This is a genomic window from Hymenobacter cellulosilyticus (genome assembly GCF_022919215.1).
Lineage (GTDB): Bacteria > Bacteroidota > Bacteroidia > Cytophagales > Hymenobacteraceae > Hymenobacter > Hymenobacter cellulosilyticus.
Genome location: NZ_CP095046.1, coordinates 343096 through 400193, shown reverse-complemented (window position 1 = coordinate 400193; position 57098 = coordinate 343096). Strand labels below are relative to the sequence as shown.

Sequence of the window (57098 nt, the reverse complement as noted above, 5' to 3'; positions counted from 1 at the left end):
CGATGGCGCCGCTCATCACCGGGTGGTTGTCAACCAGAAGTTTGCCGAGGCTATGTTCGGCTCGGAGCCAGCCGTGGGCAAGGTCATGACCAATGAGAAAGGCACCGAAAGATGGCAGATTGTCGGCGTAATTGACGCCTACCGCTCCGGCAGCGACTTTGCGGCCAATGAGCCCGCCCTTTTTCAGCGTCGGGTGTTGAACGGGACGACCAAAATCGGCAACCAGGAAGACCCACTGCTGCTGGTGCGGGTGCAGCCCGGTAGCGGCGCGGTGCTCGAGCAGCAGCTGGTGCGCAAGATCAAGGCCATGACTAAGGGCTGGGATGCTAACGTGAATACCCTGGCCGAGAACCGCCGCGACAAAATGAAGGTCATCGTGACGCCGCTGGCCGCGCTGGGCATGGTGGGCTTGTTCCTGATTATCAACGTGGCCCTGGGCTTGTTTGGGGTGCTCTGGTACAATATCAACCAGCGCAAGGCCGAAATCGGGCTGCGCCGGGCCCTGGGCGCCACCGGCAACGGCATCAGCGGGCAGTTTCTGGGCGAAATGATGGTCGTCACGACGCTCGGCGTGCTGGGCGGGCTGGCTCTGGCAGTGCAATTTCCGCTGCTGGGCGTGTTTGGGCTGGCTTCGGAGGTGTATTTGCAGGCTATGGGTCTGGCCACCTTGCTGATCTTCGTGCTTACGGCCGTTTGCGCGCTGCAGCCTAGCCGCATTGCCGCCGCCATCCAGCCTGCCGTGTCGTTGCGGGAGGAGTAGAGCCAGCTGCCGGGGCTGCCCCGGGCCAGGAGAAGTAGTGGCGCATGCAGACGCCGCGGAGCGCCGCTGGGCGAAACAGCTGCTCCAACTTCCTTGGCCCGGGGTAGCCCCGGCTTTCGGCTGTGCTTGGCCTTTCCTTGCCGATTTCCGTTCTTCGCGCTACTGCTATGATTCTTATTGTTGATGACGACCTGGCCGTCCGCATGTCGCTGGGGCTGCTACTGAAGCAGGCGGGCTATCCCACCAAGGGCGTAGCCACGCCGGAAGAGGCGCTGGCGCTGATCAGTGCCGCGCCCCCGGCCCTGGTGCTGATGGACATGAACTACTCCCTGGACACCTCCGGCCACGACGGGCTGCAGCTGCTGGCCCAGGTCAAAGCTCTTGCGCCCCAGGTTCCCGTCATTCTGATAACGGGCTGGGGCTCTATCACCTTGGCCGTGGAAGGTATCAAGGCCGGGGCTGCCGAATTCGTGACCAAGCCCTGGAACAACGACTCCCTACTCCAGACCATTCGCACGATTCTGAGTTTGCAAGAGCGGCCCGCCGAAACCGGCACCGCCCTAAGCCGCCGCGACCTGGACCGGCAGTTCAACTTCCGCAACATCATCGGAGCCGACGCCCAGCTGCTGCACGTGCTGCGCAACGTGGGCCAGGTGGCCGCCACCGACGCCTCGGTACTGATTGAGGGGGAAAGCGGGACGGGCAAGGAGCTCATTGCCGAAGCCATTCACCAGAACAGCCACCGTCGCGACAAAGCCTTCGTGAAAGTCAACCTGGGCGGTATTTCAGCCTCGCTGTTCGAGAGTGAGATGTTCGGGCACCGCCGCGGCGCTTACACCGATGCCAAAACCGACCGGGTGGGCCGCTTCGAGCTGGCCAATAAGGGTACCATTTTTCTCGACGAAATTGGGGAGCTGGATTTGGGCTCCCAGGTGAAGCTGCTGCGGGTGCTGCAGGACCGCACCTACGAGGTGCTCGGCGACAGCCGGGCCCGCAGCCTCGACATCCGGGTGATTTGCGCTACCAACCGCAACCTGGCCGAGATGGTGCGCGAAGGCCGTTTCCGCGAAGACCTTTACTACCGCATCAACCTGATAACCGTGCGCCTGCCCGCCCTCCGGGAGCGGCCCGACGACATTCCGCTGCTGGTAAACCATTTCGTAAACAACCTGCGCACGACCTATAACCGACCTTCGCTCAAAGTAGGTACCAAGGCCCTGCACTGGCTACGCGAGCTGCCGCTGTCGGGCAACATCCGGGAGCTGAAAAACCTGGTGGAGCGGGCCGTACTGGTGTCGGGCAAGGACGAGCTCAGCCCCGAGGATTTCCAGGCCCAGTTTACCAAAGCGACTGCCAAAGCCGCGGCGCCCGGCGAGCTGCCACCCGTGGGCTCCATGACCCTGGAAGAAGTAGAGGTGCAGATGATCCGCAAGTCGATGGAGTTTTACGCCGGCAATGTAAGCCGGGTAGCCAAAGCTCTGGGCCTCAGCCGCGGTGCCCTCTACCGCCGCCTGGAGAAGTACGACATTCCCTTTGATGCCGCGCAGTAAGGCTAAAGCTAGAAAGCTACACCTAGCTCCCCTTCAGATGAGAAAAGGACAAGGGGCGTTTAAACGGCAGAACGCACCCCTGTACCGTCATGCTGAGTTTGTCAAAGCATCTCTACCACAGTAGTAATCAAAATTACTTTGGCGGTAGAGATGCTTCGACAAGCTCAGCATGACGTTTTTCTCTGGTAACATCAACAAATAGCTTTGTAGCTCTGGCTTCCTAGTTTTACTCCATGACCCTGCGCGTCAAGTTTCTGCTGTTTGTTGTCATTATTCACGGCGTGCTCATTGCGCTGGCAGTGCAGATTATGCGCACCAACGCGCCGCTGTTCATTGGCACGGAAGTGCTGCTGCTGATTTCCATTGTCCTCACCGTGCAGCTGTACCGCGGCTTTGTGCGGCCGTTTCAGCTCATTGCGGCCGGTACTGAGGCCATCCGGGCCAAGGACTTCTCCATGAAGTTTGTGCCCGTGGGGCAGAAGGAAATGGACCAGCTCATTGACGTCTACAACCACATGATTGACGAGCTGCGGCAGGAGCGCGTTACCCAGCACGAGAAAAGCTTCCTGCTGGAGCGCCTGATTCAGGCCTCGCCGGCCGGCATTCTGCTCCTCGACTTCGATGGACGGGTAGAGGCGGCCAACCCCGCTGCCGAGCGGTGTCTGCTCTTGCCCCAGCAAGAGTTGCTGGGCCAGCTGCCGGCCCAGCTGCCGGGCGAGTGGGGGCCGGTACTGAGCAGCCTGCAGGCCGGGCAGCCCCAGGTAATTCAGCTCTCGGGCATCCGGACGTACCGGGCGCACTGTTCCCACTTTCTGGACCGGGGCTTCACCCGCAACTTCATCATGCTGGAGGAGCTGACCCAGGAGCTGATTCGCCAGGAAAAGCAGGCCTACGAGAAGCTGATCCGGATGATGTCGCACGAAATCAACAACTCCATCGGGGCCATCAACTCCATTCTGCAAAGCTTCAGCTACTACACCGGGCAACTCCACCCCGACGACCAAACCGACTTCTCGGAGGCCCTGGAGGTTTCCATCAACCGCAATACCCACCTGGCCAACTTCATTGCCAACTTTGCCAACCTGGTGCGCCTGCCCGCCCCAAGCGTCGCCCCTGCGACGTGCACGATTTGGTACGCTCCATTCACCGCCTCATGCAGGTGCAGAGCGAAAAGCGCCGCATTGCCTGGCACTGGCACCTGGCCCCGAGCCACTGTGGGTAGAGCTGGATTGTCAGCAGATTGAGCAGGCGGTGCTCAACATCGTAAAAAACGCCCTCGAATCCATCGGCGAAGACGGCAACCTGACGATTCACACCAGCCTGCGCCCAGCCATGCTGCGCATCGAGGACGACGGGGCGGGTATAGCGCCCGAGGTGCAGCGGCAGCTGTTTACCCCGTTTTTCAGCACCAAGCGCGACGGGCAGGGCATTGGCCTCACCATGATTCGCGACATTCTCCTGCAGCACGGCTTCACCTTCAGCCTCGAAACCACCCCGGCCGGCACTACGGCCTTTACTATCTGGTTTGCGGCTAGTACAGAGGCCGCGGCCAACGCGTAGGATTCGAGCTTCGGACAGGCTTTAATCCTCTGCTTCCAGGGTGAAAAGCTGCTCGACAGGCTTGCCGAACACCTGGGCCAGCTTGAGGGCCAGCACCGTGGAGGGTACGTACTTGCCGGCTTCCATGGCGTTAATCGTTTGGCGGCTGACGCCGATGCGCTGGGCCAGCTCTTCCTGGGTGAGCCGCAGCACGGCCCGTTCTACGCGCAGATTATTCTTCATGCAAAGCGGCCTGGGCACTGCGAAGCAGCACAAGGTGAAACCGCGCCAGAAACAACAGCAGCGGCGTAAACATGGCGTACATCATCACCGTGAAAAAGGGCATGCCGCTAACCAGCAGAAAAGCCAGCAGCAGCAGGGCGTAGTAAGCATACATGGCCCACAGTAGCGACTCCAGCCGAATCCGGCCGATGTATTCATCCTCCTGTTTTTCGCGGGAGCAGGCCGACAGCAGCCCGCCGCAAATCAGCAGCACGGCGTACAAATCGTGGTTGGCCCGCACCTTCTCGCCGTTCAGCACGTCAGGCAGCTCCGCGTTGCCGATGGGGGAAGGCAGCCAGGCCAGCAGGTGGGGCAGCTGCACCACGTCGTACATTTCCAGTAGGCCCAGTACCAGGGCCACGGCAGCCAGAATCAGGCCCAGCCGCTTGTAGCGGTGGGGAAATAAGTAGCGGGTGAGCATAAGAATCAGGTTAAAAGTGGAACATGGTCAAATGTATATTTTGCTTTACTAATTGTAAAGTATTCTTTACATAAAATTATGTTCTTAGCTCTAGCTGCCCTAGAAAAAGGCTTTCCTGCCCGAAACAGCTTTCGTGAAATCAGCAACCGTAAGGCAACGGGGAGGCCGTTGGGGCTAGTCTGCGGCGCCTCGTGCGTAGTCCGGCTTTATTGCGCACTTTTGGGCACTAGCTACTGCCTATGCCGTCCGCCGCTTTCCGCCTTATTCACCGTATTGGCCAGCTTTCGGCCCTTACCCGCCTGCTGGTTGCCTTGGTTTTGGGCGCTGGCGCCTGGGCATTGCTGTCAACTGATTTCTTGCCTGCCGCCCGCGCCGTAGCGGCTTGGGATGCTTTCGGCCTCTCGACGCTGCTGCTGATCTGGGCCGCCATTGCCACCGCCGATGTAAAGCACATCCGGGAAACGGCCCAGCAGGAAGACGCGAGTCGCACGTTGTCGTTTGCCTTCGTGCTGGTAGCCGCCCTGAGCAGCCTGCTGGCCGTCGTGCTGCTGCTTAGCTCCGTGCACGAAACGAGCAGCCCCGCCGGGCACCTGCACGTGGGTTTGGCCATTGCGGCCGTAACCCTGGCCTGGCTGCTGGTACACACGGTGTTTACCCTGCGCTACGCCCACCTGTACTACGACGCGACGCCCACCGGTGACGCCGGCGGCCTGGAGTTTCCCGGCCAGCACCCCCCGGATTATCTGGACTTTGCCTACTTCTCCTTCGTGGTGGGCATGACGGCCCAAACGGCCGACGTCAGCATCAGCGGGCGGTATATGCGCCGCCTGGCGCTGTTGCACGGCCTGGTATCGTTTGGCTTTAACACGGCGGTGGTAGCTTTGAGTATCAGTGGCCTGGCCAGCGTATTATAGACAGTGGCTAGCGCAGAATAGGGTAGGGCCCTTTGTAGGCCTCCGAGGGAAGGGCGGAAACCAAAGTGTTGAGTCCCGAGTCTTCAAACTGCCGCTGCACCGCAGGCTGCAAGCCGCATAGGGTCAGCTTAATACGGGCATCCTGTAGAAAAGGCAGGTGCCGGAGCAACGCCTGTTGGGCCCTAAAATCAACCGAGGTAAGCTCCTGACACAGCAACCACAAGGTATTGGCCTTCTTTTGAGTGGCCTCGCGCAGTAAGTCCACGAGTTGCTGAGCGCCCTGCTCCCCCTCACACTTGCCCCGTAAGCTCACGACAAAGGCGTTAGGCTGCGACAATTTCAGAATATCCATGCCCACGTAATTGGTTGACTACGTTATCCTTGCTAGTAGCAATTCCTACTTCATAGTAGGAAGCTTACGCAAAGATAGAGGGGGTAGGCAAGCCGGAACCGAGGGTAAATACCCTTTCGAGGCCGGGGTTTATACGGAAAATACCGCCGTTGCCCCGGCCCCGCAAAAGGTTATTCTGCAGCTTGGTCTACGGCGGCCAAGTCGCTGTTGGCGGGGCCAATGAGGAGCTTGCCCAGGGCATCGAAGCGGGAGCCGTGGCAGGGGCAGTCCCAGCTTTTCTCCAGCCCGTTCCAGTGCACTACGCAGCCTAGGTGGGGGCAGATGGCCGAGCACTTGTGGGTCTGGCCCTGCTCGTCGCGGTACACGGCCACTTTGGTAATTCCCTCCCGCAGTACGGCTCCGCTGCCGGGCTGTATTTCTTCTTCCTTCGATACGTCGCCGCCGGTAAGCAACTCGGTGTACTCCAGGGCCACGTTCAGGTTTTCGCGCACAAACTCGTAGGCCGAAGCCGGCTTCAGCGTCACGCGGCCCGGGTCGTAGAGCTCCGCCCAGGGATTTTGCCGGCCCTTGATCAGGTCGGTAATAATCATGGCGCCCAGCGTGCTGTGGGTCATGCCGTGGCCCGAGTCGCCGGTGATGATGTACACGTTTTGCTGGTCCAGCGGGTTAGGGCCGGCGTAGCCCAGACTGTCGCTGGGTTCCTGCACCTGCCCCGACCAGCGGTATTCCACGCTTTGCACCATCGGGAAATGCTCACGGGTCCATTCTTCCAGGCAGCGCAGGCTTTCCTCGGGGTTGCCCTGGCCTACCTTATGGTCTTCCCCACCCACGATAAGTAGGTCGTAATTCGGGGTACCGCCCCGGGGGCCTTCCTTTACTTCCTGCAGGCGAATGTAGTGGTAGGGGTCGGGCGTGTCCCAGTACAAGGCCAGGGTCACGGAGCCCTTCGGAATCCGGGCCCCGATGACGTAAGTACGATACGGATGCTGCTTGGTGTGCATTACCACCCGGTCGTTGACGGGTGTGTTGGTCGCCATAACCACCGCCTTAGCCGTAACGGTAGCCCCGGTGACCACCGTAACGGAAGCCTCGCTGCCACCTTTCACATCCGTGACGTGGGAGTTGGTGAAAATCTGACCCTTGCGCCGCACAATGGCCTCGACAAGGCCGTTCAGGTATTTCGTAATGTGAAACTGGCCCTGGTTGGGAAACACCAGGCACTCGCCGGTCTGAAAGCCCTTGGTGGGGGAGTCGGCCAGGCGCTGCACGCCGGTCAGGCCGGCGCGGTGAGCTGCTTCCAACTCTTCGTCGAGTTCCTTGGGCTTACCGTCCTTGGGCAAAAACAGGTAGCCGTCGAGGCGGGTGAAGTCGCAGTCGATTTTCTCTTCCAGCACAATCTTCTCGATCTGGTCGATGGCGCTGCCGTGGCTTTCGGCCGCGAGGCGGGCCCCTTTCTCCCCAAACAAATGTTCGAGGCGGGTGTACCGGTCATCCAGGGCATTGGAGAGGTGGGCCGTGGTGCGGCCGGTTTCGCCACTGCCCAGCTCGCCGCTTTCCAGCACTATCACCTTTTTCCCTTCGCGCAGCAGCAGGTAGGCCGTAGTCAGGCCGGCAATACCACCGCCTACCACTACCACGTCGGTCTGAGCGTTTTTAGTGAGCGGCGAGAAGGTGGGCAATGCCGGGCCGGTGCCCAGCCACGACGAGAGAGTAGAGGCAGAAGATTGTTGCATAACGAGCTGGTTAGTGGGTACCGGTAGTACGCACTAACCAGCCGCGCAGGTTACGGTCGAGCTTGGGGGCAAGCCGGGTTGCTACAGGTGCAATTCGGGAGGCATGGGCAGCTCATACTCTTCGCCGGCCCCGAGAAAGTGCAATACCAGGTCCCGAATGGAGAAGGGCGTATTAGGCGAAATGTCGTAGATGTTGGTAGCTGTGCAGCTGTTGCCTTCCAGAATAGTGACCAGGCCGCTGCCAATAACTTCGAGTTTGTAGCCTTCCCGCACTACTACGCCCGTGTCTTCCTCCAGGCCCAGGCCCAGGCAGGTAGGGTTGGTGGCAATAATCTGGGCCATGCGGGCAATGCGGCCCCGGGCAATAAAGTGAGTGTCGATGGCCACGTCGTGCATAAACTGCAGGCCGGTGGTAATGGCAATTTCGCCCTTGCGCATGCCCGCGTCGTTGCGACCTTCATAAATCATGGGCGTCGACATGGCCGAAGCCCCGGCGCTGGTGCCCCCGATAACGATTCGCTCGAAGGTGTAGCGCTCTTTCAGGCGCTGCAGCAGCTGCGTACCGCCCAGCAAGGCCGTCAGGCGCAGCTGGTCGCCGCCCGTAAACCAGAAGCCGGCGGCTTCATTGATGAGTTCCAGGGCTTTCTCATCGTTGGCATGGCCTCGCTCCCGAATGTCGAGAGTTTCAACGCGCTTTACTCCGAGGCGGCCAAATACTTCGTGGTAGTCGCCGGCGGCCTCCTCGGGCACCGACGAGGCGGTGGGAATAACGACAATCAGCGGGTCGTTGCCGGAGAGCTCCTCCACGAAGCGGGTGAGAATACCATCGGGCACAAAATTGCGGTTCTGGTCCTGGTTTGACCCTTTTTCGGGTGCTTCGCCCTTGTTTTCGTGGCCGCCCACGGCAATCAGGATGCCTTGGGGAACGGGGCAGCTTTGACGGTTGGAGTCATGCGAAGGAGTGGGTTTTTTCTTACGACTAGGCATGAGAGCAGTAGCAGAGTGGAAGTGGAAAGTGCTACTACATGCGAGAATTTCCTTCTCTGGGTTGCCTCTCCCCGCCAACAGTGCTTCCCCGCTGCCCGCTGCGTCTGATACGCCCGCCAGCCCCAGTTCCCGGTCTCCAGCTTGATAACAAGTTAATTACTGCGGGCCGGCTGGGGGTAAGCCCGAGCCGGAGTACCCGTGAACTGAAGACGCGGAACTAAAAATTACGTAGTGCCGCGATTTAAAATCCGTATCTATCTCCGGGTTAGCCAAGTTGCCCAGAATGACACCCCAATTATTTCACCAAGCCCTGATTTACGGCGAATTTGATAAGGGCGGCGGTGTTTTTGGCCTGGGTTTTCTCGATGATGTTCTGGCGGTGGGTTTCGATGGTGCGCTTGCTGGTGAAGAGCTTGTCGGCAATTTCGGCGTTGGTCAGCCCTTCGGCAATGAGCTGCAGCACTTCCAGCTCCCGGGCCGAGAGGTCGGCCGAATGGGATTCCGCACTGGTTTCCCACTGCTTTTCCATATTCAGGGTAAGCTTGCGCAGCAGCTCTAGGCCTATTTCCGTGCACAAAAACGAGTGCCCCACGGCTACGGTCCGGATAGCGTGCAGGATTTCGGTAATGGCGGCATTCTTGAGAATATATCCCGAAGCTCCTGCTTCCAGGGCCTGAGCCACGTAGCGCTCGTGCTCCAGCATGGAAAGAATCAGCAGGCGGGTTTCGGGGTGCTGGGCCCGCACCAGGGGCAGTACCGCAAAGCCATCCAGCTCGGGCATGGTCAGATCCAGCAGCACTACATCGGCCGGAGTGGTAGCCAGCAAATCCAGCAGCTCTCGGCCATTGCTGGCTTCACCTACCACTTCAAAATCGGGTTCAGCCACTAACAACGCGCGAATACCATCCCGGAGAATGGTATGGTCGTCGGCCAAAATAATACGAGTCATACGTTAGAACCCTAAAAATGAAGTAAGGAGAGAGTCCGAAAAGGACGAGCTTTTAAAAACCTGCCTAGCCGTAAAAAGTTAAGCTAAGCTTCTGATTTTATTGGTAGTTGCAGCATCGATTGTGCCGGTTAGCAGTTGGCTAACAAGCACCTTGCCAGCTTAAGAGCTTAAGTAATGCCCGAATTTTCTGGTCACTCGAGGTATTACAACATAAAGGTAGACTATGATAGGTATTTATACGTATACCGGGCAGCAGGTTAGGGTCCTGTAGCGGTAAGTACTGCTTTTCCCCCGGCCTGGTGCTTCCCGGAGCGGCCTCGTGTAATATTGCAGTCCATTGGTTATTCATTACCGCTAGGTGGCGGTCGGCGAATGGAAGTGGGGCCGGAGCGGGAAGTAGAGGCAGCGGAAAGGGATGAGCAACATCATTTTTTGAAAGCAAGGGCCACCCTTTTTCGCAGGACCTATACAGCCTGTTTTAACGTTGATTCCACTATGATTCGGATTATTCTCACCGACGACCACGCCATCATCCGGGATGGTATTCGCAGCCTGTTGCGCGACGAGCCAGGCTTGGAGGTGGTAGGCGAAGCCAGCAATGGAGAGGAGCTCCTGGCCATGCTGCCTGAAACGCCCACCGATGTTATTCTGCTCGACCTGAACATGCCTGGCATGGACGGCTTTGCCACGCTGGCCGCCCTGCGCGAGCAGCATCCGCATACCCGCGTGCTGGTGCTGTCCATGCTCGACCATGAACGGTATGTAGTTCAGGCCCTGGACGTCGGTGCCCTGGGCTATGCCCTGAAAAACACGGGCCGTACCGAGCTGATCTATGCCCTGTACGCCGTGGCCGGCGGGCAGCCGTTTCTGTGCACTGCTATTGGTATGGCTTTGCTGCGCAAGTTTCAGAGCCCCGAAATCAACACGTATGATGCGCCCAAGGTGGGTAGCAGCCTTTCGAAGCGGGAGCTGGAAGTGCTGCAACTCATTGCCGAAGGGCTGACCAACGCCGAAATTGCCGACAAGCTCTTCACCAGCAAGCGCACCATCGAAACCCACCGCCAGAACATCATCGAGAAAACCCAGGCTAAAAACACCGCCGCCCTTATCAAATTCGCCGTAAGCAGCGGCCTGCTGCCAGAATAAGCAGCTGCGGCAATGGTCAATAAAAAAGCCCCCGGAATGTCCGGGGGCTTTTTTGTGGGGTATAGGTACCAGCGCTTATTTGATAATAAGGCGCTTGGTAACCATGCCTGCTTCCGTGCTTAGGCGCAGTGAGTACACGCCCACGGGCAGCTCGTCCAACGACAGGGCGTGAGCCTTGTCACCATTGGCGGGCAGCTGCTGGGTGCGTACCACTCGGCCCAGGGCGTCGAGCAGCGCAGCCGTTACGGGCTTGCGGCCCAGCGCGGTGGGCAGCTCTACCCAAGCCATTTTCTGGGCCGGGTTGGGGTACAGCGCTACGCTGGAAGCCAGGGCGCTGCTGTTGGTGGCCAGGGGCCGCAGGGCGCCGAAGCTCAGTGAGAAGCGACCCGTAATCAGGGCGGCGTTGCTGGCCGAGAAGCGGTAGGTGCTCTGCTGCTTCAGATCCACTTGCTGGCCGGTTTCGGCGTCGAGCAGGTATACCGACGTGCTGCCGAAGTTGGCCAGCGAAGCGGCCTGCAGCGTGTAGGAGCCCGTTACGGGCACGCCCACGGTCAGCGGCACGATGGTCGTGGCTTGCAGCACGGGCAGGCCATTCACGGCCAAGCCCTTGCCCACGGCTACCGAAGCCAGGTTCAAGCCCGTAGGGTTGGGCAGCTTCTCGGCGTCGTAGTGGTCGTCCAGGCCGGCGGTGGCGCCTTCCTCGAAGTACACATAGGCCGGGTCGTGCGGACCAGCGGCACTCACCAGATCCAGCTGCAGGGCGGGCCGGTTATCAGCCGCGGGGCGGTTGAATACCGGAGCCTCGTAGCTCGTCGAGCGCCAGGTGTCCTGGAAGTTGAAAGCCGGAACCGTCTGGTTTACCCGGATGAAGAAGCCCTGCATGGAGCTAACAATACCGCCGGGCAGGTTACCAAAGCCGTTCTGGTAGAACTGGTACGTGCCCGTGTACAGGCTGCTGGACTTATACACGTAGATGGCGTCACTAATACCATCGGGCAGGCCCAGGCGGGCTTTTTTCCAATCCAGCGGAGCAGGGTAGGGGTTGCCCAGCAAGTGCCAGCCCGAGTTGACTTCGGCGCCGCGGGTGAGGGAGCCCACCGGAATAGTGCCGGTGTTGAGCGTGCCTACCAGGTCTACTTTCTGGTCACCGTTGATGTGCACGGTGTAGCCGCGGCCCCGCAGGAGACCCGCGCTCAGGTTTTCGGGCGAGAAGTAGCCGTATTCGAACTCCTGAGCGGTAGGGGCGCTACCCGTGATGCGGGCTTCATTGTAGCCGTACACCGTTGGGAAGGGGTTTACCGTGTTGCCTACCGTGTTGTAATCGGGGTTCACCACCGGCAAGAAGCCGCTGGTAGCCAGGTCCGCTACCGTGGTGCTCACCACTGGCGAGCTGTAGTGGCGGTAGCCTGTGCCCGGATTGATGCTCGGGTCGATGTAGCGCTGCACCGTGGCAATGCCGTTCACTACCCCGCCGCTGTTGACGACCATGGCCGTAGCCGTGGAATTCGACAGCAAGGTCATTGGTTGGCTATTGGTGTTCAGGTTACCGTTCAGGGTCAGGACGCGCTGGACATCAACCGGGCCATCGAGGCGGGCGCCGGAAGCACCCACCGTCAAATCCCAGAATGCCGTGCGCACGCCACCCAGGCGTTGCTCACTTGTGCCGACCAGGCTTACCTGCCCGCCGGTGGCGGTGAAGGTGCCAGCCGTAGCGAAGTTACCGGTCAGGGCAATAATGCCGCCGCTTTGCGTGAGCGAAGCATTCGAGGCCACGGTCAGGTTCTTCGTGTTGGCCGTACCAGTTGCTACTACCGGGTAGCGGGGGGCACCGTTGGCAACGGTAGCATCCACGGTGCTGGTTGGCACACCGGAAGTCCAGTTGCCAGCCGTAAACCAATCAGTGCTGACAGCACCCGTCCAGGAGGTAGCTACCACCAGAGCGCTGTACTCAACTGAGAAGGGCGTAGCGGCCGAGTTGCCGTTGCCGGCCACATCCTGGGCTACGTTGGCGGCGATGTTCACCGTTACCTGGCCATTGGCCGTTGGCGTTACGCTGAAGGAGTAGGCCGAGCCCGATCCGGAGAAGCCGGTCAGGGTGCCGTTGCTCACCGTTACATCACCAGCGGAGAAGCCCGTTACGCTTTCCGAGAACGTGACCGTTACCGGGATGGGCGTGGTGCTCGTGGGGTTGGTAGCTGTGGAGCTGATAGCTACCGTCGGCGAGGTCGAATCTACCGAGAAGGTATTCGTGCTGGAGTTGGCGCTGGCCGCTGAACCCGAAACCTGAGCCGTGGCATATACCGTGTGGCTGCCCTGGGCCAAGGCCGAAGGCTGAGTCAGCGTGAAGTTGCCTGCGCTGGTCGCCGTGGTCGTGCCGATGGCCGCGCCATCCACGTACACTGTTACCGTCGAGTTGGCTACGGCTGTGCCGCTGTAGGTCGGCGTGGTGGTGCTTATCAGGCTGCCGTTGGCGGGTGCAATTACCACTGGGGCCGGCGTAACTGCCTGGTTGTAGAAAATCAGGAACTGAGGAGCCGCCGCATTGGGGTTACCTGCTGCGTCTTGGGCCACGTTGGCGGCGATGTTTGCCGTTACCTGGCCGTTAGCTGCTGGCGTGATGGTGAACGAGTACGAAGCTCCGCTGCCGGAGAAGTTGGCCAGCGTACCGTTGCGCACCGTCACATCAGTTGCCGAGAAGCCGGTTACACTTTCCGAGAAAGTCACGGTCACCGGAATCGGTGAGGTGCTGGTGGGGCTGGTCGCCGTTGAGCTGAAGGCTACCGTCGGCTGTACCGAATCTACCGTGAAGGTGTTGGTGAGGCTGTTGGCACTCACTACTGCTCCACTGCTTTGCGCGGTGGCATACACCGTGTGGCTGCCCTGGGCCAAAGCCGCGGGCTGGGTAATAGTCCAGTTGCCCGAGCCCGTAGCGATGGTTGTACCGATGGATAAGCCATCCACATACACGGTCACCGTGCTGTTAACTGGCGCCGTGCCTCCATAGGTGGGCGTGGTGGTGCTCACCAAGCTGCCATTAGTTGGCACAATTACCATTGGGGCAGCCGTCACCGTCTGCTGGTAGTTGATGCTAAACTGGGTAGCGGCGGTGTTAAAGTTAGCAGCTGCATCCTGGGCCACGTTAGCGGGCACGTTCACCGTTACCGTGCCATTGCTGGCGGGTGTTACGTTGAGCGAGTAGGAAGTGCCCGAGCCCGAGAAGCCCGAAATCGTACCGTTGCCTACCGTTACGTCCCCGGCTACGAAACCCGTTACGGATTCGGAGAAGGTCACCGTCACCGGGATGGGTGAGGTGCTGGTCGGGTTGCTGGCCGAGGAGCTGATGACGACCGTGGGGCGTACCGAGTCGACAATGAAGGTGTTGGTGCTAGAGTTGGCACTGACGGCCTGGCCGCTAAGCTGAGCTGTAGCGTAGACCGTGTGCGAGCCCTGGGGCAGACCCGTGGGCTGAGTGATGGCCCAGTTGCCGGCGCTGTTGGCCGTGACCGTATTTGGTAGCGCCGTGCCATCGACATAAAGGCGTACTACCGAGCCCGCTGGTGCCGTACCCTCATAAGTAGGCGTGGTGGTAGCCACCCGGCTGCCGTTGGCCGGCATAATTACCACTGGGGCCGCCGTCACCGCCTGGTTGTAGGTAAAGCTGAAGGGGCTGGCGGCTATGTTACCGTTGCCGGCCGCATCCTGGGCTACGTTGGTGGGCACATTCACCGTTACCGTGCCAGCGGCAGTGGGCGTTACGTTGAAGGTGTAGCCCGAGCCCGAGCCGACGAAGTCCGAGATGGTGCCATTAGTGATGGTCACGTCTCCAGCTACGAAGCCCGTCACGCTTTCTGAGAAGCTCACAGCAAACAGAATAGGCGAGCTGCTCGTGTTGCCGCCGCTGCCGAAACCCGAGGCGCTAACCAGTACCGTGGGCGGGAAGGTGTCGACGATAAAGGTGTTGGTATTCGAGTTGGCACTCACAGACAGGCCATTGAGCTGAGCCGTGACATACACGGTGTGGCTGCCTTGAGCCAACGCTGCCGGCTGAATCAGGTTAAATCGACCATCAGTGGCGGTGGTAGCCGTCCCAACGCTGGTGCCATCTACATACACGGTTACCGTCGAGCCGGCTACAGCCGTGCCGCCGTATACCGGCCGGTTGTTGTTTACCAAGCTCCCGTTGGCGGGCTCAATTACTACAGGTGCAGGCGTTACCGGCTGCGAGTAGATAACAGTGAACGGGTTAGCAGCGGTGTTGACGTTGTTAGCGGCATCCTGAGCCACGTTGGCCGGCACGTTCACCGTCACCGAGCCACTGCTGGCGGGCGTTACGTTGAACGAGTAGGAAGCGCCCGAGCCGGAGAAGGCCGAGATAGTGCCGTTCGTTACCGTCACATCCGTTTGCACAAAGCCCGTTACGCTTTCTGAGAAGGTCACCGTGAAGGGAATGGGCGAGGTGCTGGTCGAGTTGCCGGTCGTCGAGCTGATAACTACCGTCGGAGCGGTAACATCTACAGTGAAGACGTTGGTATTGGAGTTGACGCTGGCCGCCTGGCCGCTAAGCTGAGCCGTGGCGTACACTTTATACATGCCGTTGCCCAGAGCCGAGGGCTGGGTTAGCGTGAAGTTGCCCGAGCCGGTAGCCGTCGTCGTGCCGATGGCCGTGGCCGTGCCCGCGTTGGGACCCACGTACACCGTCACCGTCGAGCCGGCCGTGGCCGTACCCGCGTAAACGGGGAAGGGGTTATTGGTCAGGCTGCCGTTGGCTGGCGCCGTCACCGTTGGGGCAGCCGTCACTGGCTGAGCCGAGATGGTCAGCGAGTAAGAACGGGCACCGTTGTAGGGACCCGGCGCGGCTGAGGCGTCGGTGGCGCGCACCGTGAAGTTAAACGTGCCGCTCGTCGTGGGCGTACCCGCCAGCGTGCCGCCAGCCGATAACGTTAGGCCCGTAGGTAAGGCGCCCGCCGATATGGCAAAGCTATAGGGAGCTGTACCACCCGAAGCCGTCAGGGTTTGGCTGTAGGCGGCGGCTACCGTGCCGTTGGGCAGCGTGGCCGGAGCTACCACGATGGTGGGGGCCACCAAGGTGAGCGAGTAAGCCGGGGCCGCGGTGTTGAAGTTGCGGGCGGCATCCTGGGCCACGTTGGCGGGTACGCTCACCGTGGTAGCCGTGCCGGCCGTGGTCGGCGTCACGTTGAAGGTGAAGGTGGTGCCGGGGCTGGTGCCGTTCACGATGCCGCCCGTGATGGTGCCGTTGGTCACGGTCACGTCACCGGCCACGAAGCCCGTCACGTTTTCCGAGAAGGTTACCGTGAAGGGAATGGGCGAGGTGCTTGTCGAGCTGCTCGAAGCCCCAGCCGTGCTGCTGATGGTTACCGCCGGCCGAGTGATATCAACTGTGAAGGTGTTCGTGTTCGAGTTGGCACTTACCGCTGCGCCGGGGCTTTGGGCCGTGGCGTAGATCTGGTAAGTAGCGCTGGGGAAGGGGAAGGCCGGCGTGGTGAAGGTGCCGCCGGCCGTGGCCGTGTAGATGTCGAGTTCCTGGAAGGCGCCGTTGTTCTGGTTTATGTACACAGTGACCGCGCTGCCGGCCGGGGCCGTGCCGCTGATGGTCACCGCCTGGTTGGTGAGGCTGCCGTTGGCCGGCGAAGTGATAACCGGAGCAGCCGTCACTGGCTGCGCGTACTGCACGCTCACCGTGTTGCTGGCCGAGTTGCCAGTGTTGTTGGCGTCTAGGGCCACGTTGGCGGCCAGGTTTACCGATATGGTACCCGATGCGCTGGGCGTTACGGTGAAGGTATAGGGGCCACTGCCGCTACCACTAAAGCTGCCGCTGGTCAGCGTGCCGCCCGCTACCGTCACGTCCGAAGCCGTGAAGGTGGAGCCCACGCTCTGCGAGAAACTCACCGAGAACGGGATGGGAGCCGTGCCGGTGGGGCTGGCCGAGGTCGTGCTCACGGTGGCCGTCAGGGCCGGGGCCGTCACGGCAAACGTAGCAGAGGTAAAGGTGGTGTAGGCGTTAGAATTCGGCTGAATACTGCCGAGGAACACGCCGTTGAGGAACACGTTCAGGGTCTGGTCAAGCGTGGTGCAGCAGATGCGCTGGGCAGCCTGGAAGCTTACCTGATAGTTGCTACCCGTGGGCACCGCCAGATTTTGCTGGATCTGCCCGTTGTTACCGTTGTTGCTTTGCACAAAGGCCACGGCAATTCCGTTGGGAACGGGCGTAATCGGCGTAAACAGGCTGCCCGCCTCGGCAATGCCGGCTTGGGCGTTGAACGTCCAGCTGGCGCCCGTGGGCTGATAGCCATAGTCACCGTTGGCCAGGATGTCGTGGGTTTCGAAGCTGCTATTCTGCAAGCCGTTGGCAAACGGCGAGCCGCCGCTCAGTACCTGCGCCACGTCCACGAAGGCCGTCACGTCGGAGCCGGTACCACCGGTTCCCTGAATAGTCAGCTGGGGATTGGCGGCAAAGCTTTTGGTGATGGTGTACACCTCGCCAGCCGTGTAGGGTACGTTCGAAAGTGTCGGCGTGGTGCCAGTGCTGTTGGCCACGTTCAGGCGCAGGGTACCGTCGCCGGTGCCCGTATTCACCGTCACGGTGTAGGTAGTGCCCGAGCCGCTCACGCTGCTCACGGAAGCCCCGGTGACACCGCCGGTAGTCGTCACATTGAAGTTGCTGGTCGTTACGCCCGTCACGCTGCCCGAGAAAACTACCCGGTAGCTTACCTGGGTTGTAGTCGTGGGCGAAGGAGTCAGGCGCGTAACCGATACTACCGTGGCCGTCGGGGGAGTGTAGGTGATAGAGAACTGGGTAGCGGTGGTGTTGAAGTTGCCAGCTGCGTCCTGCGCTACGTTGGCCGGCACGTTCACCGTGATGGCGCCGCCAGCAGCCGGCGTCACAGTAAACGAGTACGCAGCGCCACTGCCGGCGAAGCTCGAGATGGTCCCGTTGGTCACTGTCACGTCGCCGGCCGCAAAGCCCGTCATGCTTTCTGAGAAAGTGACGTTGAAGGGAATGGGCGAAGTGCCAGTCGTGCTGCCCGAGGCACCCGCTGAAGAGCTGATGACTACCGTAGGCCGCACCGAGTCGACGGTGAAGGTGTTGGTGTTCGAGCTGGCGCTCTGGCCCGAGCCGTTGATAGAGGCCGTGGCACGCACTGTATGGCTGCCTTGGGCCAGGGCTGCGGGCTGGGTGAGGGCCCAGTTGCCGGCGCTGGTCGTTGTCGTCGTGCCAATGGCCGTGCCATCCACGATAACCGTCACCGTTGAGTTAGCTACAGCTGTGCCCGCGTAGGTCGGATTGGTGTTGTTCACGATGCTGCCGTTGGCCAGCACAACCACTACCGGCGCATTGGGCGGGGTGGTAAAGCTCACCACGCTGCCGTAGCTGGTGCCGACCGAGTTGGTGGCGTAAGCCCGCACGTAGTAGGTAGTGCCCGTCGTCAGGCCGCTGATGGTTTCGGAAAAAGTGCCCGTGCCCGTACCATTGGTGTCTTTCGTGTCGCTGGTAGTCGGCGTCTGGTTGGTAGTGCTGTACACTACGCCGCGCTCCGTTACGGTGGCGCCGCCATTGGCTGTTACTTCGCCGCCTAACACAGCGCCGTTGGAGGTAACAGTGGTGGCCGCGGCCGTTGTTACCGTGGGGGCAGCAGCCTGCTGCGCAAACTCGATTGCCGCAAACTGCGTCGCCTGGGCAAGCGTCGTCACCGCGTTTGTGGCGGTATTTATTATCCGGAAGCCCCGAGTGCTCGCAAAGTTATCGGCTACGTAAATCCGGCTGTTAGTCAGGTCCAGCGCCAGATAAGCAGGCGAGTTGGTCAAGCTGGTGATAAGGGCCGTGGGCGTGGGCGGGGTGTCGGAATCGTTGGGCTGCACCCGGTAAAGCGCATCGGTGGCAGCGGGGCACCCGTAGTACCGACGCCATCCGAGGTCAGGAAGTAGAGGAAACCGTTTGAGCGGGCATACTCAAGGGCCGACACCGCGGCGGCCACCGGAATGGTCCCACCGATAACGGTGTTAGTAGCCAGGTTAATGGTTTTGATACCGCGGCTGGCTGTTAGTCCTTCGTACACGTAGGCCCGGTTGGCGGCAGTGTTGAGCGCCAGGTAGACGGGCGAGTTGGTCACTGACGACACCAGTACCTGGTTAGCGCCGGTGCCGTCGGCCTTGATGCGGTTCAGCGCGTCGGTGGCCGTAAGCGTAGTCGCAACGGCATCAGTGGTCAGAAAGTACACGTAGTCGCTGGCCGCGTCGTACTCAAGGGCCGACACCTGCGCCGGCACCGGCAGGGTGCGCAGCAGCGTGGGGGTGGTACTCAGGTCGTACACCTTGATGCCCCGGGAGGCCGTCAGCGCTTCATACACGAAGGCGCGGTTGTTGGCCGGGTCCAGCGCCAACAGATTGGGGCTGGTAGCTATCGACGACACCACCGTGCTAGTGGCGTTGGTTGTGGTGTTCAGGAAGTTCAGCGCATCAGTCGCCGACTGGCTGGCGGCAGTGCCGTCCGTAGTCAGGTAATACAGCTGGGCGGAGCTAGGGCCAGCAAGGCCTAGAACCAGTACCGCCAGCAGGACTACCAAACGAAGCCACCGTGTGAGTAAAGATTTTTGTTGCATTAATACAGAAAATAGAGTTTCAAAAACAAGTAGAGGGCTCAGGTAAGCAGACAGCCTCAAAATCAGGAGTAGCAGGGCAGCGGATGTGATGGTCGCATCCATTGCCCTGCTACCAAAAGAAAGACTGCTGGTCGGCAGTCGCCGGCAGACTTCATTCTCAGCAGAACTCTGCTATGCCCGTCGCCAGCTCCAATTGCTCAAGCTTAGCTACGGGAGGGATAGATCCCGTACAGGCAGATGATGTAGTTCAACCCCAGGTAAGGCTGCATCACGCTGAAAGGCTGGCTACCGCCGGCTGCGCTGATGGTCTGGGGGTTGGCGACGCCATTGGGCGTGGGGGCGTAGCTATTGACCACCACTTGGTTACCGGTGCCTGGGTCTTCAAAATTACTGACGGCAGGAACTGCGCCCGCAGGGCTGCTGGTCGTTCCATTACCAGTGTTTACCGCTAAGGTGTGCGTGTGAGCGGGCATCTGTGTGGCAAGCAGAGTCACGTTGCGAGTGCCAGCGACTTCGCCTAGCTGCACGGGCTGTTGGCCGGGGCCGGGTTGGCCGTTGTTGGCGTGCACAGGCGTGCGGCCGCGCAGGTCGGGCAGGGCGAACGTGGTTGTGCCATTGCCGCCGTAAGTAGTGCCTAGAATTGAATACAGGGCCGAGTTTTGCGCGATGCTCAGCAAGGAGCCGTCGCAGAAAGCCCAGTTTCTGGGCGCAAAATTACCGGCAAACAGTACAATAGAACCAATGTAAGCTTCGTCCATAAGAGAGAGAATAAAAGAGAAGAAGGAAAAAAGTTAGTGACAATACCGAAGCCCGGCAGAACCCGGGCTCACATTAGCTGAGACGGCGGCTCTGGTGCGGCATGCGTAGCTCGGCCAGAGCGGCAACAGCAGGCGCAGCGGCTATTTTTACCGCGGGCAACCACGTTGTTAGCTGCGTTTCCGCAGCGGTGGGCAGCAGTTTAGGCAAGGCAAACGAGCTTCGACCTTTGCTACCATACAGGGTGCCGAGGGCCTTGTGCAAAGCAGGATACTCGTCAACGCGCAACAGGCGCCCATCGCACACAACCCAGCCTGAAGGGAGTTCGGGACCCGCGAAGAGCTTAACGGTTCCGATGGGTTCAGTTCCCGGGGCCGGAGTTGCGGCCATCTTTGCGGCGGGGGCCGCTACAGCATAGGCAGGCCCACCCAGAACGGTAGTACCTAGCAAGGCTCCCAGGCCCTTGAGCCAGCGGCGCCGCGAAGATTGTGGGGATAAGAAGGGGGTAATGAGAGTAGCGGTGTGCTCCATGCAGGAAGAAATGAGGCTGGAAATAAAAAAAGAGGATCAAACAGTCTTTAACTGTTCAGACTTTCAGGTTATACAAGGAGTAGATAGTTAGTATCTGAAACAGATAAGTCTATTGGCTATGAAGGCAATAAGCACGCTAAGGGCAGGCAGTAGGCTGAATTAAATCAGACAAATTTAGACACAGGTAATAAGACAGAAGATAGAGCAGGCAGAAGCACCCATAGCAAAGCGCAGGGCAAATTTGCGGAAATAAATCTAGTTTTTATAGCACTCTGGTTATATTTATATATTTAGCCTTGTTCCGCTTTCGAATGGATTAAGCTGGGCAAGAGCAGCGAAGCAAAAAGCTGTATTGTGTCCAAAAAAGACACGCCAAAATCCCCTGACTGTGAGGCAAACAGCAGGGGTTAGAGAAAGAAAGGAAAGTTGCTTAGCGGGCTGCTTTTGCTAGGGCGTGCATGGCCGCGCGGGCCCGGGTTTTGACGGTACCCAGCGGCACTTGCAGCTCATCGGCTACTTCGGCCTGGGTGAAGCCGCCGAAATAGAGCAAATCAATGATTTTTCGGTCATTAGGCTTGAGGCACATAACCAGCTCACGCAGGCCCACGTGCTCGGGCTGAAAGCCGGTGGCGGCCACCTGGTAGCAGGCCATGCTACTTTCGAGAGCCTGCGTTTGCTGTCCTTCGTGGTACTGGCGGGTACGGAGCTGGTCGATGGCGGCGTTGCGGCATACATTCAGAGCCCAGGTAAACAGCCGGCCGCGCGAAGCCGTGTAGGAGGCAAAGGAATACCAGATCTTGACCATGCTCTCCTGCAGCACGTCTTCGGCCATTACCTCATTGCGCACGATGCGCAGGATGACATTGTAAAGCACCCGGCCGTACTTGTCGTAAAACAGGGTCATAGCCGATTCGTCCCTAGCGTAGAGCCGCTGCACCAATACATCTTCGCTAATGGGTAACATTAAATCGATATGGCTATGTTAATGTGGAGTATAGGCTGCCTACTGCTGTCAGGGAGCAGGTTATAAGTTACCGATGGCTGGTAGGATGAAGTGACCTGGACTCGAGTGTATACTTACTAACCTATAAGAAGTTCTGTGACGAGAATGCGAGTCGTTGTAAAGGTTTATTCGCACGTTTAACCCTTATTTGCGCTCTTTGAAAGCTCGGCAGTTTTCCAGCCCCGCTATTGCTGATGATTTAGTTCTGGGCTAACCAGTAAACAGAATCAGTCTGAGTTCAAACATCCCGCCCTGATCCTGGCAGCGTGCAGAACCTTCCGGACAAAAAAAGCCCCGCCATCAGACGGAGCTTTCTTGATTCTGCCCAGGGCTGATAGAGCCAGGGATTACTGATGATAGTTTTCACCGGCAATCCAAACGCCGTCATCAGACGAATCATAGTAGCCATACTCTATAAATTGGCCATTGCTGTAAATACGAAAGTCAGTCTGGCTGTCCTTTTGAAAGGTGAGGTTAGTTAAGCCAGTAGCCTCGCCGTAGTTGTAAAGCGCAACTTTAATCTTGGTGTCAATAATATTGGTAGGGCTTACTACCACAGTTGCCGCCTGTGACAATTGAGAGACAACACCATTGCCTACGACGAGCAGGCCGGTCAGAGAAAGAACACGCAGGATTGTTTTCATAAGGGCTGAGTAAGGGTTTAGAGATAAGTAATACTACCGGGAAGGCCGCTTATGCGCAAGGTCGCTGTAGTGCCGCCTGTGACACAGTACAGATACCCTGGTATGCTAGTCGCCGGCTTAATGATAGAAGGTGTATGAGGGGTATGTGGCTTTAGCGTATTGTAAAACACCTAGTTGGGTGGATTATTGGCTGGCGCTAGGAATGGGGCGTTTGTGACGGAGAAAGCTGAGACCCGGAGTAAAGTGTAAAAAAAGCAAGGCCCACTCCACTTTACCGGGAATGGGCCTTATCTGTTTTTACGCAAGCCAAGCTTTTCAACTAAGCGTACTTACTTTGTCAACCAACTCGAATCAGAGCTTTAACCCTGTAGTGAGGTCAGGCAGCAGTAGCACGTAAATAGTAGCCGCGACGGGAATCGAACCCATATCAAGCGTTTAGGAAACGCCTATTCTATCCGTTGAACTACGCAGCCATAGTCTAACACTACGACAAAGGTAACGCGAAAGCAACCTACAGCCCAAACCCGGCACTCCAAGGCTTGCGTATAGGCCGCTAGCTTCACTTCTGACTTCTTTTCTGGTTGCACTATGGGTTTATTGGATGACATGCGCGCCGCCCGCCGGGCCGCCGGCCGCCGACCCACCGCTGCGGCCACCGTGGCGGCCGATGATGGAATGGTGCCCGCCCTGCTGTTCATTCCCGACATCAGTGGCTTCACCCGCTTTATCCAGGAATCGGGGAGCGTGCTGGCACCCCAGCTTATTGCCGACCTGCTCGAAATTCTGGTGGAAGCCAACACGCTGGATATGGAGGTAAGCGAAATTCAGGGCGACGCCATCCTGTTTTACCGCCTGGGCCCGCCGCCTACTATTCAGGAGGTCGTGACCCAGTGCCGCCGCATCTTTCTGGATTTTCAGAACTACGTGCGGCTGGTGGAGCGCGACCTGGACTCGGAACTGAGCACGGCCCTGCGGGCCCACGATCTGACCATCAAGATCATCGTGCACTTTGGCAAAGTCAGCGTGGCCCAGATCCGGCAGTTTACCAAGCTGATGGGGCGTGACGTCATCGTGGTGCACCGCCTGCTCAAGAACAACGTAACCGGCAACGAGTACATCCTGCTTTCCGACGGCTACCTCGAAACCCAGCCCGCCGCCGACGTGGCCCGCAGCTTTTCCTGGACCCGCCTGCTGCGCGGCACCTGCATGTACGACTACCTGGGCGAAATATGCTACCGCTACGCCTACCTTTCGCCCCTGCGCCTGCTGCTCAGCGAAAACGGGGAAAGCAGCGGCACCCGCGAGGGCAACGCGCTCAAAGTGATTAGCACCGTGCATGTGCCGGCGGCCTACGCCCTGCGGGTGCTGAGCAACTTCCGGCTGCGGGCCCGCTGGATGCCCGGCGTGAGTGAGGTAACCTACGACCTGACCAAGGCCGGCCGCCTAGGCACCAGCTACAAAGTAAAGCTCAACCGCGGCCAGATTGATTTCCAGGCGGTGCAGCACTTCGAGGATGCCGACCGGATTGAGTACGTGGAGAAAATTTCGCTATTCCGGCTTTTTCCCAACTCGTTCCTGTTTTGCTTTATTGAGGCCGCTGATGCCCAGTCCTGCCTCGTGACGCTGGAGTTCCGCTACGGCTACATTGCCAGTCCCAACCCGCTTATCCGGTTTGGGCAGCGCCAGCGAATGCGCCGCTTCATGGGCCAGTCCATCCGGCAGCTGGCCGAACTCTGCGAACAGCTGAAGCGCGAGGGCCGGGAAAGCTAAGCAAGGCCCACGTAACATAAAAAAAGCCCCGCCGAGTGATTCGGCGGGGCTTTTTATAACAGAGCAGTTCGTTATTACGACTTGTACAGCAGCACAATGCCGAAGGACAACGCCGTCAGAATCAGGCCTACCATGAAGATGGTGTAGCTGATGCGCAGCAGCCGGTACTTACGCGACAAAACCTCCCCCAGGTAGTAAATGTCAGTTACCATGTTGGTGTAGAGGTTGTCCTTGTTGCGCATCAGGCCCGTCATGCCGTTCTGGAAGTCGTCGAGGCTGAGCTTGGTGAAGTTGCCGAAGAAGAGCAGGTTCACCCGGCGGTTGGTGGCCACCTGGGGCTTTTCTTGAGCCACTTAAAGCTCGTCACGTCGGGCTGGGCCGACAGGATGGCCGACACCACCGAGCCCAGGGCCGTAGCCAGCAGAATGCTCATGGGCACCGTCAGGATGGGGTTGCGGGTAAAAGACGGGCCCACGGCCGTAGTTTTGGCGCCCAGATACGTAATGAGCACCGACATAATCACCGCGTTGAGGCTAATCATCATGCTGGCCTTCTTATCGGCCATATCCGAGAGCTTGATGTGGTTGCTGTAGGTGGTCCGGAACATCGTTTCGACGCCCCGCTTGCCCTCGGCAAAGTTGCCCTGCTCTTCCTGCTCGCGCTTTTTCTGCTTTTTTTCGGTTTTCTTCAGCAGCTTGCGCTGGTCCTTGATGTTCTCCTTGTACTGGTCTTTGTAGCGGTCCTTGGCCGCGTCGGTCAGGTACTTGGAGGAAAGCAGGAAGTCGAGCTGGGTTTCGGCCCACTCCACGCTGTCGTAGCTTTTGCCCAATACAGTTTCCCACTCGGCCCGCAGTAGCTCGCCGTTGGCAAAGAATTCCTCCTTGCCCATGCTGCTCATATCGGCGTCCACCAAGAGCTGCTGCAGCTCGGTCTTGGCCGTTTCGTTGCGGTGGGTGGCCCGGATAATGTCTTTGACCAGCGCAATCCGGTCGGCCGGGTAGCCCTGCTCGCGCAGCCACTGCTCGGCCAGCTCCATGCTGCGGTACTCGTGGCCGTCGTACACCTCGGTGTAGCCCGCGTCGTGAAACCAGGCCGCCAGCACCAGGGCTTCCAGATCTTCCGGGCTCAGCTCGGTGGCTTCGCCTAGGGCCTTGGCCTCCTTTACGGTGGTAGCTGTGTGCTTGAAGGAATGATAGACGAGGGACTTGGGCAGTTTTTCCTCGAAGAGGGCCGTAATATGTGCCTTGGCCTTCTTCAGAATTTCAGCTTTGGCCGGTTTTAAAGTCTCGATGGTTTCCATGCGGGGGAAGTAGAATAGAGTGGCGTACAGTGGGCCGCCGGCTCCCAACTCGCTTACAACGCGAATTGGGGAGCGAAGTTTTTGCCAGCCCCGAGCCCAACCGTGGGCCGGCAGATTGCGTAGGGCAGCGCACCGCCTCTCAACGCCCGATGCGCGGTGCCGTATGCAGTAGTTTACGACTTTTTTCGGGCTTTAAGGCGGGACTGCTGCCCCAATTTCTATACCTCCCGCGCCGCTTTTACGTTCATTGCTTCTATATGAGAAGACCTTTTCTGCTCAGCTGCTTACTGCTTTTGTGCGGCAGCCTGACTACTGCCCTTGCCCAAAAAACGCAAACCGCCCATCCCGAGCGCCCCAACTACAATCATGGGGGCGAAAACTGGGAAAGCAAAACCCCGCCCGACAGCAGCCACATCCGCTACTCCATCTTTCTGATTGGCGACGTAGGCAAGCCTATTAAGAAAGAGGCCGGAGGCGAGCCGTCCCTGAACTTTTTGAACCAGCAGATAACCAAGGCTGGCTCCAAGAGCACCACGATTTTTCTGGGCGACAACATCTATGAATACGGCATGCCCCGCGAAGGCGCCTACGACCGCAAGGAGTCGGAGGAGCGCATGATTGGGCAGCTGGAGTCGCTGCGTGGCTACGCCGGCGAGAAGTACATGATTCCCGGCAACCACGACTGGAAGCAGGGCCTGACCGGTGCCGTGGAGCAAGTGAACCGGCAGCAGGCCTTCGTGGAAAACTACCTGACCAGCGACTCGGCCGCCTTCCCCTTCACCGGCGACTTCTTCATTCCGCGTAATGCCTGCCCCGGTCCGTTTGAGGTGCGCCTGCAGGACGACATCCTGATGATTGCCATCAACTCGCAGTGGTTTCTGCAAACCAGCGGCGAGCGGCCCTACGGCGGCAACAGCGGCTGCGGTGTGGCCAACGAAACCGACTTTTTCACCCAGCTCGAAGACATTATCCAGCGGAATCAGAACCGCAACATCATGGTCATTGCCCACCACCCGATTTTCTCGGATGGTATTCACGGGGGCTACTTCACCCTGGCCGACCATTTCTTCCCGCTTTCCATCGTCTATAAGTACGCCTTCCTGCCCTTGCCCATCATTGGCTCGGTGTACCCCTTTGCCCGCAAGTACGGCGGGGTCAGCCAGGATATTCCTCATCCCTTGTACCAGGCCTACAAGAAGGGTCTGATGGAGATTTTCGACAAATACCCCAACATCATCTACGCCTCGGGCCACGAGCACAACCTGCAGTACTTCAAGGTGGGCTCCATGCACCAGATTGTGAGCGGCTCGGGCTGCAAAACCCAGCACGTGCGCCCCGGCAAGAGCGGCGAAGCCATTTTCTCGGATAAGGAGAAAGGCTGGTCGCGGGTGAACTACTACGACAACGGCGAGGTCTGGACCGAGTTCTGGATTCCTAACGACAAAGGCGAAACGGGCCGGCTGGTGTTCCGCACCCCGCTCTACGCCAAGGAAACCAAGGTGGTGGCTGAAATCAAGGAGGTCAACAACATGAAGCGGCCCAACTTCCAAGACAGCACCGTGACTTTGGCCGTGAATACCGACTATGACCAGCGCGGCAAGTTCCACCGCTTCCTCTTCGGCGAGCATTACCGCAAGGAGTGGGCTACGCCGGTGAAATTTCCGGTGCTGGATATGGCCACCGAGCGGGGCGGCCTGGAGCCCTACAAAATTGGCGGCGGCAAGCAGACGGCCTCGCTGAAAGTGCGCAACGAGGAAGGCCGCAACTATACCCTGCGCGGCCTCAACAAAGACCCTGCGGCCGTGCTGCCCGAGGCGTTGCGCGAAGGCGCGGCCAAGGACATTCTGCAGGACCAGATTTCGGCCCAGCACCCGTTTGGCGCCTTCCCGGTGGCTTATTTGGGCACTACGGCTGGCATTCTGCACACCAACCCCAAGCCGGTTTATATTCCTCAAGACCCGCTGCTGGGCCAGTACTACGAGCGGTTTTCGAACACGCCGGCCATGATTGAGGAAGATGCCAAGGACGACCAAAGCAACGTGGCTTCCCTGGGCAACGCCGAAAACCTGGTGGGCACCGACAAGGTGATGGAGCGCCTCATCGACGACAACGACAACCGCGTCAACGAAAAAGCCTTTGCCCGCTCCCGCCTCTTCGACATGTGGATCGGCGACTGGGACCGGCACGAAGACCAGTGGCGCTGGGCCGAAACCAAGGACAAGGACGGGGACCGTAAATTCACGGCTGTGCCCGAAGACCGCGACATTGCCTTCTTCAAGGGCGACGGGGTGCTGCCTTACCTGGCTTCGCGCAAGTGGGCCATCCGCAACTTCCAGAACTTTGGCTACGACTACGCCGACTTCAAAGGCCTCAACCTGACGGCCCTGGCCAACGACCGGGTGTTCCTGGCTTCGGTCAGCAAAGAGGACTGGGTGAAACTGGCCGAGAAAATGAAGGCTGACCTTACGGATGCCGAAATCGAAAAGGCCTTCCGCTCGCAGTGGCCCAAGGAAATCTACGACCTGCACGGGGCTGAAATCGTGGCTAAGCTCAAGAGCCGCCGCGACCTGCTGCCGAAGCTGGCCGCCGACTACTACGGTACGCTCAACGACATCGTGGAAGTGAAAGGCAGCTCCAAGCGGGAGCGGTTTGACGTGGAGCGCCTCGACGGCGACAAAACCCGCGTGAAGGTGACCAAGATTAACAAGGAAGGCCAACTGACCAAGACCTTGTTCGAGAAGACCTTCGACAAAGAAACCGACGAAATTCGCCTCTACGGCTTCTCCGGCAACGACGTCTACAACGTGACGGGTCAGTCGAAAGGTGGGGCCCTGCTGCGCATCATTGGCGGCACCGACCGGGACTCGATTACCGACAACTCCCGCGTGGGTGGCCTGGGGCACAAAACCCAGATTTACGACGCCGACACCGGCAACGTCATCAACGCGGGCAAGGAAGTGCGCCTGCGCTTGCAGCCTGGCATCGAGGTGAGCCAGTACGACACCCACCCCCGCACCGACCGCAAAGACTACAGCCTGAACTACTTTGGTCCGGCCCTGTACTTTGGCTACAACATCGACGACCGGCTGTTTCTGGGCGGGGGCGTGACCTACCGTACCTACGGCTTCCGCAAGGCGCCTTTCGCCACCGAGCAGACGCTGGCCGCCAACTATTCGCCTTCCCAGAAGGCCTATAATGTGCGCTACACCGGGCAGTTTGTGGATGTCATCAGCAAGTTTGACCTGCGCATCAACGCCCAACTGTATGGTCCGCAGCTGCTCTACAACTACTTCGGCGAAGGCAACAACTCCCGCAACGAGCTGCTGGGCTCCGATGACCGGGTGCGCAACCGCGACATCAACGACACCTACCGGGTGCGCTTCTCCCGCCTCTACGTGAGCCCGGTGCTGGAGCGTGACATCTTCAGCTTCCTCAAAGTGGGTATCGGTCCGCAGTACGACCAGTTCAGAGTGGAGCGGGAGCCCATCGGTAGCGAAATTGCCCGGGGCCTCGACGCCAACAATAACGGAGTAAGCGGCGCGGGCTTGGGCATTCGCTCGTCTGACTTCCAGCTCAACCGCTACCTTGGCGGCCGGGCGTATCTGAACATTGATGCGGCCAGCTCGCCCAAGAACCCCCGCATTGGCCTGCGCTGGTACAACGAGGTGCAGCAGAACTACCAGATGAACGCCGAGCAGCTCAACTTCGGCCGTATCACCTCGGAGTTCCGCTTCTACCTGAGCCCCAACTTCCCCTTCCAGCTCACCTGGGCTGGGCGCGTGGGAGCTGCCCGCAACTGGGGCGACTACCGCTTCTACCAGGCTAATACGCTGGGCGGAACCACTAACCTGCGCGGCTACCGCCGCACGCGCTACGCCGGCCGCTCGTCGGTGTATGCCAACGCCGAAGCCCGCCTGCAGCTCTTCAGCTTCAACGCCTACCTGGTGCCTGGCAAGTTCGGCATCCTGGGCCTAGCCGATGCCGGCCGCGTGTACTCCGAGTACGACACCCGCGGCGGCATCGACGCCTTCCACACCGGTTTCGGGGCGGCGTGTGGGTGGATGTGCTCAAGCAGGCCGTTATCAACGCCACATATTCCGTGGGCGAAGAGAAGCTGATTTTCGTCGGGTTCGACTTCCTGTTCTAGCGTTTTCCAGCGCCGTTTCCAACGCCCCAGGCGGCTTGCTTCTGGCAGGTTGCTTGGGGCGTTTTCGTGGCGGCTGCTCCCGCTGTCAATGTTGAGGTTTTGACCTATCCTTTTCCGCCAATACACGTTTAGAACCGAGTGTTCCTTTTTCGCGCGTATTGCGCGCTTTTCCGCTCTTCATGAAGACTCGCTACGTCCCGCCAGTTGCCCCTGCCTTTCGCCGTTTCCTGCTTTCGGCCGGTTTGGGCAGCCTCGCTCTTACTGCTCAGGGCCAAGTCACGCCGACTACGCCCGTCTACCCATTGCCCGCACCCACTGCCGCCGACACGGCCGGCACCGGCGCCACCGACCCCCAGCAGTTTGCCACGCCCTCCGTGGTGGGGATGGGGCCCAGCAAAGGTTTGATTTTCCACTACGAGCGGGTGCCACGCTTTAAGGTTTCCTCCGACGGGCAGAGCGTGGGGCTGAGCGACTACAACACCGAGGCGACCAAAAATGCCCGGCTGGTTATCAAGGGCTACATTCCGATGCTCAACCACCCCCACCTCAAGCTGATTCTGGGCGTGAACTATGAGCGGGAGGAATTTCAGTTCAGCAGCCAGCCCACCGGCTATGAGCTTTACGACAACATCGAGAATAAAGGACTTAAAACTCTGGGCACGCAGTTGGCCGTTATCCGGCCGGTAAACGATGTGAACTGGTACATCTTCCGCATCAAAGGGGAGCTCAGCGGCGACTATACCTCCTCAGAGCTGAACGTGTCGGACTATCTGCGCGTGTCGTCGGAGTTTCTGTACGGCTGGAAGCGCAGCCCTACTTTTTCCTGGGGTGTGGGTGTGCAGCTTGGCTACACGTTTGGGCGCTTTAGTCCGTATCCGGCCCTGCTCTACAACCGCACGTTCAACAAGCGCTGGGGTATTGAGGCTCTGTTTCCGGCCCGCGTTACGGCCCGCTACAACGCTTCGCCCCGGTCGTTGTTTTTTGCCGGCTACTCCGTTGATGGCCTCAACTACATCGTGAAGCTGCGCACCCCGCTACGGCACGAGAATGCCACGCTCAACTCCCTGGAGCTGCGCGAAACCGAAGTGAAGTTCCGGGCCCGGTGGGAGCGGGAAATCTACGACTTCCTGTGGTTTGGGGCGGAAGGCGGCTACCGCTACAACTACGCCTTCGACGCTTTCGACCGGACCAACAACAGCCGGGTCAAAATCATTGACAGCAAGCTGGCCAGTGCACCCTACGCCAGCCTGGAGCTGTTCATTGTGCCGCCCCGCAAGTTCCTGAAGCGGCAGTAGCGGCCCGCAAACCGGTAAGCAAAAAGCCCCGCCTCTGGAAAGAAGCGGGCTTTTTAGTGTGGTGGCAGTAGCCGAAAGGCTAAGCTTTAGCCGACGCTTTGCGGCGTTTGCCCAGCTTGCGCAGGTATTCGTAGGTTTCGAACTGGGAGCGTATCTGCGGGCCTTAGGGTCATCCTGGCCCAGGAAGTTGTTGTGGTAGTCGCGTGACTTCACGTTGTCCTGGCGCTGCAAGTCGAGCAGGTGGCGCACCTCGGCCCGCAGCTCGTCGTTGTAAATCGGGAAGGCCACTTCCACGCGCCGGTCCAGGTTGCGGGCCATCCAGTCGGAAGAAGCCACGTACACCTTTTCCTGGCCGTTGTTGCCAAACACGTACACCCGGGCGTGCTCCAAATACCGGTCGACCATGCCGCGCTGCTGAATGTTGGTGCTCTGGCCTTCAAGCTGGGGCACCAGGCAGGAAATGCCCCGAATGAGCAGTTCAACCCGGACGCCGGCTTCACTGGCCTCGTAGAGCTTTTTGATCATCCGGTCGTCCTGCAGGGCGTTCAGCTTCAGAATGATGTAGGCATCTTTGCCGGCTTGGGCCAGCTTGATTTCCTTGTCGATCAGCGCATTCAGCTTTTCCCGCAGCTCAAAGGGAGCCACCAGCAGGTGCTCAAAGCCAGTTTTGGGCTGACGGTCGTGGAAGTAGCGGAACACCTCGGCGGCTTCGCGGGTCAGGCGCGGGTCGGAAGTAAACAGGCCGTGGTCGGCGTAGATGCGGCTGGTAACCTCGTTGAAGTTGCCGGTGCTGAAGTAAGCGTACAGGCGGTTCTGGTCTTCCTCGGTGCGTGTGATGAGCAGCAGCTTGCTGTGCACTTTCAGGTCCGGAATACCAAAAATAACGTTGGCGCCGGCCTTCTGCAGCTTCTCGGCCCAGTACATGTTCGATTCCTCATCGAAGCGGGCTTTCAGCTCGACCACCACGGTTACCTGCTTGCCATTCTTCACGGCTTTGAGCAGGGCCTTGGCCACTTCGCTTTTGCTCGACACCCGGTAGAGCGTGATGTTGATGCTGGTCACCTTGGGGTCGGCGCCGGCTTCCAGGATAAAGCGCGTCACGTAGTCGAACGACTGGTAGGGTAGGTGCAGCAGGTGGTCCCGCTCGGCAATGGCGGCCAGCATCTTGCCCGCCGTGCGTGGCAGCGTGGGGTGGGGCAGGGGTGGCTGCTCCTGGTACTTGAGCTGCTCCAAACCCAGGTCGGGGAAGCCGAAAAAGTCGCGGAAGTTGTGGTAGCGGCTGCCTTCCACCAGTTCGTCCTTGCCGATGCCAGTTTTCTGCATTACGGCCCGCAACACGGCTTTGGGCATCTCCGGGTCGTAGAGCAGGCGGGCCGGGTAGCCGGTTTCGCGCTTCTGCAGGCTGCTCTTAATCTTGGCCATCAGGTTGCCCGAGACTTCCTCCTGAATGTCCAGCTCGGCGTCGCGCGAAATCTTAATGGCGTGCATTTCCACTTTCTGGTACTTGGGAAACAGCTCGGCCGCGCAGCAGCGGATTACGTCGTCCAGGAACATGACGTAGCGCTCCTCACCGTCGGCGGGCAGCTCCACAAACCGGCCGCCGTGGCGCTTGGTGGGCAGCTCGATGACCAGTACCCGCTCTTCTTCCAGCCGCTTTTTCTCCTTCACCGGCTGGGTCAGCAAAAACGTGAGGTACACGGTCTGGTCCTTCAGAAACAGGTGGTGCAGGTTGTCGTCCAGGATAACCGGCGACAACAGATCCTGCACTTTGTCCCGGAAGTACTGGTGCACCCATTCCCGCTGGGGCTGGCTCAACTCATGCTCCGACACGAGGTGAATGTGCTGGCGACCCAACTCCGGCAGAATCTCGTTGCGGAAAGCGTCGCCAAACTCCTGCTGCTGGCGCTTTACCTCGTCTAGCACATCCTTGAGTTGTTCGCCGGGGTCTTCGCCCAGCTTGGCGCGGGTTTTCTTCTTGAGCTTTACCAGGCGGCGCAGCGTGGCCACCCGCACCTTGAAGTACTCGTCGAGGTTGGAGGAAAAAATGGCCAGAAACTTCAGGCGCTCCAGCAGCGGCACGTCCGGGTTCTGGGCTTCCTGCAACACGCGGCGGTTAAAGGAAAGCCAGCTCAATTCGCGGTTCAACAGAACGGGCGCGCTTTTTTTTGATGATTCCATACAGGGGAAAAGGCAGGACTACACAGCGAAAAAACCAGGGCTTTTCCGTTTACGAATTCCAGGTGAGGCCAGCCGCTACTCCGGCTGATTGCGGGGGTAGTCGAAGAAATAAAAGTCGGCGTTGCTACGGTCTATTTCCGCCCAGCTGGCGCAGTCAAACTTGATGCACACAATGGCCGCGGTAGGCAGCTCATTGAGCGGGCTTGGGGAAATCACGTTGGCAAAGTCGGTGATGGTCGGGTTGTGGCCCACCAGCAGCACCGAGTCGGCCGCGTCGGGCAGCTGCCGCACGATGTCCACCAGGTCGGGCACCTCGGCCCGGTAAATTCGGTCGTTTACCTGAATTTGGTTGTGCGCGTATTCCAGCTCTTTGGCCACCAGCGCCGCCGTGCTCAGGGCCCGAACCGCCGGTGAGCTAACCAGCAGATCGAGGCGAATGTTGCGTTTGGCCAGGGCCTGGCCCATGCGGGGCGCATCGGTGCGGCCCCGGTCGTTGAGGGGGCGTTCCTGGTCAGTCAAATCGTCGAAATTCCAGCTCGATTTGGCATGACGCATCAGGTACAGGGTCTTCATAAGGTGCGCTTCAAATGGGTGGGCAGGCCTCTTTACTGTTGGCCTTGCGAAATGGTTATGAAGATTGAATTACGGCCCGCGGCGGCCACAAAACAAACAAGGCCCGCCGATGCCGGCGGGCCTTGTCAGGGAAGTAGCGCAGAGCTGCCGCACGTAAGGTTTAGCGGCAGCTCCGGCTACATATTTATTGCTTCACGAAGCGCTGGTGCGACACCTGCTGCCCGTCGGCAATGGTGAGCATGTACACGCCCTTAGCCAGCTGCGACACATTCAGCTGCCCGTTGTCGAAGCGGGCCTGCTTCATTTCGGCGCCGCGTACGTCGTACACCTTCACCGATACGGCCGAGGCCTCACGGCCTGACGGGATTACCACGTTCAGCACGTCGGTAGCTGGGTTTGGATACACCGAGTACTCAGTAGCCGAACCACCCAGACGGGCCGCCGATTCTGCACGGGCCGAGCCGCCGGTGATGTTCACCGTGTAGTCTTCGGTTTCGCCGTAGCTGTAGGAGCCGCAGCTGCTGGTGGCCGAGTTGTCGCTCATCACGATGCGGGCCCGGGTAGGACCGGTCTTGGCCGTGGCTGGTACCGTGAAGGTCGACGAGCGGATGGTGGCCACGTTGCTGGCGGCAGCGTTTACGACCAGTTCACCCGCATCGGTGAAGACGCCGTTCTGGTTGTAGTCGATGTAAACCTTGAAGTACTCCGAGTAAGCCGAGCCCGTGAAACCGGCGCTGTAGCTAACGGTCTGCGAAGAGCCGGCGGCCAATGACGTGCTGCTAGCGGTGCCGTTGTAGTAGCCCGCGTCAGCACCCGAGGCGCGGTCAATGGTGCCCAGCTTTACGTAGTCGATAAACTCGTAGGAGACGCTGGTGCCCTTCGAAGAGCAGTACGTAACGGGAGTAGGCGTGGTGCCACCGCCACCGGTGCCGGGAGCCGTGCCTCCCACCGAAGTCAGCAGGCCGGCGCGGGCCCCGCCGGAGGCAAACAGCGCGTTCATGCGCGAAGCCTGACCCGTGGAGAACATATACATGGCGGCATCGTCCACATAGTCCATGTAGTTCATGAACATGTCGCTCGTGTTCGAGCACGAAGCCTGCGGATAGGCGGGCGTGCCGTAGTTTTCGTCGGCCTGGTTGGGCGTGTCGGCTACGTTGTCGGTGCCGGAGCACGAGGTTCCGTCGTCACCCCAGATGTGATTCAGATTCAACCAGTGGCCAACTTCGTGGGTGCCGGTACGACCCAAGTTGAAGGGGCCTGGGCCGAGCCGCCTTTGCCGAAAGCCGTGGTCAGGATAACCACGCCGTCGGTAGCGGCGGGGCCGCCGGGAAACTGTGCGTAACCCAGTACGCCGCCCGACAGGTTGCACACCCACAGGTTCAGGTATTTGGCCGAGTTCCAGGCGTCGAGGCCGCCGGTGCTGGCTTTTTTCATCTGGTCGTCGGTGCCCCAGGAGGTTTTCGTGGTCTGCTTCCGCTCAATGCCCGTGGTGGCCGTGCCGGTTGGCGTCTGCTTGGCCAGTACGAACTGAATGTTGGCGTTGGCAACCAGCCCGGCAAAGGCCGACGGCGTCTTGGTATAGTCGGGGTTGGTTTTGCTGAAGTCCAGATTCAGTACGTCAATCTGCGACTGAATCTGGGCGTCCGTAATGTTCTGGGCGGTGGTGTTATAGAGCACGTGTACTACCACCGGAATGGTAACGGCGGCGGTGGTGCGCTGCGCTATTGGGTCCGACTCAAACTGCCGGGTCTGATCTTCAATGGCGGCCAGCCGCTGCGACATGGCCGGGTCGGCCGCCATCTGCGCCTTCAGCACGTCGACGGCGGCGCACTGCCGCTTGTTGAGGCGTTTCAACTCCTGCGCCTGAGCCTCCGAAGCCAAGCCCAGGCCAAGACAAGCCAGGGCTACTGCGTAAAAAGTTTTTTTCATGTGAGTGAAAGGAAGTGGTTGTGGAAAGAGGGAACGAGGGTTCCAATTTATTGAATATTTCCACAGGAATAATTGAATTAGGTATAATAATTTTAATTTTTTGCCCGTAACATTATTGGATGCGCAACGTAGCGGCCTCTTTTGGGGAATATATTCCAAACCTTATAAATTGGTTTGTCAAGACTCCTGGTTAGATAGAAGAGACACCGGGCCAGGACCGGGCCCAAAAAGAAAAGCCCACCGGTATCGGTGGGCTTTTCTGGTGAGTGAAGTTTGGCTCTTAGATCAGAAAGCCAGCAACTGCTGCAACAACTGCCAGCGCTGCTAAGATAGAAGATTATTGCTTTTCGAAGCGCTGACGCAGCGTCTGCTGTCCATCCGATACCGTCATCTGGTACAAGCCCTTGGGCAGCTGAGCTACCTGCACCTGGCCCTGACCGTTGTAAGTAGCCTGCTTCATTTCGCGGCCGCGCAGGTCGTATACCGTTACGGTCCAGCCTTTATCGGCCTTAGTGGCGGGCAGCGTCAGGTTCAGCACGTTGTTGGCAGGGTTCGGGTACATGGCTACGTCGGTAGTAGTGCCCAGCGTGGCAGCCATGCGGGGAGCTACGCCGCCCTGCGAGGTAACCAGACCAGCGCGGGCTCCACCGGCGGCAAACAGCGCGTTCATGCGCGAAGCCTGACCCGTGGAGAACATGTACATGCAAGCGTCGTCGGTGTAGTCCATGTAGTTCATCGACATGTCACCCTGGTTGTTGCAGGTTACGTGCGGGAAGGCAGGGCAGCCATAGTTGGCCGTCTGCTGGGTAGGCGTGTCCGACACCAGGTCGTTGCCGCAGCTGGCATCACCCCAAATGTGGCGCAGGTTCAGCCAGTGGCCCACTTCGTGGGTGGCGGTGCGGCCTTTGTCATACGGCTTAGCAGTGCCACCGGGCAGGGAGGAGTACAGTACTACTACGCCGTCGGTAGCGGGCGAGCCGCCGGGAAACTGCGCGTAGCCCAGCAGGCCCTGGCCCAGGTTACACACCCACAGATTGAGGTATTTGGTGGCATCCCAGGCGTCGTCGCCGCCGCGCTTCGAGCTTTTTACGGCGTCGTTGGTGCTCCACGAGCTTACTTTCGTTTGCTTGCGCACAATGCCGGTGGTAGCAGCACCGGTGGGAGTCCGCTTGGCCAGCACAAATTGCACGTTGGTATTGGCGGCCAGGCCGGCAAACATAGCCGGGTCAGGCTGGCGTCCGCGTTGGTTTTGCTGAAGTCCTTGTTCAGCACGTCCAGTTGGGCCGTAATCATGGCGTCCGACACGTTCTGGGCGCTGGTGTTGTACAGCACGTGTACCACTACCGGAATAGTTACAACTCCGGCGGTAGCGCGGTTGGCAATAGGATTGGCCAGCACTTCGGCCGTCTGCCGCTCTACATTAGCCATGCGCTGGGCCAGCGAGGGGTCGGCAGCCATCTGAGCTTCCAGTACTTCCATGGTAGCGCACGAGCGGCCGGCAGGAGCCAGGTCCTTGTCAGCTTTGATGAGCCGCTGATCTTGTGCCTGAGCCGAAAAGGAACCTAGGCCTAGGAAAGCCAGGGCAATAGCGTAAACGTTTTTTTTCATGGGAAAAGGGTTGGTTTGGTTATGGAGAGGAGGACAGGAAAGGCAAGCTAAGAAAAAAGACAATTAGAACAATGGGTAATTATTCGGTGCAATCATTGCGAATACCGCAATACAGAGCCGTATAAATTAGAAATGATTGAACAATTGGTGCCATTTGTCCAATAGAGCCGTTGGTACGGAAGCCGGTTGGTTTGGTTTTTCGCCGGGTTGTCATTACCGCCTTAGGTTACTATTGTATCATATATTAATTATAAATTATATAATCCCTTTCCGGAGTCAGAAGCCAGTAATGGCGCAAAAAAAGCGGCCCGAATTTTTTTCGGGCCGCTTCAAAAAATTATAAAAAGGCGAGGCTTTACTCCTCGCTTTCGAAGGTTTGATACGGGTAGCGCTGCTCTTGCAGCACGGCCACGTGCCGCACGAGCAGGGCCCGCAGCTCATCAATATTTTGCCGCTCCTGGGCCGAAATAAAAATGACCGGGTCGTGCATTTTGGCCATGTAACTGGCCTGTAGCTGCTCGAGCGTGGGCCGGGGCTCCACGTCTTCGTCGGCGTTCATGCCCTCGAAGCCGCCGTGGTGCTGTTCCTGCTCGGTGTCGTAGCGGTCAATCTTGTTGAAGACCAGCAGCATGGGCTTATCGGCGGCCTCAATGTCCTTGAGCGTGTCGTTGACAACGGCAATCTGGTCCTCAAACGAGGGGTGGGAAATATCCACCACGTGCACCAGCAGGTCGGCTTCCCGGATTTCGTCGAGGGTACTCTTAAAGCTCTCAATCAGGCGGGTGGGCAGCTTACGGATGAACCCAACGGTGTCGGAGAGCAGGAAGGGCGTGTTTTCGAGCACCACCTTGCGCACCGTAGAGTCGACGGTGGCGAAAAGCTTGTTCTCGGCAAAAACGTCGGAGCGGCTCAGCAGGTTCATAATCGTGCTTTTGCCCACGTTGGTGTAGCCTACCAAAGCCACGCGCACCAGACCCGCCCGCGACTTGCGCTGGGTGTTGCTTTGCTTGTCGAGTTCCTTGAGCTTGTCTTTAAGCAGGGCTATCCGGTCGCGCACCACGCGCCGGTCAGTTTCAATTTCGGTTTCGCCTGGTCCGCGCTGACTTACGCCCCCTCCACGCTGCCGGCTCAAGTGAGTCCAGAGGCCGGTGAGACGGGGCAGCAGGTACTGGTACTGGGCCAGCTCCACCTGGGTGCGGGCCGTAGCCGACTTGGCCCGGCTGGCGAAAATATCAATGATAAGCAGGCTGCGGTCCACGATTTTGACTTGCAGCTCGGCTTCGAGGTTGCGCAGCTGGGAAGGGGAGAGGTCATCGTCGAAAATGACCATGCTGGCGTTGCTGTGGCGCACGTAAGCCTTGATTTCCTCGAGCTTGCCCTCGCCCACGAAGGTGCGGATGTCGGGCTTTTCGAGGCGCTGCACAAAGCGTTTGGTGACTTTGGCCCCGGCCGTTTCGGCCAGAAAAGCCAGCTCGTCGAGGTATTCCTGGGTTTGCAGGTCGGGCTGGCGCTTGTCGGGCACGGCTACCAGCACGGCAGTTTCCTGCTCCAGGGCTGTGTCGTAGGTGCCTTCGTTATTGGCTTTGGCCAGGATGCGGCCCACCCGGCCCGACACGCCGTCGACGGCGCCGGGGTGGCGGGTGCTGTTGCCGGGCTTACGGCCTTTGGAGGAAGGTTTATTAGCCATAGAGAGCAAGGGGTGGGGAAGTAAAACAGGCTGCGGCGCTACTGGGCCGCGGCTTATTTCAGGGTAAGAGAATAGTCAACAACCTGTTGAATCTGCTCGGGGCTGAGCTGGTTTTTGAAGGAAGGCATCTTGCCCAGGCCCTGCGTTACCATATACACGCGGCCGGTTGCATTCAGGTTGCTTTTCGTCAGGTCGTGGGCCCCGTTGAGGCCGAGCTTGCCGTCGGGACCGTGGCATACGGCGCAGTTCTGCACGTACAGCGCCTGCCCGGGCAGCTCGGCCGCTACGGCGGGCTCAGCGGCCATGTCTGCGGGAGCCGAATTACTATTGGAGTTGCAGGCCGCAGCCAGGGTGAGCAGCAGGAAAGCGGAAAGAGCAGAGGCAAAGCGAATCATGGGGCGAAGGTACGCAACGGGCTTTAGGCAGCTGGCCGCTACTTTTTTGCGGATACCGAAACCTGACCTGCTACCTTTGCCGGCCGAATCCCGAATCTGCTGTATGCGCGTTGCCATCGTTATTAATACCTCCTGGAATATCTGGAATTTTCGCCGGAGCCTGGTAAAAGCCCTGCAGGCCGCCGGCCACGAGGTGCTGGCCATTGCTCCGCCCGACGCGTATTCCGAACGGCTGGAAACCGAGCTGGGCTGCCGCTACGTGCCGATTCTGATGGAAAACAAAGGCACCAACCCCGTGAAGGATGCCCAGCTTACGCGCCGTTTCTACAGCATCTACCGCCGCGAAAAGCCCGACGTGGTGCTGCAGTATACTATCAAGCCTAACATCTACGGGACGCTGGCCGCCAAGCTGGCCGGCATTCCGAGCGTAAACAACGTCTCGGGCCTGGGCACGGTGTTTATCGTGCAAAACTTCGTGAGCCGCATTGCGCTCAGCCTCTACCGTTTTGCTTTCCGCTTCCCCAAGCGGGTGTTTTTCCAGAACGACGACGACCGGCAGCTTTTCCTGCAGCACGGCCTGGTTAGCCCCGACATTACCGACCTGCTGCCCGGTTCCGGCGTGGACACCAACCGGTTTCAGCCCGCCGCCGAGTTTGTGCGCCACGAGCCTTTCACTTTCCTGATGATAGCGCGAGTGCTCTACGAAAAAGGGGTGGAGGAATACTTCGAAGCGGCCCGGGTGGTGCGCGAGGCCATGCCCGGCACCCGGGTGCAGCTGCTGGGTGGCGTCGATGAGTCGGGCAATATCGGGGTGAAGCGGGCCGTGTTTGAGGAGTGGCTCAAGGCCGGCAATATTGAGTATCTGGGCACTTCCGACAACGTGGCCGAGCACATTCAGCGGGCCGACTGCGTGGTGCTGCCCTCGTACCGGGAAGGCACGCCCAAAACCCTGCTCGAAGCCGCCGCCATGGGTAAGCCCATCGTGACGACCGACGTGCCCGGCTGCCGCGAAACGGTGGTCGACGGGGTGAATGGCCTGCTGTGCGAAGTGCGCAGCGCCACCGATCTGGCCGCCAAGATGCTGCAGGTGCAGCGCCTGCCCGGCGCCGAGCTGCAGGCCATGGGCCGGGCCGGCCGGCAGCTGGCTGAGCAAAAATTTGATGAGCAAATCGTTCTGAACAAGTATCTACGCATCGTGGAGGCCGTTGGCCCCAAGACCCGCTAGAGGCTAAAACTCCCTACCTTGCCACGCGTACGTTCGTGGCGTCGTACCCTAATATCTCTCCAACATCTCTCCTGAATGGAAATTAAGCATCACGCTCTGGCCGGTGTAATCGAGTTTACGCCCCGGGTATTCGGTGACCCCCGCGGCGCCTTCTTTGAGTCTTTCAGTGCCCGCGTAATGGAAGAGGCCGGGGCCGTGGGCAACTGGGTGCAGGATAACCAATCGAGTTCGGGAGTGGGGGTGCTGCGCGGCCTGCACTTTCAGCGGCCGCCCTTTAGCCAGGCCAAGCTGGTGCGCGTGGCCACGGGTCGGGTAATAGATGTAGTAGTAGACCTGCGCAGCTCCTCACCCACGTACGGGCAACACGTGCAAGTTGAGCTGGACTCGCAGCGCTGCAATATGCTCTACGTGCCCACCGGCTTTGCCCACGGCTTTATGGCTTTGGAAGACCACACGCTGTTTCTCTACAAGTGCACCGACTACTACAACCCGGGCTCGGAAGGCGGGCTGCGCTGGGACGACCCACGCTGGGCATCGACTGGGGCATCGACGCGCCGCTGGTGTCGGACAAAGACCGCGCCCTGCCGCTATTCGCCGACTTCGACACGCCTTTCGAGTAAGCCACCTTGCCTAGTGATAGACGACAGGGGCCGCGGCTTTACGCGTAGCCACCGTACCCTCGAAATCAGTTGATTCTACCACAAAAAAGCCTCCGACCGTCTTGGTTGGGGCTTTTTTGTGGCCGGGAAGCTAATCAGTTCCACGAGCCAAGGGCCTGCTGACTGGTGAGCAGGCTGGCGCGGTCGAAGCAGGCGGCCCGGGTGGTGCTACGGCTGTATACGTGTTCAGCCTTTTATTTCACTGGTTACCTGCTATTTTGGGAGCATACTATCTGCTACCTATTACCTTGACTATGGAAGAGTTGAATTCTCCGGCGGCCGAACCCGGGCTGCCTACTACGCCCGATGCCCGGGCTGCCTATATCAAAGCGGCCCAAACCAAACCCGACCTGGCCGCCCTCAGCCGTCTGTTTGCCGCCGAGCTACGTGCCCACCCCGCCCTGCAGGAGGCCTTGGCTCCCTACTTCGCCCAGAGTGAGGCGTCCGTTGTGAGCCTGTATGCCAACGCCAAAGCTGCCGCCTTCATCAAGGGCCGTTTCTGGCGAAGCAGGCCGGGGCGCGCTTTATCGAGGTTCGCGAGGAAGCGGCCCACGACCTGTGGGAAATTCAGCAGAAGAAGTTGTTCGATTTGCAGTGCCGCTGGCGGGCCGAGCAGATTACCCTCCCCGGTGTGCGCCACACCGAAGAATTCCGGCAGTGGGAAAAGTACATCGACTATTGCCCGTGGCTGCCGCCCATCACCGCCGACGAGGTGGCCCTCTACGAGTCGTATCTGCGCTCCGACCAGTATGTCCCCAACCAGAACTGGTCCTGGCAGAACTACAACCGGTTTCGGCGCGCAGCCGAAGGGACGACCCGGCCCCCGACGAGGCGGATGACCCCAACGATGATGGCTACGAGGCCGCCTCCAAACGGGCCTACCGCAGCCTGCCCGCCTGGTATCAGTACCACAACGAGGCCACCGGCCAAAACCTGCTGCTGACTCTGCCCGACGTGCGCGGCGAAAAAGAAGCCTACTACATTGGGCTTACCGAAGCTGATAAAGAGGAGAAATTGGCTGCCCAGCGGGCCCGCGGCGACGTGGCTGCCTCGCTGCCCTGGCACCCCCTGCTCCTGCACCACGACGACTTAACGCCGTATTTCCGGCAGTTTGAGGACGCCGCCGACCTGCCCCGCCTGCTGCGCTGGTACGAGGCCAGCCGCCAGGATGACCGTCGCCGCCACGGCTACCTTTTTGAGGCTACCCATTGGATTGAGCAGGCGCTGGAACACCAGACGACCCCCTGGCCCATTGGCGCCCACGCCGACTGGCGGCAAGCGGTTATTGTGGCCGGGATGCGGGCCTGGGGCCACCAGCTGGTCGAAGTGCTAACCGACGTGTGGCAGGAGGAGGAGCAAAACCGTGCCTTGGGCCTGCCCGTGACAGGCCCGAAAGAATACGGCGACCGTATTCCTTTTGCCGAGGTGAACTGGACCGAGGAAGAAAGCTACCAGCCCAAGTTTATCCTGCGCGGCCGGGAACTGGCCGGTGAGCCCCGCGACTTCAACTTCTGAGGAGGCCCGGCGTGGCCTCTACCGGGTGAGTCCTACCCGACCGCCCGGGCCTTACCCACGTTTTCCGTGAAGCTAGAGGTTCACGAAACGCATCGCAGATCGAAGTTTCGTGAACGTTGAAAGATGAACCAGTTTTCTGAACTCAATCTGATCCGTAGGACCACTTAGCCATGCCAGTGGACTTGCATGGGCAGCAGTTTAGCAAAAGTAGGCATTAAAGTTACCTGACGCGTCGAAGCGGGATATTTAGCCTGGCAACTGGCTGGCAGGCCGATGGCTAGCAGTCCTATGTACGCTCAAGTATGTGTAGGAAAGGTGTTCACGGCAAATTGAAGTTGGAGGGATTAGGTTGAGCAGTCTGGGGCTTCCGCTTGTCGCGGTGTACAAGGTAAGTGATGAGTAAAAGCGAGAAATAAGGCAGCGCGAAACCGATGCCAAACCAGCGCCAAAAGGAGCGTCCATTTCCGTAAGCCATATAGCCCGTAACCATGGGCATGAACAGGATGGGGGTCAGCAGGACAATGACAAATTCCATAGGTCAAAGAGGGATTATTGCACCCCTACTGGGATGGCTTGGGTCAAGGAACAATCGGGCTGGACCTGCAGTAGCACGCTGTACAACTGCTCGTTGAGCCTGGCCAGCGCCAAGGAAAGGGCGGCGGGCGGCCCCAGCGCCGCATGCTCACCCAACCACAGCAGCAAGGCGGCCCATTTCTCTTTCTTATCCATGTGATTTAACTACTTGGTTAATGAACGTGCAAAAAAATATCAGGCTCGAATGGCCCGGATAACAAATTCGGCCACTTCGGTTCGCCGGTGGGCCATCTCGCGTTTGAAGTCCTCGTCGCTTAGTCCCAACCCTACCTGAATAATAGGCTTGCCCAGGAAAGGAAAGATGACCAGTGACATGACGTTCATGAACAGTTGCGCGGGGCTGATGGGGTGAATGCGTCCCTGCGCCACGGCTTCTTCCACCTGGCGGCGAAACTTGTCGAGGTGGGTGCGCTCCTTCTCCACCACAGTCCGGAAGAAAAACTGCGGGTTGCGGTTCACTTCGTTGATGATGAATAGGGGCAGGAAGCTGTTGCGGCTCACGAAGGTGAGGTAGGTATCTACCACGAGCCGGATTTTGTCAAACAACTCCAGGTCGGTGTCCAGTACAGCCATCACGCGCGGCAGTATCACACCGATGGCCCGCTCAATAATTAGCGCCGAGAGCTTCTCCTTGCTGCGAAAGTAGTAGTGTAGCAGGGCTTTGTTGATGCCGGCGCGGTCGGCAATTTCCTGCATGCGTGCTCCGGCCAAGCCCTTTTCCAGAAACACAGCTTGCGCAGCTTCCAAAATCAGTTCTTCAGTGGAGCGTTTTTGCAGGTCCATTCTACAGTCGGTTTAACTGTTTGGTTAAATTTAAGTAAAGGTGCATGAAAGTTTACTACGACCAGCTATTCCGCCAAAATTTCCTAACACTCATACAAGGATTTAAGGGAAGGTGAACTCGAAATAAGTGCCAGGAAAGCTGTGCTGGATGATACTCCGGGCCACGTCGACGGGGGTTACCAACAACGGAGGTAGACGACACATCCAAGCTGTGCCGCCTCAAAGGCTGAACCATCTTGGAGCCCAGCCGATAAGCATCTAGCCCAAGAAGAAAGTTTGGGCTTCCTGGAAGACGTGGTTTGGTCGTACAGAAGTAAACCGCCTGGCAATTCGCACGTCTGGTGAAGGCTTGTTCTAGTGGGGTCATACTTCAGCCAAACAGTCAGGAATCTAAACGAGCAATATTCTACAAGACAGCACGTTGCTCGGTATATATTTGATCCTGCTACTTACCCGACCTAGTTATGACAAATTCTTTCCTCGCCTTATTACTGCTGGTACCAGGCTTGTCTCTGGCCCAAAAGCCTTTTACCTATCACATCAGCGGCAAAATTGGCGCGCTGAATGCGCCCAACAAAGTCTACTTAAGAAGCGGCGAACTGCTCGACTCGGCCACGCTCAACAATGGAGTATTCGAGCTAAAAGGAAGCGCCGTACTGCCCACACGCGCCGACTTGGTGGTGCAGGCCAACGGGTATCATCCGAACGGCGCCTCGACCAACGCCACCAGCGTTTTCTTGGAGCCAACCCCGGTCGTTGTCATCAGCAAAGGCAGCTTGAGAGATGCGACGACGACTATTACCGGTGGCCCCCTCACCACCGAACACCAGCAGCTCTACGCAGCGGTACCGCCCAACGCCACCCCCCAACAGTACGCTCAGGCCTACACCGCCTTTATCAAAACCCACCCCACTTCCTGGGTGAGCCTGATGGCCTTGTGGGACATGGGAGATTTGCCCAGCGCCGATACGAGGAAGTGGGCCCCCTCTACGCCGCCCTCAGTCCCGAACTGAAGAGCAGCCGCCCCGGCCGCATCTACGGCGACTTGGTGCAGGGCCTAAAAGCAACGACTGTGGGCCAGCTTGCACCCAACTTCACCAAGAAAACACCCGCTGGCAAGGCGGTTTCGTTGGCCGATTACCGGGGCAAGTACGTGCTGCTGGCCTTCTGGAACTCGTGCGCCTCCTGCCGTACGGAAAACACGGATCTGGTCAACGCCTACCAAGCTTTCAAAGGCCCCAAATTCGACATGCTGGGTGTGTCGCTCGACACCGAGAACAATCGCGACAGGTGGATTAAAGCCATTGCCGATGACCACTTGACTTGGACCCAGGTAGCGGACCTGGATGGCCCGGACCGGGAAGTGCAACAACTCTACGGCTACCCGGACACGCCGCAGAACCTGCTCATTGACCCCACGGGTAAAATCGTGGCGGCCAATCTGCACGGCGCCGAATTGCACGCCACCCTCGCCCGGTTTATCAAGTGAGCAAGCCACGTGTGGGGGCCAACGCGCAGCAGGTGTGCGACGGTGGCGTCGGGCTTGGACCGTGTGCTTGCGGGCTGCCGGTGAAGCTACTGCGCCGCGAAAGGGTAAGCATTGACTAGTTCACGAAAACGGTAGGAAAACCAAACGAGGATTTACCTAGACAGGCCCGCGCCGTGGTTTACCACGACTTGGCCCTGGAAACCAGCGCCACCATGCCCCGGACGCGCGTAGTACGGCTCACGCCCGTTCCGCTACCAGCCGGTACAGGTCTTGGGCATTTTCAAAAGCGGCGCCCATGGTATTGTTGAAGTAGGCATACACGTCTTTCCCATCCTGGAGGTAGTCGTGTATCTGCTCAGCCTGGTCATGCAGAAAGTCGCGCTCGTAGGACTCTCGGTAGTTGCCCTTAGGGCCGTGGAAGCGCATATAGACAAAGTCTGCCCCTCGTTGAGCTGGGCGTTTCGGGCGGGACCTTTGTCGTGTAGCACGAGGCTGGCGCCGTGCTGGTCCAGCATATCAAACGTATCATCGGTATACCAGCTTGGGTGACGAAACTCCACCGCTTTGCGCCACTCGTGAGCGGGGTCTGCCGCGGCAAGCGCAGTCAATAGGGCACTGACCGCGTTTAGCTGACGAATGGTGTTGCTGGGCGGGAATTGGATGAGCAGGCACCCCTTTTTGGGGCCCAACTCCCGGGCTGCATCCATAAAGCGGACAATGCCGGAGAGGTTATCGGCCAGAGCGGTGGTGTGCGTAATATCGCGCCACAGCTTGATGGTAAAGTCAAACTCTGGACCGGTTTCAGCGGCCCAGGCCGCAAACGTTTTGGGTTGAGGGATGCGGTAGAAGGTGCTGTTAATCTCCACCGAGTTAAACAGGGTGGCATAGTAGGTGAGGCGGCTCGTCGACTGGTAGGCCTCCGGAAAGGTGGCCTTAGGGCCAGGCACGACGATGCCGCTGGTACCAGTGCGCAGGGTGCCAAGGAAGGCAGGCATGGGAAGGAGTTAGATGGGAGTTTCGAGGTATAACGTGCCACGCTGCCTCGGCGTTTTACCCCAGGCGCCTCTTCACGGGGTCCCACCGTATCATTTGCTTGTCATCGTAGCACTGCAGGCTGGGCAGGGGCTGCCGCTCTACGCCCTGCACGCCGCCGAAGCCAACGAGCTACGCTTCTACGCCGGGTTGCTGCTGCGCCCGCCCGACCAGCGCCCCACGCCGCATTCCCGCAGCCGGTCGACCTGCCCGTTTGCTACGAATGATGCCCGCTCGAACGCGGCGTGCTCGGCACACAAGATTACGAGTTGTTCAAAGTCGGCTGGCTCCACCGGGCGCAACACCAGATTGGTGGGCGCAGGGGCTCAGAACTGAATTTCCTGGGCCAGAAATTGAATGAAGCTTTCGTAATACAGGGGGTAGTCATGATTGCGCAGCCGAGCGGCATACTGCTGGCGCCACAACCCCTCGGGCGTGATGCGCACGGTTCGCAAGTCCGGCGAGGCGAGGTAGGGCTTCAGGGCCCATTGCGCCATGACGACCACCCCCATGTCGGCCTTTACCAGTTCAATGGAGGCTTCCGTGAGCGGCAGCACGGTGAGTTTGGCGGGTGAGACGACGGCCGGCGTCAGCAGCTTTTGGAACACGGTTACGGTTTCCAACGGCAGGGAGTGAATAATGAGATTCACCAACGCAAAGTCCTGCGCCGTCACGTAGGGCTTCTCGGTCCAGGGGTGACCCGCTGGCACCACGGCCACCAACTCGTCCCGAAACAGCTCCACGAACTCCAGGGCCGTTTCCGGTACCGGGTCGCTGGTAATGGCCAGGTCGATGTGGCCGCTGAGCAGCTTGGGCAGGGGCTGGTGCGTCGCCTCAAAGTTGATGCTGACTTCCACGTGCGGGAAATCGGCGTTGAAGCGCCGCAGCATGGCCGGCAGCCAATGGTAGCTGGTGTAGCACTCGGTGCTCAGGCGAATGCGGCCTACCTCGCCGCCGATGAGCTCTTTCACTTCCTTCTGCAGCGTGTCCAGCTCGCCCAGGATGGCGTAGGCCCTACTCAGCACCCTTTCGCCCACCGGCGTGAGCACGAGCTTCTTGTTGATGCGGAAAAAGATGGGCGCGCCAACCTGGTTCTCGGCTTCCCGCAACTGGTGGCTTAGCGCACTCGGGGTCAGGTGTAGCTTATCAATGGCCCTGACGATGCTGCCTTCCTCCACAATGGCTTTCACGACCCGCAAATGACGAATTTCCACGGCTGTTTTTCAGGCAAAGGTAGTTGAAGACCCGAGGCGTGAGCTCGTCGGTTCAGCTGAAAAGAATTCAGGCTTACCCTGAAAAACTTTCGCTTTTCTGGCGAGGGAGCGGCCCACACCTTTGGGCTCATTCTTTCTCCCATAAACCTTAGCTACCATGGAAGCACAAGTGCAACACTACCAGCACAAGCTGGCTTACGAACTGGACTCGGCCGATTTGTACGATGCCGTGAACAGCGGTGAACCAATTGTCATCATCGACGCCCGCAAAAAAGAAGCCTATGACGCAGAGCACATTCCCGGCGCCGTAAGCTTCGGGCATCGGCTGATGAACGAGGAGTCTACCCGGGGGCTGGACAAAAGCAAGCTGTACGTGACGTACTGCGACGGTATTGGCTGCAACGGCTCCACGAAGGGCGCGTTGAAGCTCAGTCAGTTGGGTTTTCAAGTAAAGGAGCTCATGGGCGGGCTCGATTGGTGGAAACGCGACGGCTACGCGACCGAAGGGACCTCGGTTGAGCGGCCACTTTCAGTCGCAGGAGAGATTACCTGCACTTGCTAAGATGGACTTGCCGATCAGCCTGACCGGACTATACTAAAAAGGCCATGAATAACTTTGACGGAACTGATTCGGTCAAGTAAGGGGCACCAGACATTGCGCGCGGCCCCGGGTGTCTGGTTGGTTTGTGGCGTAGAACACCGGATTTGCTTAGTAGATTAGCCCTGTCTACTTCATACCACCTCTGCTTATTCCCTCGAATGACGTTCAGCTTTTTTGCGACGCCCGATTTCGACTTTCTCACCCAGTTTGCGCAGTATCTGCAGGTGCCCGTGCAAGATAGCCAGGTGACTTTACCCGAGCACCTGGGCCAGGGCTACGTCCGCAAGCTGCAGTTTGGAGTCGATTTTAGGCTCACCATACACCACTATGAATTGCGCGAAGACCTAGTCGTCAGGCGACAGACAGCCGGTGGGAGCAGTGACCAGATTACCCTCTTCTTCTACAGCAACGAGCAGCCGCTGGACATTGCCTTCACTGACCACCCGCAGGTGCGGTTTTCTCAACGTGACGAGTCGGCCATCCAGCTTACGTCCAACGACCTGAGCTCGACCATCCGCTTTCCCGCGCACCATGCCGTGCGGTACTTGGTAGTAGCCCTCAAAACGCCCCGCCTGAAGGCGCTGCTGGCCGGCAATGAGCCCCATCCCCTGCTAAGCACCCTAACGGCCGATGACGGTTCCTTTCTGTTTTTTGAAAGCATGTCGGCCGAAGTCAAGCTGTTGCTCAAGCACATCACGGAGGCAAACCAGCACGATGGCCTGAATCATTTCTACACCCAGGTAAAGGTGCAGGAGTTGCTCTACCTGGTGTTTCGCCAGCTGTTGCTGCGCGACGCGGCTCCGCACCAGCCCATTAACAGCGCCGACGCCGAGCGGCTGCTGCAGGTGCGCAACCAGTTGCTCACCGACCTGGGCACACCGCCCGTGCTGCGCGAGTTGGCTCAGCAGGCGGCCATGAGCGAAACCAAGCTCAAGCAGCTCTTCAAGCAGACCTTCGGCAGTTCGGTGTATACCTACTACCAGCAGGCCCGCATGAAGGAAGCGGCTTTCCTGCTCAAGCAGGGCCAGCACTCGGTGGCTGAGGTGGGCTACGAGCTAGGCTTCTCCAACCTGAGTCACTTCAGCCGACTATTTGAGAAGCATTACGGCCTCAACCCCAAGCGCTACGCCCAGTCGTAGCGGGCGCGCTAGCCGAGGTAGCTGGGCGGAAACACCTGCTGGCCATACTGCTGGGCCAGTGCCTGAATGCGCTGAATGGCTGCTGGGTCGAGCGGGGGCGGGGGCAAAAACTCGCCGGGCGCTACGGGCTGGCCGATTTGCTGGAAGAACTCCTCCAGGCCCGCCGGTACCACCGTGCACAGCAGCCGGGCCGGGTGCGCACTCCTGTTTTTGAAGCCGTGCACGACGCCACCCTTGGGAATGCGGATAAACGAGCCGGCGGCGGCCACGGTGGTGCCGTACTCGGATTTGACTTCCACTTCGCCTTCTACCACGAAGAAGGTTTCCTCGATGTCGGCGTGGGCGTGGGGGCCAGGGCCGCCGCCGGGCGGCACCAGCATGTCGATGGTGGCGTAGGCGCCAGCCGTGTCCTGGCCGCTGGCCAGGATGCGGTAGTTGCTACCCATCACGGCTAGGGTTTGGCCTTGTTGGGGTCCCAGAATGACAGGGGCTTGTTTGGGCGTGTCCATGTTGTTTATCAAAAAATGTGAAGCAAAGGTGGGCCGCTAACCGCCCCATGCCACTCCAAAAAGGCGCAAAAACAGTCCGATACGGCGGCTCGGTGTGGCTGTCTGATCGGACTGTTTTTGCGCCTTTTTGCGCTAGTACCCGGGGTGGTTTGGGGCTCACCTTTGCAAGGCAATACCCACCCCACGGCCACTAACAATGGGCAGTGCCACTACGGGCGAAAAGCGGGCTTGGCGACTTGCTACTTACACTAAAACCAACAACCCCATGCGTAAAGTACTATACGACCGGTTCGGCGACGAGCAGGTGCTGGCGGTGCGCGAGCAGCCCACCCCCACGATTGTAGCTAATCAACTGCTGATTCAAGTGAAAGCCGCTTCCCTTAACCCGCTGGACTGGAAGATTTACCGCGGCGAGATGAAGCTCCTGTCGGGCTCCAAATTTCCGAAGAGCGTCGGTATCGACTTTGCGGGCATTGTGTCTCAGGTGGGGGCCAGCGTTACGCGCTACCAGCCGGGTGACGCCGTATTCGGCTTTCTGGATGTGTTCAAGGGCGGCGCCCTAGCCGAGTATGTAGTAGCTACGGAGGCAGATATTGCCCCAAGCCGGCCAACATTTCCTTTGACCAGGCAGCGGCCCTGCCGGTTACTGGCCTGGCCGCCCTGCAGATTGTCGACCAGCTGGCGGCCATCGCCAAGGGCCAGGAGGTGCTCATCAACGGAGCCAGTGGCGGCGTGGGTTTGTTTGCCATTCAGCTGGCCAAGCAGCGCGGTGCCCGCGTAACGGCCGTAACGGGCCCAGCGGGGAGGCAACGCGCCACCCAAATGGGCGCCGATTCGGTAGTAGACTACACCCAGCAGCACATCAGCCAGCTGCCGCAGCGGTTTGACGCCATCATCGACCTATCCGACAAGCTGGTCTTTAAGGCGGCCAAGGCGTTATTGAAGCCCCGGGCCACGTTTGTCAGCATGCTGCCCTCGCCGCTGGGGCTGGTCGGGTCTTTTTTTCATAACCTGTTCTCGGCCAAAAAGCGCAGGATTCTCATCTTAAAGCCCACAGCAGCCGGCCTCAATACCCTGGCCCGCCTAACCCAGAATGGGCTGCAAATTCCCGTGGAAAAGGTGTATGACCTGGCGAACGTCCGGCAAGCCTACCAGGAAACCAGCCAGGGCAAAGTGAAAGGAAAAGCCGTGGTAGTGGTCGATTAAAGTGCTGCTAATCTAAACCGAGTTCAGGAGTATGGTTTGCGTCATGCTTCGACAAACTCGGCATGACGCAAACCGCGTTGGTAGAGAATCCCAAGCGCACTCTAAGAAACGGGTTTCCCTTTCAACGGGTGCCAAACGCCGATTGGCGTTGCGTGCAGTGCACTCCTTGCCTTTCAGAAGATGTGGGGCAGGACACTCCCGATTGCCCAAGCCGCTACCAAACGCGCCCGGCAGCTCCTGTACTGGGGCCACCGGGCGCGTTTGGCCGTTGTGGAGAGGTAGTCCAGGCGCAGACACCGAGCCGGCTGGTCTGGCGCACCACGTGCCCGCCGGCTCGGCGCTATACCAGCGGTAGCAGGGTTTCGAGGCCCATGCCGCGGGAGCCTTTAATCAGGATTTGCTTGTCACTAAGCGGGTGTTCGGTAAGCCAGGCGGCGGCTTCGGCTTTGGTGAGAAAGTGGTGAAACTCGGACTGCAGGGCCGCGTGCTGCATGTCGAGGCCGCAGAGCAGCACGGTAGCAAACGGCAGCGTGGCCAGCAGCTCGCCCAGGGCGCGGTGCTCAGCCACGCTGGCTTCGCCCAGCTCAAACATGTCGCCCAGAATGACCACCTTCTCGCCGGTAGCGGGCCGGGCGGCAAAGCTGGTCAGGGCCGCGGCCATCGACGAGGGGTTGGCATTGTAGGCGTCCAGCACCACTTCGTTGCGGCTGGTGCGTACCAGCTGGGAGCGGTTGTTGGTGGGCGCGTAGCCGGCCAGGGCGGCGGCAATGTCGGCCGTGGGCACCTGAAAATGGGCCCCCACGGCGGCGGCGGCAGCCAGGTTCAGGAAGTTGTAGCCGCCCGTAATCTGGGCTTCTACCACGGTGCCGTCATACAGGCGCAGTACCACGTTGGGCGCCGCCGTCAGCAGCTCGGCCGGGTAGGAGTCGGTCGGGTTGGGGTAGCTGACTTGCTCGTTCACGCTGGTGGCTAGGCCGGGCAGCTTGGCGTCGGCAGTATTTACGAAAGCCGTGCCGCCGGTAGCGGCCAGAAAGCGGAACAGCTCACTTTTACCCTTGGCAATGCCTTCTTCACCCCCGAAGCCTTCGAGGTGGGCCTTGCCGATGTTGGTAATCAGCCCGTGGGTGGGCTCGGCTAGGCGGCTAAGCAAGTCGATTTCGCCCTGGTGGTTGGCGCCCATTTCCACAATGGCCAGCTCGTGCTGCTTATTGATGCTGAGCAGGGTGAGGGGCACGCCGATGTGGTTGTTGAGGTTGCCGCGGGTGTACTGCACGGCGTAGCGACGGCTGAGCACGGCGTGGAGCAGCTCCTTGGTCGTGGTTTTGCCGTTGGAGCCGGTGATGCCGATTACCGGGATGGACAGCTGGCGGCGGTGGTGGTGGGCCAGCTGCTGCAAGGCCAGCAGCGGGTCGGGGGCGAAGGTGTAGCGCTCCGGGTCAGTAGCGGCCAGCTCCTCGTCGTCGACCACGGCGTAGCGGGCGCCTTTGGCCAGGGCCTGAGGGGCAAAGTCGCGCCCCCGAAACGAGGGACCGTTCAGGGCAAAAAACAACGTGTTGGTCTGGTCCTGGCGCGAGTCGGTGCTGACGGCCGCGCACTGGGTAAAACGGGCGTATAAAGCCGTGCTGTCTTCCATGCTGATTCTGCGTAACTTGGGGCTACTTTGTTCTGCTCTACTTTACTGCGTTACCGATGCGACAATCCCTTAGTATCCTGTTATTTCTAAGTGCGTTCGGCGGCCTGGCCGAACAAGCCGCCGCCCAGACGCCCTTCGGGTTTGAATATCGGTCGGTGGCAAATGTAGTACACGGCACCGAGACGCTGGGCACGCCCTGGGTAGGGGGGCTGAACACGGCTCAGTTTTCGAGCATCGACCTCAACGGCGACGGGCAGAACGACCTTTACATCTTCGACCGGCAGACGCGCCGCTCCTATACCTACCTCAGCGCGGCCAACCCCGGCGGCGGCCGGATGTGGGAATACGCCCCCGATTACCAGTCGCTATTTCCCAAGGACCTCAACAACTGGGTGCAGCTGCGCGACTACGACTGCGACGGCCGGCCCGATATCTTCACGATGGGCGTCATCAGCGGCAGCATCCGCGTGTTTCGCAATGTGCCCAACGGCAGCGGCCGCCCCATCTTCCAGCAGGTCACCGACGAGCTGAACTATGTCTCCAACGGCAGCCAGATCAACATCAACACGGGCGGCTACAACACGCCCGCCATTGAGGACGTGAACGGCGACGGCCGCCTGGATATCACCACGTTCAACTACATCAACAGCAGCACGATTCACTACTTTGTGAATACCAGCACGGCGGCCTGCGGGGGTCTCACCTTTGCCCTGAACACCCAGCGCTGGGGCGGGCTGCAGGTGTGCTACTCCACGTGTTCCTCCTTTGTGTTTGGCTCCGATGCGTGCCGCACCCCGCTCAAGCCCAATCATACCAGCGGCCAGAACCTGCTCCCGCTGGACCTCGACGGCGACGGCGACAAAGACCTGCTGACCGCGCGCGACAACTGCCCGGAGCTGGTGCGCCTCACCAACGACGGAACCCCGGCCACGGCCCGCTTCACGAGTAGCGGCCAGAGCGCCGACTTCCCGGCCGTGACGCCCCTGCGCCTGCCCAACTTCCCGGCGCCCTACTCCCTGGATGTGACCTTCGACGGCCGGCCCGACCTGGTGGTAACGCCCAACGTCTTCGACCACCTCGACACCATCGATACGCACAAAAACGTGTGGTTCTATGAGAATACCAGCGCCACGGCCGTGCCCAACTTCGCTTTCCGCCAGAACGACTTCCTGCAAAAAGACATGCTGGACACCGGCGACAAAGCCGCCCTTACGTTTGGCGACCTGACCGGCGACGGGCTCAAGGACATGCTGGTAGCCGGACTGAGCCGGGCCACTACCAAGGGCTTTTACCGCGCCTCGCTCTGGTTTTATCAGAACGTGGGCACGGCTACCAAGCCCGTCTTCAAGCTCATTACCAACGATTACCTGAACCTGACCGACAAGAAGTACGGCTCCCTGCGCCCCGTGCTGGTCGATTTGAACCGGGACGGAGCCCTGGATCTGGCTTTCTCGGCTTTCACGCTGAGCAATACGTCCTTTAACTTCATTGGCTACTACCTCAACACGGCCAGTGCCACCCAGGCAGCGGCCTTCAACACCAGCACGCCCACGCTGCTCAGCAACGTGCCCAACCGCAGCTACGACACGCCTACGTTTACCGATATCGACGGCGACGGCTACGTAGACATGCTGCTGAGCACCAACACGAGTTCCACAGCGTATCCCGGGCAGGCGTTGCGCTACTACCGCAACAACGGTACCCAGCCGGTGAATCAGGCGTTTGTGGTGATGAACAACGACTACGGCCAGCTGCGGACGCCCACCGACGAGCGGCCCAACAACCTGACCACCGCCGTTGCCGATTTCGACGGCGACAACCAACTCGACCTAGCCACGATGGATGAGCTCGGGCAGCTGCACTTCTACGCCAACTTCCGCAGCCAGAGCGGCCTGTTCATGGACCGCACCGACGTGCTCTTCAACAAAACCCTGAGCCGCTACGAAACCCTGGAGCTGGGCTCCCGCATTGAAAACCTCTACACGCTGGCCGCCGTCGACGTGGACAACGACGGCAAGGCGGAGCTGTTTGTGGGTACCCAGGATGGTGGAGTCGTGGCCTTGGGCGCCCGCAGCACCGTGCTCAGCACCAAAACGGCCGTGGCGGCGCTGCCCTTGAGCGTGTATCCTAACCCGGCCACCGCTACCGCCACCGTGCAGACGCCCCAGCCTACGCGCCTTACCGTGCTGGACGTGCTGGGCCGCCCCGTGCGGACCGCAGCTTCCCTGCTGACCCAGCACACCCTGGAACTGCGCGGCCTGGCCCCGGGCGTGTATCTGTTGCGGGCCGAAGCCGCTTCCGGGCAGACCGGGGTGCAGCGGCTGGTGGTGCAGTAAGCAAGTCGCTGTCTGAAGTGCATTCTAGTCGCTTCGTGTAAGCTCCTGCCAAACATCAAGGACAAGAAAAGCCGGATTTGCGCTAGGCAAATCCGGCTTTTCTTGTCCTTGATGTTTGGGTTACTCCTGGTGCGTCAGGGCCGACACCGGCTCGCCGAGGTAGAACGTATCCCCGTCGTTCAGGGCTGGGAACCGCTCCCGGAAGGCTTCCAGGTCGGCGCGGCGCAGGGTGCGGGTGATGCTGGTTTCGTGGTTGCCGACTTCCACCAGATACTCGCCGCGCATGTCCAGCAGGGCCGAGTCGCCGGCGTAGGCCAGGCTGTTGCCGTCGATGCCCACCACGTTGACGCCGATGGTGTAGGCCAGGTTTTCGATGGCCCGGGCCCGCAGCAGCGTAATCCAGGCGGTGCGGCGTGAGGCGGGCCAGTTGGCCACGTACAGCAGCAGGTCGTAGGGGGCAGTGGCCGAGTTGCGGCTCCACACCGGGAAGCGCAGGTCGTAGCATACCAGCGGGCAGACGCGCCAGCCCCGCCACTCTTCTATCAGCCGCTCGGTGCCGCCCGTGTACACTTCTTTCTCCCCGGCCACCCCAAACAGGTGGCGCTTGTTGTAGTAGCTCAGCGTGCCGTCGGGCCGCACCCACAGCAGGCGGTTGTAGTACTGATCCTGGTCGCGGATGATGATGCTGCCCGTTACTACCGCGTCGCGGGTAGCGGCCAGCTGCTTCATCCAGGCCACGGTGGGGCCGTCCATGGGTTCGGCCAGGCGGGCGGCGTCCATACTGAAGCCGGTGGTAAACATTTCCGGCAGCACGATCAGGTCAGTCGGAATCGAAATCTCCTCAATATGATGACCTAATTCGGCCCAGTTGGCGGCCGGGTCGTGCCATTGCAGGGAGGACTGGACGAAGGAAACGGTTAAGTCAGACACAGCGCAGTAGGTTGAGGTATGAGAAAAGCCCGGGCATTCTACTGAGAAATATACTGCTTCTCGAAAGAATAATGCAAGCTATTTCCCAATGGTTCCGGGCTTTCTCCAAGCCGGTTCTCCGGCAATATCACGGATTATTTTCAGCTCCCGGTATGGCCCGCTAGATTTTCCGCAGCCGCTCGGCGGCCAGGGCCAGGGTATCGTCGAGCTTGGCAAAGCAGAAGCGGATCAAGCCGTGGTCGAGGGCGTCGTGGTAAAAGGCCGACACTGGGATGACGGCCACCCCAAACTCGCGGGTGAGGCGTTGAGCAAAGGCCTGGTCGCCTTCGGCTGAAATCTGGTTGTAGCGGGCCAGCTGGAAGTAGGAGCCGGGCGTGGGCAGCAGCTCAAACCGCGAACCGTGCATAAGCTCCCCAAACAGGTCGCGTTTGTGCTGGTAGAAGTCGGGCAGAGTGCTGTACTGCTCGGCATCGGTTAGCACGTCGGCCAGGGCGTGCTGGGCGGGCGTACTCACGGCAAAAGTCAGAAACTGGTGCACCCGGCGCACTTCGGCCGTGAGCAGGGGCGGAGCAATGCAGTAGCCCACTTTCCAGCCCGTAGCGTGGTAGGTTTTACCAAACGAGGACAAGACAAAGCTCCGCTCGGCCAGGCTAGGGTGTTGCAGGGCGCTGGCGTGCTGCTTTCCATCGAACACCATGTGCTCGTACACCTCGTCGCTAAGCAAAAAGGCGTCGGTATCGGCTAGCAGTTCGGCCAGCGTGGCCAGGTCCTGGGCCGTAAGCACCGCCCCGAGGGGTTGTGAGGCGTGTTAATCATCACCAGACGGGTGCGAGGCGTCAGGGCGGCTTTTACCCGGTCCCAGTCGGGCGTAAACTCCGGCACCCGCAGCGGCACGTACACTGGCACGCCGCCCTGCAGCCGAATGGCCGGACCGTAAAGGTCGTAGGCGGGCTCCAGCACCAGCACTTCGTCGCCGGGGCGCACCACGGCGGCCAGCACGGCGTACAGGGCCTCGGTGGCGCCGCTGGTAACGGTAATTTCGGTGTTCGGGTCGGGGGCGGGCACGCCGTACACGGTGGCCGTTTTCAGGCTGATGGCCTCGCGCAGCCGGGGCAGGCCGGGCATGGGCGCGTACTGGTGGTGGCCGGCGGTGCGGGCGTGGCGGG

49 protein-coding genes, 1 tRNA gene and 3 pseudogenes (2 of these 53 only partly in view) are annotated in these 57098 nt (G+C 59.6%); 21 read left to right on the top strand and 32 right to left on the bottom strand.

Annotated elements, in window-relative coordinates; genetic code table 11:
• The 4 genes from MUN79_RS01925 to MUN79_RS01910 all read left to right on the top strand — a co-directional run.
• On the top strand, window positions 1–760 hold the 3' portion of the coding sequence (locus tag MUN79_RS01925; RefSeq protein ID WP_244676133.1) for an ABC transporter permease. The gene continues 434 nt to the left of window position 1, outside the view; 760 of the gene's 1194 nt are visible here — the last part of the coding sequence; its start codon lies beyond the left edge, outside the window; its stop codon occupies window positions 758–760.
• Window positions 761–927: 167 nt separating this feature from the next.
• Entirely contained in the window at window positions 928–2310 is a 1383-nt protein-coding gene (locus tag MUN79_RS01920; protein WP_244676132.1) for a sigma-54-dependent transcriptional regulator, read from the top strand.
• 233 nt (window positions 2311–2543) lie between these two features.
• Window positions 2544–3554, top strand: a complete 1011-nt coding sequence (locus tag MUN79_RS01915; RefSeq protein WP_244676131.1) for a sensor histidine kinase — start codon at window positions 2544–2546, stop codon at window positions 3552–3554.
• Window positions 3555–3561: 7 nt separating this feature from the next.
• The gene (locus MUN79_RS01910) at window positions 3562–3870 is read left to right on the top strand and encodes an ATP-binding protein (protein WP_244676130.1); all 309 of its coding nucleotides are present in this window, start codon (window positions 3562–3564) and stop codon (window positions 3868–3870) included.
• A gap of 21 nt (window positions 3871–3891) precedes the next feature.
• Here MUN79_RS01910 and MUN79_RS01905 read toward each other — a convergent pair whose 3' ends face one another.
• Both MUN79_RS01905 and MUN79_RS01900 read right to left on the bottom strand, forming a co-directional pair.
• Entirely contained in the window at window positions 3892–4092 is a 201-nt protein-coding gene (locus tag MUN79_RS01905; RefSeq protein WP_244676129.1) for a helix-turn-helix transcriptional regulator, read from the bottom strand.
• Window positions 4082–4552, bottom strand: coding sequence for a hypothetical protein (locus MUN79_RS01900; RefSeq protein ID WP_244676128.1), 471 nt, complete (start codon window positions 4550–4552; stop codon window positions 4082–4084). Before MUN79_RS01900 ends, MUN79_RS01905 begins: the two co-directional genes overlap by 11 nt.
• Window positions 4553–4791: 239 nt before the next feature.
• Between MUN79_RS01900 and MUN79_RS01895 the strand changes: the two genes are divergently transcribed.
• Complete coding sequence (locus MUN79_RS01895) at window positions 4792–5466, top strand: DUF1345 domain-containing protein (protein ID WP_244676127.1); 675 nt, start codon at window positions 4792–4794, stop codon at window positions 5464–5466.
• A gap of 7 nt (window positions 5467–5473) precedes the next feature.
• On the opposite strand, the gene MUN79_RS01890 is transcribed toward MUN79_RS01895, so the two are convergent.
• The 4 genes from MUN79_RS01890 to MUN79_RS01875 form a co-directional block, all read right to left on the bottom strand.
• The gene (locus tag MUN79_RS01890; protein WP_244676126.1) at window positions 5474–5818 is read right to left on the bottom strand and encodes an STAS domain-containing protein; all 345 of its coding nucleotides are present in this window, start codon (window positions 5816–5818) and stop codon (window positions 5474–5476) included.
• A gap of 170 nt (window positions 5819–5988) precedes the next feature.
• Complete coding sequence (locus tag MUN79_RS01885; protein ID WP_244676125.1) at window positions 5989–7551, bottom strand: FAD-dependent oxidoreductase; 1563 nt, start codon at window positions 7549–7551, stop codon at window positions 5989–5991.
• Window positions 7552–7632: 81 nt separating this feature from the next.
• The gene (locus tag MUN79_RS01880; RefSeq protein WP_244676124.1) at window positions 7633–8538 is read right to left on the bottom strand and encodes a cyanophycinase; all 906 of its coding nucleotides are present in this window, start codon (window positions 8536–8538) and stop codon (window positions 7633–7635) included.
• A 295-nt stretch (window positions 8539–8833) separates the two neighbouring features.
• The gene (locus tag MUN79_RS01875; RefSeq protein WP_244676123.1) at window positions 8834–9487 is read right to left on the bottom strand and encodes a response regulator; all 654 of its coding nucleotides are present in this window, start codon (window positions 9485–9487) and stop codon (window positions 8834–8836) included.
• A gap of 495 nt (window positions 9488–9982) precedes the next feature.
• Between MUN79_RS01875 and MUN79_RS01870 the strand changes: the two genes are divergently transcribed.
• The gene (locus MUN79_RS01870; RefSeq protein ID WP_244676122.1) at window positions 9983–10633 is read left to right on the top strand and encodes a response regulator transcription factor; all 651 of its coding nucleotides are present in this window, start codon (window positions 9983–9985) and stop codon (window positions 10631–10633) included.
• 75 nt (window positions 10634–10708) lie between these two features.
• On the opposite strand, the gene MUN79_RS01865 is transcribed toward MUN79_RS01870, so the two are convergent.
• The 7 genes from MUN79_RS01865 to MUN79_RS01840 all read right to left on the bottom strand — a co-directional run bounded on the left by MUN79_RS01865 (window position 10709) and on the right by MUN79_RS01840 (window position 22658).
• Window positions 10709–18511 carry an Ig-like domain-containing protein gene (locus MUN79_RS01865; protein WP_244676121.1) on the bottom strand — a complete coding sequence of 2601 codons (7803 nt, stop codon included), beginning with the start codon at window positions 18509–18511 and terminating at the stop codon, window positions 10709–10711.
• Complete coding sequence (locus tag MUN79_RS01860; RefSeq protein ID WP_244676120.1) at window positions 18454–19251, bottom strand: YncE family protein; 798 nt, start codon at window positions 19249–19251, stop codon at window positions 18454–18456. The genes MUN79_RS01865 and MUN79_RS01860 overlap by 58 nt, the downstream gene beginning before the upstream one ends.
• Window positions 19252–19454: 203 nt before the next feature.
• A complete protein-coding gene (locus MUN79_RS01855) occupies window positions 19455–20009 on the bottom strand; it encodes a phage tail protein (protein WP_244676119.1) in 555 nt (184 codons plus the stop codon).
• Window positions 20010–20082: 73 nt separating this feature from the next.
• Entirely contained in the window at window positions 20083–20397 is a 315-nt protein-coding gene (locus MUN79_RS31660; RefSeq protein ID WP_375378232.1) for a phage tail protein, read from the bottom strand.
• A 571-nt stretch (window positions 20398–20968) separates the two neighbouring features.
• The gene (locus MUN79_RS01850) at window positions 20969–21502 is read right to left on the bottom strand and encodes an RNA polymerase sigma factor (RefSeq protein WP_244676118.1); all 534 of its coding nucleotides are present in this window, start codon (window positions 21500–21502) and stop codon (window positions 20969–20971) included.
• A gap of 386 nt (window positions 21503–21888) precedes the next feature.
• The gene (locus MUN79_RS01845) at window positions 21889–22185 is read right to left on the bottom strand and encodes a hypothetical protein (RefSeq protein WP_244676117.1); all 297 of its coding nucleotides are present in this window, start codon (window positions 22183–22185) and stop codon (window positions 21889–21891) included.
• Window positions 22186–22586: 401 nt separating this feature from the next.
• A tRNA-Arg gene (locus MUN79_RS01840) sits at window positions 22587–22658 on the bottom strand.
• 115 nt (window positions 22659–22773) lie between these two features.
• Here MUN79_RS01840 and MUN79_RS01835 point away from each other — a divergent pair.
• Window positions 22774–23955, top strand: a complete 1182-nt coding sequence (locus tag MUN79_RS01835) for a DUF2652 domain-containing protein (protein WP_244676116.1) — start codon at window positions 22774–22776, stop codon at window positions 23953–23955.
• Window positions 23956–24029: 74 nt separating this feature from the next.
• Here the strand turns inward: MUN79_RS01835 and MUN79_RS01830 are convergent, their stop codons facing one another.
• Both MUN79_RS01830 and MUN79_RS01825 read right to left on the bottom strand, forming a co-directional pair.
• Window positions 24030–24287, bottom strand: coding sequence for a Pycsar system effector family protein (locus MUN79_RS01830; RefSeq protein WP_244676115.1), 258 nt, complete (start codon window positions 24285–24287; stop codon window positions 24030–24032).
• Window positions 24266–25255 carry an HD domain-containing protein gene (locus MUN79_RS01825; RefSeq protein WP_244676114.1) on the bottom strand — a complete coding sequence of 330 codons (990 nt, stop codon included), beginning with the start codon at window positions 25253–25255 and terminating at the stop codon, window positions 24266–24268. The genes MUN79_RS01830 and MUN79_RS01825 overlap by 22 nt, the downstream gene beginning before the upstream one ends.
• 257 nt (window positions 25256–25512) lie before the next feature.
• Here MUN79_RS01825 and MUN79_RS01820 point away from each other — a divergent pair, with 257 nt between their 5' ends.
• The gene (locus MUN79_RS01820) at window positions 25513–29373 is read left to right on the top strand and encodes a metallophosphoesterase (protein WP_244676113.1); all 3861 of its coding nucleotides are present in this window, start codon (window positions 25513–25515) and stop codon (window positions 29371–29373) included.
• Between the two features lie 208 nt (window positions 29374–29581).
• Window positions 29582–30697 carry a DUF6268 family outer membrane beta-barrel protein gene (locus MUN79_RS01815; RefSeq protein ID WP_244676112.1) on the top strand — a complete coding sequence of 372 codons (1116 nt, stop codon included), beginning with the start codon at window positions 29582–29584 and terminating at the stop codon, window positions 30695–30697.
• A 249-nt stretch (window positions 30698–30946) separates the two neighbouring features.
• On the opposite strand, the pseudogene ppk1 reads toward MUN79_RS01815, so the two are convergent.
• From ppk1 to MUN79_RS01775, 8 genes and pseudogenes are all read right to left on the bottom strand, one after another.
• Window positions 30947–32875 (bottom strand): annotated as a pseudogene (gene ppk1 / locus MUN79_RS01810) (polyphosphate kinase 1); the annotation flags it as partial.
• A 75-nt stretch (window positions 32876–32950) separates the two neighbouring features.
• Window positions 32951–33448 (bottom strand): SixA phosphatase family protein, encoded by a 498-nt coding sequence (locus tag MUN79_RS01805; protein WP_244676111.1) that lies wholly within the window; start codon window positions 33446–33448, stop codon window positions 32951–32953.
• A gap of 184 nt (window positions 33449–33632) precedes the next feature.
• Window positions 33633–34694 carry a zinc-dependent metalloprotease gene (locus MUN79_RS01800; RefSeq protein ID WP_244676110.1) on the bottom strand — a complete coding sequence of 354 codons (1062 nt, stop codon included), beginning with the start codon at window positions 34692–34694 and terminating at the stop codon, window positions 33633–33635.
• A complete protein-coding gene (locus MUN79_RS01795) occupies window positions 34655–35377 on the bottom strand; it encodes a zinc metalloprotease (RefSeq protein WP_244676109.1) in 723 nt (240 codons plus the stop codon). The genes MUN79_RS01800 and MUN79_RS01795 overlap by 40 nt, the downstream gene beginning before the upstream one ends.
• A 337-nt stretch (window positions 35378–35714) precedes the next feature.
• Window positions 35715–36596, bottom strand: coding sequence for a M43 family zinc metalloprotease (locus MUN79_RS01790; RefSeq protein WP_244676108.1), 882 nt, complete (start codon window positions 36594–36596; stop codon window positions 35715–35717).
• Window positions 36491–36985, bottom strand: coding sequence for a zinc metalloprotease (locus MUN79_RS01785; RefSeq protein ID WP_244676107.1), 495 nt, complete (start codon window positions 36983–36985; stop codon window positions 36491–36493). Before MUN79_RS01785 ends, MUN79_RS01790 begins: the two co-directional genes overlap by 106 nt.
• 355 nt (window positions 36986–37340) lie before the next feature.
• Window positions 37341–38672: a GTPase HflX gene (gene hflX, locus MUN79_RS01780; protein ID WP_244676106.1), complete on the bottom strand. Its 1332-nt coding sequence runs from the start codon at window positions 38670–38672 to the stop codon at window positions 37341–37343.
• A gap of 53 nt (window positions 38673–38725) precedes the next feature.
• Entirely contained in the window at window positions 38726–39067 is a 342-nt protein-coding gene (locus tag MUN79_RS01775; RefSeq protein WP_244676105.1) for a c-type cytochrome, read from the bottom strand.
• 103 nt (window positions 39068–39170) lie between these two features.
• Between MUN79_RS01775 and MUN79_RS01770 the strand changes: the two genes are divergently transcribed.
• The 4 genes from MUN79_RS01770 (at window position 39171) to MUN79_RS01755 (ending at window position 42466) form a co-directional block, all read left to right on the top strand.
• Entirely contained in the window at window positions 39171–40292 is a 1122-nt protein-coding gene (locus tag MUN79_RS01770; protein WP_244676104.1) for a glycosyltransferase family 4 protein, read from the top strand.
• A 75-nt stretch (window positions 40293–40367) separates the two neighbouring features.
• On the top strand, window positions 40368–40985 hold the full coding sequence (gene rfbC / locus MUN79_RS01765; RefSeq protein WP_311136634.1) for a dTDP-4-dehydrorhamnose 3,5-epimerase: 618 nt from the start codon (window positions 40368–40370) through the stop codon (window positions 40983–40985).
• 597 nt (window positions 40986–41582) lie between these two features.
• Window positions 41583–41894, top strand: a complete 312-nt coding sequence (locus MUN79_RS01760) for a hypothetical protein (protein ID WP_244676103.1) — start codon at window positions 41583–41585, stop codon at window positions 41892–41894.
• Window positions 41895–41905: 11 nt separating this feature from the next.
• Window positions 41906–42466, top strand: a complete 561-nt coding sequence (locus MUN79_RS01755; RefSeq protein WP_244676102.1) for a hypothetical protein — start codon at window positions 41906–41908, stop codon at window positions 42464–42466.
• A 319-nt stretch (window positions 42467–42785) separates the two neighbouring features.
• On the opposite strand, the gene MUN79_RS01750 is transcribed toward MUN79_RS01755, so the two are convergent.
• From MUN79_RS01750 to MUN79_RS01740, 3 genes are read right to left on the bottom strand one after another with little or no spacing between them, the layout of a single operon-like run.
• Complete coding sequence (locus tag MUN79_RS01750; protein WP_244676101.1) at window positions 42786–43001, bottom strand: hypothetical protein; 216 nt, start codon at window positions 42999–43001, stop codon at window positions 42786–42788.
• A 14-nt stretch (window positions 43002–43015) separates the two neighbouring features.
• Complete coding sequence (locus tag MUN79_RS01745; RefSeq protein WP_244676100.1) at window positions 43016–43195, bottom strand: hypothetical protein; 180 nt, start codon at window positions 43193–43195, stop codon at window positions 43016–43018.
• A 39-nt stretch (window positions 43196–43234) separates the two neighbouring features.
• Window positions 43235–43843 (bottom strand): TetR/AcrR family transcriptional regulator, encoded by a 609-nt coding sequence (locus MUN79_RS01740; RefSeq protein ID WP_244676099.1) that lies wholly within the window; start codon window positions 43841–43843, stop codon window positions 43235–43237.
• Between the two features lie 464 nt (window positions 43844–44307).
• On the opposite strand from MUN79_RS01740, the gene MUN79_RS01735 reads away from it, so the two are divergent.
• Together MUN79_RS01735 and MUN79_RS01730 are read left to right on the top strand one after the other, a co-directional pair.
• Entirely contained in the window at window positions 44308–44856 is a 549-nt protein-coding gene (locus MUN79_RS01735) for a DUF4369 domain-containing protein (protein ID WP_244676098.1), read from the top strand.
• Window positions 44781–45332 carry a peroxiredoxin family protein gene (locus MUN79_RS01730; RefSeq protein ID WP_244676097.1) on the top strand — a complete coding sequence of 184 codons (552 nt, stop codon included), beginning with the start codon at window positions 44781–44783 and terminating at the stop codon, window positions 45330–45332. Before MUN79_RS01735 ends, MUN79_RS01730 begins: the two co-directional genes overlap by 76 nt.
• Window positions 45333–45569: 237 nt before the next feature.
• Here the strand turns inward: MUN79_RS01730 and MUN79_RS01725 are convergent.
• Window positions 45570–46327: pseudogene (locus MUN79_RS01725) on the bottom strand (DUF72 domain-containing protein).
• A 94-nt stretch (window positions 46328–46421) separates the two neighbouring features.
• On the opposite strand from MUN79_RS01725, the gene MUN79_RS01720 reads away from it, so the two are divergent.
• Window positions 46422–46700, top strand: a complete 279-nt coding sequence (locus tag MUN79_RS01720; protein WP_244676095.1) for a hypothetical protein — start codon at window positions 46422–46424, stop codon at window positions 46698–46700.
• Here MUN79_RS01720 and MUN79_RS01715 read toward each other — a convergent pair.
• Window positions 46691–47578, bottom strand: a complete 888-nt coding sequence (locus tag MUN79_RS01715; protein WP_244676094.1) for a LysR family transcriptional regulator — start codon at window positions 47576–47578, stop codon at window positions 46691–46693. The two genes, MUN79_RS01720 and MUN79_RS01715, sit on opposite strands and share 10 nt — an antisense overlap.
• Window positions 47579–47735: 157 nt before the next feature.
• Here MUN79_RS01715 and MUN79_RS01710 point away from each other — a divergent pair, with 157 nt between their 5' ends.
• Together MUN79_RS01710 and MUN79_RS01705 are read left to right on the top strand one after the other, a co-directional pair.
• Window positions 47736–48140 carry a rhodanese-like domain-containing protein gene (locus tag MUN79_RS01710; protein WP_244676093.1) on the top strand — a complete coding sequence of 135 codons (405 nt, stop codon included), beginning with the start codon at window positions 47736–47738 and terminating at the stop codon, window positions 48138–48140.
• Between the two features lie 197 nt (window positions 48141–48337).
• Complete coding sequence (locus MUN79_RS01705) at window positions 48338–49318, top strand: helix-turn-helix transcriptional regulator (protein WP_244676092.1); 981 nt, start codon at window positions 48338–48340, stop codon at window positions 49316–49318.
• Window positions 49319–49326: 8 nt separating this feature from the next.
• Here the strand turns inward: MUN79_RS01705 and MUN79_RS01700 are convergent, their stop codons facing one another.
• Window positions 49327–49839 (bottom strand): cupin domain-containing protein, encoded by a 513-nt coding sequence (locus tag MUN79_RS01700; RefSeq protein WP_244676091.1) that lies wholly within the window; start codon window positions 49837–49839, stop codon window positions 49327–49329.
• A 253-nt stretch (window positions 49840–50092) separates the two neighbouring features.
• On the opposite strand from MUN79_RS01700, the gene MUN79_RS01695 reads away from it, so the two are divergent.
• Window positions 50093–50608, top strand: a complete 516-nt coding sequence (locus MUN79_RS01695) for an alcohol dehydrogenase catalytic domain-containing protein (protein WP_244676090.1) — start codon at window positions 50093–50095, stop codon at window positions 50606–50608.
• Window positions 50566–51033 carry a zinc-binding dehydrogenase gene (locus MUN79_RS01690; protein ID WP_244676089.1) on the top strand — a complete coding sequence of 156 codons (468 nt, stop codon included), beginning with the start codon at window positions 50566–50568 and terminating at the stop codon, window positions 51031–51033. Before MUN79_RS01695 ends, MUN79_RS01690 begins: the two co-directional genes overlap by 43 nt.
• 340 nt (window positions 51034–51373) lie before the next feature.
• Here the strand turns inward: MUN79_RS01690 and MUN79_RS01685 are convergent, their stop codons facing one another.
• Window positions 51374–52666, bottom strand: coding sequence for a UDP-N-acetylmuramoyl-tripeptide--D-alanyl-D-alanine ligase (locus MUN79_RS01685; RefSeq protein WP_244676088.1), 1293 nt, complete (start codon window positions 52664–52666; stop codon window positions 51374–51376).
• 56 nt (window positions 52667–52722) lie between these two features.
• On the opposite strand from MUN79_RS01685, the gene MUN79_RS01680 reads away from it, so the two are divergent.
• A complete protein-coding gene (locus MUN79_RS01680) occupies window positions 52723–55002 on the top strand; it encodes an FG-GAP-like repeat-containing protein (RefSeq protein WP_244676087.1) in 2280 nt (759 codons plus the stop codon).
• A 120-nt stretch (window positions 55003–55122) separates the two neighbouring features.
• Here the strand turns inward: MUN79_RS01680 and MUN79_RS01675 are convergent, their stop codons facing one another.
• Both MUN79_RS01675 and MUN79_RS01670 read right to left on the bottom strand, forming a co-directional pair.
• Window positions 55123–55932: an amidohydrolase gene (locus MUN79_RS01675; protein ID WP_244676086.1), complete on the bottom strand. Its 810-nt coding sequence runs from the start codon at window positions 55930–55932 to the stop codon at window positions 55123–55125.
• Window positions 55933–56092: 160 nt separating this feature from the next.
• Window positions 56093–57098: pseudogene (locus MUN79_RS01670) on the bottom strand (methionine aminotransferase) (it continues 91 nt past the right edge of the window).

Bases quoted from the DNA above. Each gene is read 5' to 3' on its own strand.
- MUN79_RS01920 (WP_244676132.1), top strand. From the start codon at position 928: ATGATTCTTATTGTTGATGACGACCTGGCCGTCCGCATGTCGCTGGGG.
- MUN79_RS01915 (WP_244676131.1), top strand. From the start codon at position 2,544: ATGACCCTGCGCGTCAAGTTTCTGCTGTTTGTTGTCATTATTCACGGC.
- MUN79_RS01905 (WP_244676129.1), bottom strand. From the start codon at position 4,092: ATGAAGAATAATCTGCGCGTAGAACGGGCCGTGCTGCGGCTCACCCAG.
- MUN79_RS01900 (WP_244676128.1), bottom strand. From the start codon at position 4,552: ATGCTCACCCGCTACTTATTTCCCCACCGCTACAAGCGGCTGGGCCTG.
- MUN79_RS01895 (WP_244676127.1), top strand. From the start codon at position 4,792: ATGCCGTCCGCCGCTTTCCGCCTTATTCACCGTATTGGCCAGCTTTCG.
- MUN79_RS01890 (WP_244676126.1), bottom strand. From the start codon at position 5,818: ATGGATATTCTGAAATTGTCGCAGCCTAACGCCTTTGTCGTGAGCTTA.
- MUN79_RS01885 (WP_244676125.1), bottom strand. From the start codon at position 7,551: ATGCAACAATCTTCTGCCTCTACTCTCTCGTCGTGGCTGGGCACCGGC.
- MUN79_RS01880 (WP_244676124.1), bottom strand. From the start codon at position 8,538: ATGCCTAGTCGTAAGAAAAAACCCACTCCTTCGCATGACTCCAACCGT.
- MUN79_RS01875 (WP_244676123.1), bottom strand. From the start codon at position 9,487: ATGACTCGTATTATTTTGGCCGACGACCATACCATTCTCCGGGATGGT.
- MUN79_RS01870 (WP_244676122.1), top strand. From the start codon at position 9,983: ATGATTCGGATTATTCTCACCGACGACCACGCCATCATCCGGGATGGT.
- MUN79_RS01860 (WP_244676120.1), bottom strand. From the start codon at position 19,251: ATGCAACAAAAATCTTTACTCACACGGTGGCTTCGTTTGGTAGTCCTG.
- MUN79_RS01855 (WP_244676119.1), bottom strand. From the start codon at position 20,009: ATGGACGAAGCTTACATTGGTTCTATTGTACTGTTTGCCGGTAATTTT.
- MUN79_RS31660 (WP_375378232.1), bottom strand. From the start codon at position 20,397: ATGGCCGCAACTCCGGCCCCGGGAACTGAACCCATCGGAACCGTTAAG.
- MUN79_RS01850 (WP_244676118.1), bottom strand. From the start codon at position 21,502: ATGTTACCCATTAGCGAAGATGTATTGGTGCAGCGGCTCTACGCTAGG.
- MUN79_RS01845 (WP_244676117.1), bottom strand. From the start codon at position 22,185: ATGAAAACAATCCTGCGTGTTCTTTCTCTGACCGGCCTGCTCGTCGTA.
- MUN79_RS01835 (WP_244676116.1), top strand. From the start codon at position 22,774: ATGGGTTTATTGGATGACATGCGCGCCGCCCGCCGGGCCGCCGGCCGC.
- MUN79_RS01825 (WP_244676114.1), bottom strand. From the start codon at position 25,255: ATGGAAACCATCGAGACTTTAAAACCGGCCAAAGCTGAAATTCTGAAG.
- MUN79_RS01820 (WP_244676113.1), top strand. From the start codon at position 25,513: ATGAGAAGACCTTTTCTGCTCAGCTGCTTACTGCTTTTGTGCGGCAGC.
- MUN79_RS01815 (WP_244676112.1), top strand. From the start codon at position 29,582: ATGAAGACTCGCTACGTCCCGCCAGTTGCCCCTGCCTTTCGCCGTTTC.
- MUN79_RS01805 (WP_244676111.1), bottom strand. From the start codon at position 33,448: ATGAAGACCCTGTACCTGATGCGTCATGCCAAATCGAGCTGGAATTTC.
- MUN79_RS01795 (WP_244676109.1), bottom strand. From the start codon at position 35,377: ATGAAAAAAACTTTTTACGCAGTAGCCCTGGCTTGTCTTGGCCTGGGC.
- MUN79_RS01790 (WP_244676108.1), bottom strand. From the start codon at position 36,596: ATGTTTGCCGGCCTGGCCGCCAATACCAACGTGCAATTTGTGCTGGCC.
- MUN79_RS01785 (WP_244676107.1), bottom strand. From the start codon at position 36,985: ATGAAAAAAAACGTTTACGCTATTGCCCTGGCTTTCCTAGGCCTAGGT.
- hflX (WP_244676106.1), bottom strand. From the start codon at position 38,672: ATGGCTAATAAACCTTCCTCCAAAGGCCGTAAGCCCGGCAACAGCACC.
- MUN79_RS01775 (WP_244676105.1), bottom strand. From the start codon at position 39,067: ATGATTCGCTTTGCCTCTGCTCTTTCCGCTTTCCTGCTGCTCACCCTG.
- MUN79_RS01770 (WP_244676104.1), top strand. From the start codon at position 39,171: ATGCGCGTTGCCATCGTTATTAATACCTCCTGGAATATCTGGAATTTT.
- rfbC (WP_311136634.1), top strand. From the start codon at position 40,368: ATGGAAATTAAGCATCACGCTCTGGCCGGTGTAATCGAGTTTACGCCC.
- MUN79_RS01750 (WP_244676101.1), bottom strand. From the start codon at position 43,001: ATGGAATTTGTCATTGTCCTGCTGACCCCCATCCTGTTCATGCCCATG.
- MUN79_RS01745 (WP_244676100.1), bottom strand. From the start codon at position 43,195: ATGGATAAGAAAGAGAAATGGGCCGCCTTGCTGCTGTGGTTGGGTGAG.
- MUN79_RS01740 (WP_244676099.1), bottom strand. From the start codon at position 43,843: ATGGACCTGCAAAAACGCTCCACTGAAGAACTGATTTTGGAAGCTGCG.
- MUN79_RS01735 (WP_244676098.1), top strand. From the start codon at position 44,308: ATGACAAATTCTTTCCTCGCCTTATTACTGCTGGTACCAGGCTTGTCT.
- MUN79_RS01710 (WP_244676093.1), top strand. From the start codon at position 47,736: ATGGAAGCACAAGTGCAACACTACCAGCACAAGCTGGCTTACGAACTG.
- MUN79_RS01705 (WP_244676092.1), top strand. From the start codon at position 48,338: ATGACGTTCAGCTTTTTTGCGACGCCCGATTTCGACTTTCTCACCCAG.
- MUN79_RS01695 (WP_244676090.1), top strand. From the start codon at position 50,093: ATGCGTAAAGTACTATACGACCGGTTCGGCGACGAGCAGGTGCTGGCG.
- MUN79_RS01685 (WP_244676088.1), bottom strand. From the start codon at position 52,666: ATGGAAGACAGCACGGCTTTATACGCCCGTTTTACCCAGTGCGCGGCC.
- MUN79_RS01680 (WP_244676087.1), top strand. From the start codon at position 52,723: ATGCGACAATCCCTTAGTATCCTGTTATTTCTAAGTGCGTTCGGCGGC.